Source organism: Sunxiuqinia sp. sy24 (assembly GCF_052677165.1).
In genome coordinates, this window is the sequence record NZ_JBQYLH010000028.1 from 1 (window position 1) to 45,711 (window position 45,711).

A 45,711-nucleotide genomic window follows, 5' to 3' on the forward strand; every position below is an offset into this window, starting at 1 on the left:
GCAGGAGAAATCCTTAAACAAGGAAATTTCGGGTTGCAGGATATTCCGCAAGGCGAACGTGTTGCCTTAGGCGATATAAATGTTGATTTGTCGTTTGTAGAAACGGCAGCCAAACTTACCGTATCTGTTGAAATTGAAGGAACCGAATACCTCAACGATTGGGATATTTGGTGTTATCCTGAAGCTGAGGCAAAGGTCTGGCCACAAAGTTTGGTCATTCGGAACACCTTGGATACAGAAGCAATAGAAGCGCTTGAAGATGGTGAAAATGTTTTGTTGTTACCTGCCAAGGAAAACCTAAGAAATTACCTTGAGGGAAATCCGAAAACCGTTTTTTGGAGTCCGACCTGGTTCTGGACAAAACCCAGAGGAGGAAATACAACCATGGGGATTATGTGCGATCCAAAACATCCTGTTTTTGAGAATTTTCCTACAGAATATCATAGCAACTGGCAATGGTGGAGTTTGCAGGAAATGTCGAGTTCCATTATTTTGGATACACTTAGCATTAATGTAAACCCCATTATTCGTGTGATTGATCATTATGGACGAAATCATAAATTGGGAACACTGTTTGAATGTAAAGTTGGAAAAGGAAAATTGATGGTTTGTAGCATGGATATTGAAACAAAACTCACTGAACGACCAGAAGCAGGGCAATTGAGAAATTCAATAATTGAATACTTGATTAGTGATAAATTTAACCCTACACAACAACTTGACTTGATGGAGTTAAAACTATTGTTTAAATAGTCGTTGTTCCAGAGAAAGCAAGATTAACGGCAAGTGGATCTTGGAAATTCTTGTCTGGCAAGGTTTATTAAATTTGTTTCGGTTGCTGAAGTCAACAATCGAAAATGGGCTGCTATAGCCGACTTGGATTTTTATTAAAGTTAAACATAGGCCTGACTTTATTGATTATTAACTGTCAGGTGATAAAATAATAAATTAAAGAATGAAGCAGAGGAGATGGTTTTTGAAATGGGTCACCTTATGTGTGTTATCCATTGTTGCAGTTGGAGTTTCGGCTCAATGGCCGGGAGAGTCAATCGAGGTTCGTGCTAGAGAATATTCGCATGCAGGTTTTTATAAAGCTGGAAGTGAAGGACGAATCGTATATAACTTCAATGTTGGCTGGCGATTTTTCAAAGGTGATGTTGAAAATGCGTGGCAAGCAGATTTTGATGATTCATCGTGGGAATTACTCAATGTTCCACATGGATTGGAATTGTTACCAGAAGAGGCCAGCGGTGGGATAAATTACCAGGGAGTGGCCTGGTACCGGAAGCAGTTTCGACTAACTGATGAGCAGGCTGGTAAGAAGATATTTATCCATTTTGAAGCCATTATGGGCAAGTCTAAAGTTTGGATTAACGGTAAGCTTGTAAAGTCGCACTTTGGAGGTTTCTTGCCATCCATTGTGGATGTAACAAATTATGTTGAGCCTGGAAAAGATAATAGTATAGCTGTCATGGCCGACAATAGCGACGATCCGGATTATCCGCCAGGAAAGCCACAGGAAACAATGGATTTCGCCTACTTTGGGGGTATCTATCGGGACGTTTGGCTGGTTGAAACAAATCCTGTTTACATCACTAACCCTAACTTTGCGGATGTGGTAGCCGGAGGCGGTGTTTTTGTGCATTACGAAAATCTTTCTGAAAAACAGGTAACAGTTGTTGTTGAAACGCATGTCTTGAATGAGTCGGGACAGAAACAAACCGTGAAGCTGGAGTCAATAATTCGTGATGAATCAGACAAACCTGTTGGTAAAATCCAAAGCAGCCTGACAATGAAAGCCGGCGAAAGCCGAACAGTTAAGCAGAAAATTATTGTTGACAATCCGGAGCTTTGGCATCCCGATCATCCGAATTTATACCAGCTGGATTCTCGTGTTTTGGGGCGTTCTTCAGGTGAGGTTGATGCTGTCCGAACTCGCATTGGTATCCGAAAAATCGAGTTTAGAGGAAGAGATGGCCTGTATATTAACAATAAACCTTTTGAAGATAAGTTGATTGGAGGCAATCGTCATCAGGATTTTGCCTATGTGGGGAGTGCCATCTCGAATAATATGCACTGGCGCGACGTCCAAAAATTACGTGAAGCTGGATTTCGGGTGATTCGCTCTGCCCATTATCCACAAGATCCTGCTTTTATGGATGCTTGTGATGAGCTGGGAATGCTGGTTATTGTTGCAACTCCTGGTTGGCAGTTTTACAACAAAAAGCCAATCTTTAGCGAACGTGTTTACAGCGATATCCGCAATATGATCCGTCGTGACCGTAACCATCCAAGTGTTATGCTTTGGGAGCCAATTCTTAACGAAACACATTATCCAAGAGAATTTGCACAAGCTGTTCATGACATTGTACACGAAGAATTTCCTTATCAGGGAGCTTATACGGCAGCCGATTTGTCGCCATCACACCCCGAAACAACCGAAATATTCGATGTCGTTTTTGCTCACCCTCGCGATGAGTATGAAATGGAGCAGTCGGTTTTTACGCGCGAATGGGGCGACAATGTGGATGACTGGTCTTCACACAACTCAACTAGCCGGATGCCGCTTAGTTGGGGCGAAGCTCCTCAGTTAATCCAAGCCAACCACTATGCCAAACCCGATTATCCTTTTTCATGTATTGACCGCTTGTACAAAACACCTCGTCAGCATGTAGGCGGTACCATGTGGCACTCGTTCGACCACCAGCGGGGCTACCATCCCGATCCTTTTTGGGGCGGTATTATGGATGCGTTCCGGCAGCCCAAATACGCTTGGTACATGTTCCGTAGTCAGCGTGATCCTCAGCTTGAAATTTCGAATATTGACAATGGGCCGATGGTTTTTATTGCCAATGAACTTTCACCTTTTTCAAGTGAAGATATTACTGTTTATACCAACTGCGATGAGGTCCGGCTAACCGTGTTTGGGAAAGAAGTTGGAACGCAAAAAGCACGAAATGATGAGCCGGGTATTAAACATCCAATTGTCGTTTTTGAGGATGCTTTCGATTTCATGGAAGAAAAGAAATTACATCGGGCTCGAAAGTTTGATCAAGCAACCGTTGTCGCCGAAGGAATTGTAGATGGAAAGGTGGTAACAACCAGCACCCGTATGCCAGCCCGTCGAAAAACACGTATTGTATTAAAGGCTGATCATGCTGGTGCGCCTTTGCAAGCTGATGGATCTGACTTGCTCACAGTCGTTGCTTTTGTTGAGGACGATCGAGGTAATGTCAAGCGTTTATGCGAAGATGAGATCTATTTTGAAGTTAGTGGGGAAGGCAGCTTGATTGGTGATGCTGCAATTGGATCCAATCCACGGCAAGTAGAGTGGGGAACAGCTCCTGCTTTGATTCGTTCAACCACTACTCCTGGGAAAATATCCATTGTTGCAAAACCCGCATTTGGAGGTATTAACCGTCTCGAAAAAGGAGAGTTGGTTATCGAAAGCATTCCTGCGAATATGTCGTTTATCTACAATGAACAGCCGGCAGCAAAGGTTGGGCAATCAACCAGAACAAATTCCAATGATGTTGAACCAGCTGAAGTTGAGGAGCTAAAACAAAAGTTAGAAGAAACCCAGCGTGAGTTGAATCAGTGGAAGCTAAAGGAGATTGAACGTCAACAAGAAGAGTTTGAAGGACTCAATTAGAATTGGACGATAGGAATGGTTTTGGGGAGAGGAGATGTTCTTTTCTCCCCCAAAAATGGCTCAAGAAAAAAATGCATAAAATTGGTTTTGAATAAAATTTGTGCAATCGATTCCACTTCTTTTAATTATCTTCGAACAGTCAATAGAAAAATAATTGATTGTGACTTTAGAGGAAGGAGAGATGAGTCTTCTAAAGAGGTGAATAATAAATATCCTATCTATGAAAAAACTAATTCTAATCTTGTTCATTTTGTGTGCTGTACAGCAGATTTGGGCACAAGAAATAGCCTATGTAATTCCCGCTCCAACTTCATCATCTATGGGGCAGGGCCAGTTTCAATTGCATGCTGGCTTACGTATTCAGAGTTATACGGATTTCGCCGGTGAAATCTACTTCTTACAAAAAGAACTCCTTCGGTACCAAAAGCTTTCAAGTACGATCGTAGAGAATAGCCAAGAAGCGGAAATTGTACTGGAAAAGCAGAAATTGAATAATGGGCAGTTGTACGAGTTGATCATTACACCCAACCAGATAACGATTCAGGCAGAAAGCAAAGAGGGTGCCTTTTACGGCATAATCTCATTACTGCAACTGGCAAATAACAGTCAAAATAATTCAATTGCTTGTGTGAATATTTCAGATAATCCGGCTTATGGATGGCGCGGTGTTATGCTGGATGAATCCCGGCACTTTTTTGGCAAGGAGAAAGTTAAGTCCTTGCTCGACTGGATGGCCTATTATAAACTAAACCGTTTTCACTGGCACTTGACAGATGAACCTGGTTGGCGGGTAGAGATTTTGAATTATCCGAAACTAGCCGAAGTTGGTGGAGTGGGGAATCATTCAGACAAAGAGGCAGCTTGCCAATACTATTCGCAAGAAGACATTAAAGAGATTGTTGCTTATGCATCCGAACGCCATATTGTGATCATTCCAGAAATTGATATGCCCGGACATGCTACTGCGGCGAACAGGGCTTACCCGGAATTTAGTGGTGGCGGCTCAGAAAAATACCCTGATTTTACATTCCATCCGGCCAAAGAAGGTACTTATCAATATTTAACCAATATCTTGCGTGAGGTGGATGCTCTTTTTCCTTCGCAAATGATTCACGTTGGTGGTGATGAAGTCAGTTTTGGAAACCACCAGTGGAAAACGGATGCTGCTGTTCAACAATTAATGAAGACTGAAAAACTGGCCGATTTGAAAGCCGTTGAAGACTTATTCATGCGTCGTATGTCCGATTCGATTTTAAATATGAATAACCAAGTATTGGTTTGGGATGAAATGGCCAATGCAGGCTTGCCAAAGGATAACAGCATTATTTTCTGGTGGCGCCACGACCAGCCCAAGCAATTGGAATTGGGCTTGAAAAACGGACATAAAACAGTCATTTGTCCTCGTCTTCCACTGTATTTTGACTTTGTACAACACCCCGGTCATAAAGTTGGTAGACGCTGGGCTGGTGGATTTAACCAGTTGGAGAATGTCTACACTTTCTCTGTTGACCAGCTTCCGGTTTCAGCAAAAGAATACGATTTGGTTCTTGGTTTTCAAGCTAACCTTTGGACAGAAACAGTTGATTCAGTTGAGCGGTTTGATTTCTTGCTGTTCCCCCGTTTGGCTGCAATGGCCGAATCGGTATGGTCTGACAAAAGTCAAAAGGATTACGCCGATTTTTTAGAGCGCTTAAAGCCTCATCTCAAACAATACCAAGAAGCTGGCTTATATTACTTCAATCCGTTTGATGTTGACGAACACCCCGAACCTGTGATGAAAAAATAATATTCAATCAAACTACATATGAAAACGACTACAACTTTTTTACTACTAATTACCCTTTTTTCGGTTTTTTCAGCAGGAGCCTGGGAGCAGAAAGACCTCTTGCAAAAGGAAGCAAGCCTGAGCCAATTAAAGCAGAGCTTGATCCCTGCTCAAAAGTGGGTGACTTATCCCGATTATGCTGATCGTGCCGCTTGGGACAAGCTAACAGTTGGGTTGAAAGACGAGTTAATCCGCAAAGGTGAGACTTACCTGGATTATGAATGGAATGTCGTTCCGGCCACAGCTTATCTCGAATTTGAGAGAAGTGGAAACCGGGATATCATGCAAAAACCATTTGGCGAAAATAACAACGCTTTGGCAGCTCTTTTTTTAGCAGAGCTTGCTGAAGGGGAAGGTCGTTTCGTTGATCAAATTGTCAATGGTGTGTGGCTTTCTTGCGAAATGACATCTTGGGCACTTTCTGCACACTTTTATGGAGCTCAGTCGATTAAAACATCGCTTCCTGCATATAAAGAAGAGGTGATTGACCTGACAGCAGGCGATGTTGCCTCAATGTTGGCTTGGGTGCATTATTTCTTAAAAGAGGAACTGAATAAAGTGAATCCGTTGGTTGATCAGCGTTTGGTTGACAACTTGCGTGAGCGCATTATGGTTCCATACATGGAACGAGACAACTATTGGTGGCAAGCGTTTCATGCCACTCGAAAAACAATGGTAAACAATTGGAATCCATGGTGTAATTCAAATGTGCTGGCTACTTTTTTGCTGATTGAAGATGATCAACAGAAGTTAGCTGAAGCCGTTCACCGGACCATGGTTTCTGTCGATAAATTTATCAACTACGTGAATGCAGACGGTGCTTGCGAAGAAGGCCCTTCCTACTGGGGACATGCTGCCGGTAAACTATTTGACTACCTTGACTTGTTGACGACTGCAACCGGAGGAGAGGTAACACTTTTTGATGAGCCTGAAATCCGCAATATGGGTGAGTACATTGCAAAGTCCTATATTGGCAACGGCTGGGTAGTCAACTTTGCAGATGCATCAGCCAAAGGTGGAGGTCCTATGGGAACCATTTTCCGATATGGGCGAGCCGTTGACAGCGATTTGCTAAAACAGTTTGCTGCTTACCTCTATCAAAGGGAAAACAATCCTTCCCGTCTATCACACGGGCGAGATGTTTTTCGCACCTTGGAGAATTTAACCATCTTCCAGGACTTGAAAGCAACAACAGCCTCACTAGATACTGAAGCTTCAGTGTGGTATCCACAAACGGAGTTTTGCTACATGCGCCAAAGTAACGGATTCTTTTTTGCTGGAAAAGGCGGTTTCAATAATGAAAGTCACAACCACAACGATGCGGGAACATTTATTTTGTACTACAACAACGAGCCGGTGCTGGTTGATGCAGGAGTTGGAACATACACCCGCCAAACGTTTAGTAGCGAGCGGTACTCCATTTGGACCATGCAAAGTAACTACCACAACTTGCCAGTGATCAATGGTGTTCCGCAAAAGTATGGAAGTAAATATAAAGCAAGCTCGGTTAAGTTTAATGCCGGAAAACGACAGTTCTCAGCCAATCTGGAACAAGCTTATCCGGAAGAAGCTGCCGTAAAAAGCTGGAATCGGGCTTATTCTTTCAAAGGCAAAGAGCGTTTTTCAATAACTGATCGTTTTGAATTGAAAGAAGCTAAAGATTATAACCAAGTCAATTTTTTGACACGTGAAAGACCTCAGATTGATGAGTCGGGCCTTGTCCTGATTCATGCAAAAGGAGGAGACGTAAGTTTGAAATATGATGCAGCAGGCTTTAAGCCTACGATTGAACGGATCTCGTTGGACGATCCAAGATTGTCGAAAGTATGGGGTGATTGCCTTTATCGATTAACTTTTACGGCAACAAAACTTCGTTCAAAAGGAACTTACTCTTTTGTTGTTCAACCTGAATAAGCTTGTTGAGAAGATCAAAAATGTCTGAATATCTAAATATCATACAAAAAATAAACGAATGAGAGCAGTTATTACTGGTTGCGTGGCCATTGCAGGCTTGGCTTCTTGTGCAACTACCGAAAAACCGAAAACCGATCGTTTACCCAATATTGTCCTTATCAACATGGACGATATGGGGTATGGAGATGTCTCTTTGAATGGAGCTACAGGTTTTACGACTCCAAACATTGATAAAATGGCAGGCGAGGGGATTGTTTTTACACATTTCTATTCTCCGCAGGCTGTTTGTAGCGCTTCGCGGGCTGGATTGTTGACCGGCTGTTATCCGAACCGTGTCGGGTTTCATGGAGCTCTGGACCACAGCGCTACGATCGGTATAAATCCGGATGAGCAAACCATTCCTGAGTTACTAAAAGAAAAAGGCTATGCGACAGCTGCTTTTGGGAAATGGCACTTGGGACACCGCGAAAAGTTTTTGCCACTTCAGCATGGGTTTGACGAGTTTTTTGGAATTCCGTACTCCAACGATATGTGGCCAAATCATCCGGTTAATAAGAACTATTATCCGCTACTTCCTTTGTTTGAAGGAAATGAAGTGATTCAGGAAAATCCGGATCAATCGCAATTTACTCAGAACTTTACCAAAAGAACGATTGACTTCATTCAAAAGAATAAAGAAAATCCATTCTTTGTGTATCTGGCACATCCCATGCCACACGTTCCGCTTTTTGTTTCAGACATGTTCAAAGGTAAATCAGAGCAAGGCTTATTTGGCGATGTGATCATGGAAATTGACTGGAGTATTGGTCAAATTAATCAGACTTTGGAGCAGCTTAATTTAGCCGAAAATACGTTGGTCATTGTGATTTCGGACAATGGACCGTGGATGACCTATGGAAACCATGCCGGAAGCTCTGGTGGTTTGCGCGAAGGTAAAGGAACTACTTTTGAAGGAGGCCAGCGTGTACCTTGTGTAATGAAATGGAAAGGCGTAACTCCAGAAGGGGCGGTATGCAATTACCTGACTTCGGGAATTGATATTTTACCGACCATCGCAACATTGGCGGAAAGCCCAATGCCTGAGAAAAAGATTGATGGAGTTAATTTAAGCCAGTTAATTCAAGGTGATTTTAGCACTAAACCAAGAACAAGCTTCTTATACTATTACCGAAGAAATAACCTGGAAGCTGTTCGTAAAGGTGATTGGAAACTGGTGTTTGAGCACCACGGACGTACTTATGAGAACAATATCCCAGGGCGTGACGGACAACCCGGGAAAACACCTGAAAATGCCTTGATTGAAAAAGGTTTGTATAACCTTCGCCGTGACCCGGGTGAACGCTACAATGTCATGGAATTTTATCCGGAAAAGCTTGCAGAACTGGAAGCATTGGCTGTTGAAGCCAGAAAAGATTTGGGCGATGATTTAACCAACTCAGAAGGAACTGGCAGACGTCAGCCTGGACGAGTAGAAGAATAACAACAAAAATATTTTCCTGAGTTTTGATGCTTCGGAAGATCAACCGGAGCGATTAAAACTCAGGATTTTTTTATTACTGAAATATATAAATACGAACAAATGAAGAAATTGAAAAACAGTATTGCTGCCTTACTGCTTGGAACTGCCATCGTTGCATGTCAACCGCAGAAAGGTGAAGAGTCGAACTTTATCAATGAAAATATTGAGTTTGCTACTGCTCAACAGAAATTACAAGTTGAAAAAATTGAAGCTTCGGGCAAAGTACTGAATCCAAGGACCATTAAAGATGGCAAGATTCGTTACATCCGCCGGGAAGACTGGACCAGCGGCTTTTTTCCAGGCTCCATGTGGCAAACGTATGAGTTGACAGGTGATGATTATTGGTTGCCTTATGCCCAAAAATATACGGAAGCATTGGACTCAGTTAAATACTTGACTTGGCACCATGACGTTGGTTTTATGATTGAATGTAGCTTTGGAAATGGCTATCGTTTGACTAAAAACCCCAAATATGCTGATGTAATTGTTCAGGCTGCAAAATCATTGGCAACACGTTTCCGTCCAACAGCGGGAGTCATTCAATCGTGGAATGTTACTGGTGGCTGGCAGTCCCAAAGAGGATGGGAGTGCCCTGTAATTATTGATAACATGATGAACTTGGAACTGCTGTTTAATGCAACCAAGTTAAGTGGCGATTCAAGCTTCTACAATTTGGCTGTAGAGCATGCCGACAACACGATCAAAAACCACTACCGCCCGGACTACAGCTGTTATCACGTTGTGGATTACAGCCTAGAGGATGGTTCGGTTCGTGCCAGGGAAACCGCTCAAGGGTATGCCCACGAGTCAGCATGGGCACGCGGACAAGCCTGGGGAATTTATGGTTTCACTGTTTGCTACCGCGAAACAAAAGATCCTAAATACTTGGAGCAAGCACAGAAAGCATTCAACTTCGTAATCAACCATAAGAATTTTCCAACAGACTTCGTTCCTTATTGGGATTTTGATGTGCCAGAAATTCCAAATACGCCGCGTGATGCATCTGCCGCATCTATTATGGCGTCGGCTTTATACGAAATGGCAAGCTATACCGACTATGACTTTTACAAAGGTTGGGCTGACAAAATTATGCATAGCTTGGGAAGTGATGCTTACCGTGCACCACTAGGTGAAAACGGAAATTTCATTTTAATGCATTCTGTTGGAAGTATTCCTCATGGAGCTGAAATTGATGTTCCTCTGAACTATGCTGATTACTACTTTTTAGAAGCATTGAATCGTAAAATAAAATTAGAGAAGTAACCCAATTCCTTACTTCATCATGAATAAACACAAACGAAGCAATGTTGAGCCTGTATTAACCACCTCGAAATTGCTTCGTTTGCTTTTAGTTTAGCAATTGATTCGACTTGATATTTTGAAATGACAAACTTGGCTAAATAACAGCCTGAGCAACATCAGGAAATGGCCGACAACCTAAAATAAATAATCAATTAATCAAATAGATAGATCGCTGGTAAAATTTTAGTTATGAGAAAAAACGTTATTCTTTTTTTAGTAATCTTTTTAATTGGATTAAGTACTCCGAGCTACAGTCAATTTTATGAAAAACCCAAAAGAGCTTCTGTTGCATTGGAGCATGGCGCACACCGATTGGGGCGACGCACAGATGCGATGATGGAAACTTGGCGTAATTATGGGCTGGGGCAGTTCATTCACTGGGGTGTTTATGCCATTCCTGGAGGACAATGGAACGGAAAAGCTTATCCGGGCGCTGCAGAGTGGATTCGTGCGTGGAATGAGATGCCACGCGATGAGTACGATCAGTTGTACAAACAATTCAATCCCAAAGATTTTGATGCAAAAAAATGGGCCCGTCAAGCCAAAGAGATGGGAGCCAAATATATGCTTATTACCACAAAACATCACGATGGATTTTGTTTGTGGCCAAGTAAATACACCGATTATACCATTGAAAATTCACCTTATAAAAAAGATATTGTAGGTGATTTAGTAAAAGCCTATACTGCCGAAGGAATTGATGTCTATTTGTACTTTTCGATTATCGACTGGAATCATCCGGGCTATCGCAGCAAAATTAAAAGCGATGATGAACGTCCGGCTTACGAAGAGTTCAAACAGTTTACACGCAACCAATTGGTGGAATTGCTCGATTTGTATCCTGAAACAAAAGGTTTGTGGTTTGATGGTACCTGGGATAAAGCTTGGGTTGAACAAGCAGAATTTGCCGATGAGCTAGGAAAAGAATTGCGCTCAATGATTCCCGGTTTGATTATCGGCAGTCGCTTTCGGGCTGATGAAAAAGGCAATCGCCATTTTGATGCCAATGGCGACATGATGGGAGATTATGAGCAAGGATGGGAACGTAAAATCCCGGCAAATATTGATGTTTTGAACGGTAATGACTGGGATTGTGTCATGACCATCCCTGAAAACCAGTGGGGCTATAATTCAAATTGGAAGGGACATGTGAAAAGTAGCAATGAGTTGTTGGAAATGCTTATTCGCTGCGTATCAATGGATGGAAACTTCGTATTGAACTTTGGCCCCGATGGACTTGGCAACATTCGCCCGGAAGAAACTGAGCGGGCTGCCGATATTGGCAAATGGATGAAGAAAAACGGGGAGGCAATCCACGATTGTGGTTATGCTGGCTTGGATAAACAGAACTGGGGATACTTTACTAAAAGCAGAACCAACGGCAAAACTTACCTCTTGGTTACGAATGTTCCTGTTACAGGTGGTTTAACTGTTAAAGTTCCTAAAGACAAGGAAATTGCTAAGGTTTACCCACTTGCTTCGCCCAATAAAACATTGACATTGGAAAAAACGGGCAAGTATGACTATTTTATCCGCCTGAATGAAAAGAGTGCAGATTCGATTGCTGTATTTATTCTGGAATATAAAGGAGAGGACGAATCTAGTTCTGACAACTTCCAGGAACCAAAGATTTGATCGGGTAATTAATGTGGGTTGCCGCTAAATATGCGATACTGACTCATCAAGCTCAATAGAGTAGAACTATTAACTAGACTGGAGATTCGCTTCAGTCTAGTTTTTTTAGTACTCGTGGTTGAAATATTTGGGCTGCCTTTGCTTGAGAGCGTATTTTTTTTAAAAAAAGGGAATTACCGACTACTCTTTCCTAATCTTTTTCGCCTTCTTCCAGCTATGTCAGGTGTTCTTCCTGGGATGGGAGTAGGCTTTCCAGTACATTTTGTCAGTTTTTCCAGCAAAAAAAGCCAATCTTTTCAGCTAGGTGGGGGACACCACCTTATCATTTGGCTGTTGGGATTGGCTTTTTCTTTTTTTATACAGATCACTATCGTTGACTTTACTATTTCTGATATTCCTTATTGAGCAAATAAAATAGCAACAAGAATCCTTTGGAATGCCTCCTATGTGTTTTTATTCTGATCTTTTTATAAGTTTGTGAGATCAAATCTTCCCAATGGATATAGAATTTAATCAGAGTAAAGTCTTGAAAGAACTTTCTGAAGATAATCAACAGGCTTTGGAAGAATTATTCAATTATTATTATTCACGACTCTATAGTTTCTCAAAATCATTTCTGAAGCTAGAGTATGGAATTGATGATATTCTGCAAGAGGTTTTTCTTAAAATTTGGCACAACCGGAAAGAGATTCGAAGTTCAGAGTCCTTTAATTCATACATATTCACCATAACCCGAAACTTACTGCTGAATGAGCTAAGAAGCCGTTTGAATAACCAAAAGTTTCGTGATCAAATGGTGGAGGCCTCTGTGGCAGAAGAGTATCTTACGATGGGGAATTTGGAATATGATGAGTTAAAAGAAAGGGTTGAAAACCTCATTGATGAATTGCCGCCCAAACAACAGGAAATTTTTAGAATGAGCCGCATCGAGGGACTTTCGCATAAAGAAATTGCAGAAAAGAAAAACATTTCAACAAAAACAGTGGAGTATCATATTGGGCAGTCAATCAGTCTGATAAAAGTTCGATTGGAGGAGTTGGGACTCTTGTCGGTGCTTTATTTTTACCTCTTTTTGTAATTTTTTTTGATTTTTCTTTAGGGATGGTTCCCTTTGCTGTGTATTACTAATAGACAACACAGAATGAAAAATCTATTCAAAAAATATTTTCAATCAGTACTTACTCCTAACGAGTTTGATACGTTTGCTGATTTTATCAATTGGAAAAAGAATGAGCCGGAGATTCATCGGTTTATGGATGATGAATGGCGTCGACAGTCTCAGGAAATATTTTCAGGCGAACAAAATCCACTTTTATTGCAAAAAATCAAGCAGAGAATTTTAAATGAAGAGCTCAGTCACTCTTTGCAGAGAACAAAGTATTACTCCATTGCACTGAAAATAGCGGCTGCTCTTGTGGTGGGCTTAGTTATAGCCAATGTTTGGATGTATCGAGGGCAGGAGCTTGGTGATGAAAAGCAACTAGTGCAAAAAGTTAGCGTCCCGAACGGTGCAAAAACCGAATTTGAATTGCCAGATGGCTCAAAAGTATGGCTTAACGGCGGATCAACAATTTCGTATGCTGCAAATTTTAATAGAAATCGTGCTGTTGAGCTTCGGGGAGAGGCCTTCTTTGATGTTGCAAAAAGCAAGAATACCTTTTCTGTAGAAACAAAATCAGGAAGTGTAGAGGTATTGGGAACAGCCTTTAATGTGCAGGCCTATGAGGAAGGAGAATTTGTAACAACACTGGAACGTGGGCGAGTTGAAATTTTGAATGTGAAAGGGACGAGACTGGGAACTTTAGAGCCTGGGAATCAAGTCCAACTTATCGATAACCAGTTCGTAAAAGGTCAGGTAGATACACAGATATATACTTCATGGAAAGATGGAAAATTGATCTTTGTGCGAGAAACATTCCCAGAGACCATGCGACGTCTGGAAAGATGGTTTAATGTTGATATACAGTATTCAAGAGCCGATTTTGAAGGACTTTGGTTTTCTGGGACCATCGAAAATGAGACGATTAGTGAAGTGATGGATATTATTTGCAAGGTAGCATCGGTTACCTATTATTATAATTCAAAAGAACGGATGATAAAAGTAAATGCGTTGAAAAAATAAACGAAAAATAAGAGAATGACTTAACTAAAAACAAAAGAAGCAGGAAATGCGACTTCCTACTTCTTTTTTAAAAATTGATTTATAAGGAGTACAAACCAATCATTACAAAATTATGAAAAAAAAACGACGTTGCGGTGACAGTTGGTCATCTCTCAATCAAATCTTATTGAAAATGAAACTAACAACCTTCATTTTGATTTTCTCTGTTATCGGAGTATTTGCTTCAAAGGGGTTTTCACAAACGAACAGATTGACTATGAATGTTCAAAATGTTCGAATGGAGTCTTTTCTTAATTTAATTGAAGAACAGAGTCTTTATCGCTTTTTTTACAGTGGGGAGATTGACGTTAACCAAATGGTATCTGTGAATTTCGATGATTTTCCAATCAACAAGGTGCTTGATCAAGTATTACCTGAAGCGGGTATCAGTTATGAGATTAAGGGACGTCAGGTTATTTTGTCTTCGCTTAATGTAGAAGATCAGAATGTCGAAGTTAGCGTAAGAGGTAATATTACGGATTCCTCAGGTCAGCCACTTCCCGGGGTTGCAGTTATTGTGAAAGGTACGATTCAGGGAACAGTTTCCGATCTTGATGGAAATTATACCATTGAAAATGTTCCAGGGGATGGTGTTTTAGTTTTTTCCTTTGTAGGGATGCGAACGCATGAGATTGTAGTTGACAATCGTGGTAATATCAATCTTGTGATGGAGGAAGAAGCGATTGGTGTTGGAGAAGTCGTTGTAACAGCATTAGGTATAAGAAGAGACAAGAAAGCATTGGGGTACTCGGTTGCTGAGATTAGTTCCAAAGATATAAGCGAAACATCAGAATCAAATTTACTTAATGCAATGACAGGGAAAGTCGCGGGTATGGAAATCACAACATCAACGACTGGAAGTATGAGTTCTTCTCGTGTAGTTCTCCGCGGTAATTCCTCTGTGTTTGGCAATAATCAGGCTTTAATTGTGGTTGATGGAGTTATTTTTGATAATAGCAACTATGGACAATCAGGAGGGTTTGATCGAGGTCAAGGGATATCCGATTTAAATCCAGATAATATTGAAAGCGTTACCGTTTTGAAGGGAGCTAATGCATCAGCATTGTATGGATCAAAGGCAGCCAATGGTGTTTTGGTGATTACAACTAAAAAACGCTTGAAAAATCAGGGAATTGGGCTGGAAATAAAATCGGGAGTTTCTTTTAAACAAGCTTATGTTTGGCCAAACCTTCAAAATGTTTATGGCCAGGGAAAATCCAATATTGGTGAGTTTGCCGGAACAGATCCCGATGGTTTGCCATATATTGGCGGAGGAACCCGTGATGAAAGCTGGGGACCAAAAATGGAAGGACAAGATGTTCATGTGTATTGGTTAAGAGAAAAACCTATACGTAAGTTTTCTCCTCAACCTGATAATATTAAAGAACCGTTTCGTATTGGTACAACATTTGATAATAATGTATCTCTGTCTTATGCTACAGACAAAGCGAGCTATTTTGCCTCATTTATGTATCAGAAAGTTAATGAGTACATGGAGGCTAGCGATGGAAAAAAGGTAGGTGGTTCCTTAAGAATTACAGAAGAGGTTACAGATAACTTAAATTTTGATATGAAATTAAGTTATTCGGAGCAAGAAGCAGATAACCGACTGGTTGGAGGAAACAGCGGAAATTCTTTTAATTTTCTAATCAGAAATCCAAGAAGTTATTATGATTCAGATATCAGAAGATACGAGTATCCGGTTTCTGGTGAAGTATGGCCTAACAATTTTAAGGATGGCGATCCTGTAACATGGGCTACTACTACCTGGACAGGTAATATCTATTGGGGATTGTATAATGATGTTAACAAGGATAAAAGAAGGCGTGTAGTTGGTAATATGAAAGTAAATTATGATTTTAATGATAACTTTAACGTTATGGTACGATACGGCTTCGATCAGGCTGATTTTGATGCTCATACCGTATATGCCAAGCAGTCGCGTTGGGGAAATTATGACGGAAGATATATTTACCAGGAAAGTTTTACAAAAAATTATACCTCAGATTTCTTGTTCTTGTGGAACGACCAGTTTATGGCTGATGATTTAACTTTATCGGCAAACTTTGGTGGAAGTCAATATAAAACGTTTGCAAAATTCGGAACATTTAACGGAACCGGTTTCCCAACCAATGAACTGGAACGGATTAACTTTACAACTTCGAAAAACTTTAGTTACAATGAGGTTGAAAAACTGATTAATTCTCTTTACGGATCAGCTCAAGCTGGATATAAAAATACCTGGTTTGTTGATTTTACATACCGAAATGACTGGAGTTCAACTTTAAACACAGATAATAACAGCTACGGGTACTTTTCAGGAACGACAAGTTTTGTATTTAGCGAATTAATTAAAGATAATATGCCCAATTGGCTAAGTTTTGGTAAAGTTAGATACTCTTATGCAGAGGTAGGGAATGATACCAATCCTTACGTGATTAACCGTGTTTATAGCTCTTCTTTTGGTAATAATGGGGAGATCTCCCAAAGCAATCCTGGTACTTTGCCTTTTAATGATTTGAAACCGGAACGTGTAAAGTCACACGAGATTGGTCTGGATATCAGGACATTTAAAGGTAGAGTTAACCTGGATATGGCATTCTATAAATCAAATACTTATAATCAAATAATTCCTTCGCAACCACTTTCTGCAACCACCGGATATTATTCAATGAATTTGAATGGAGGTAATATTCAAAACAAGGGGGTTGAATTATTACTCGATACTTACCCAGTAAGAACAGGTAATTTTGAATGGAATTCAGCACTTACTTTTGCCAAAAATAAATCGTTGGTAATTGAGTTGCCTAATGGTGGACAGCCTATTCAGGTTGCGGCAGAAAGTTTTGCCCGAAATGTTATCAAAGAAGGAAAGTCTTACTTAACTATTCAGGGACGTGACTATTTGAAAAATAATGAAGGATTGGTAGTTGTTGATGCTAATGGGATCCCGATGAGGACAGAAGAATATGTTGATTTGGGAGAAGTTGAACCTGATTTTACTGCCTCATGGCAAAATAACTTTAGCTATAAAAATCTCTCTTTTGGGGTTCAGGTGGATGCAAGTGTTGGAGGAAAGATTTATTCCCGTACAAATATTGATATGGATGAACAGGGAACTTCAGTTGCTTCTTTAGCCGGACGTGAAGAATGGATAAGGTCGGAACAAGAAAGAATAGCAGCAGGGCAAAGCACATCTGAATGGATTCTAACAGGTGGAAATGACTTAATGGTTGGCAAGAGTGTATTTTATGATCCGGCTCTGGTTAATGAAGAAGGTGTACAGATTGGGGGGATTAAAAATGAAGGAGAAAATACCCGATATGCAAGACCTGATAAATATTGGGACAATCATAGCTGGAATCGTCAGATTGCCGGAAACGATATTGAAGATGCATCATATGTGAAATTGCGTCAGCTAAGTTTAGGGTACTCTTTGCCAAAGTCAATTGCCCGAAGATTGTCTTTTTCTTCAATTGATCTATCTCTTGTGGGGCGTAATCTATTTTTGTTCTACAAAGGAACAGAGCATTATGATCCAGATAGCTATGTTTATAATACTGTTTCAAATGGACAGAAAGGTATTGAAACAGGTTATTGGCCATCAGCAAGAACTATCTCTTTTAATGTAAAGCTGAAGTTATAATTCATAAATTGTTAGAATCATGAAATATTCATATAAATTTTTACTATTTGTTCTGGTTTTTACAGCTTGTACAACCAGGGATATGGAAGATGTAAATACCAATATCAACGAGGTGAACGATGCAGATCCTCTTTATCTTATTAATAGCTCTTTTGAAGCCCTGTTCAATAATAATTCCGATTTTGCAAATTTGGCTGATATTGCATATCATTATGCGGGAACCTCGTTCCCTGCCGGTCAATATTTTCGTTTTCCTAGTGGGATTTGGGATGAAGTATATATAGCAAACAATAATTTGAAAGATGCCATAAAAAGAACACAGGATAGCAATGAAAGAGTTGATAAACTCAGTAGAGCAGTTGCTCTTATTTTTCGGGCTTTTGGTTTTCAAAAGTTGACAGATTGTTATGGTGATATCCCTTTTTCAGAAGCAGCAGCTTTAGATGAGAATGGAAATCCGGTATTAAACCCTAAATATGATAAACAAAAGGATATTTATTATGCTCTTTTTAATGATTTAAAAACAGCCATTGATTTAATTGGAGATGAAAGTGTTCTTGATTTAGGATCAAGTGATAGGGTCTATAATGGGGATTTACAACGTTGGAAAAAGTTTGCTAATTCTCTTCGCCTCAGAATGGCATTGCGTATTCGTTTTGTAGATGAAACAAAAGCAATATCAGTTTTACAAGATGTATGGAATTATCCTTTAATTGATAGCCCGGAAGAATCGGCTGCATTTGAAAATTGGGATGAAAATGGTTACTATCATCCACAGTATAATGAGTTAAAACCAGGTACCAGAACCAATACAAGTAAATTAATGGTTGATTTTCTAAAACAGAATAACGATCCTCGTCTTCCATGTTATGCTTTACCTGTTGTTGAAGGTGATAATGCTGAAGGCTTTGACGGTCTGCCCAATGGGTATGATGATGTTTTAACCCGGGCTAATTTTTCATATGCCGGATCGGTTACCTATCAGAAGGATTTGCCTACATTGAATATTATGTACTCGGAGGTATGTTTTCTGAAAGCAGAGGCCTGCTTATTTGGTTTGGGAGTTACTGCTTCTGACGAGTTGGCAAATGACTGGTACCGGAAAGGAATTGAAGCTTCTCTCAAATTTTGGCACAGAGAAGATGAGTTCATAAACAGCAACGGAGAATTGGTTAATGAATTCCATTATTCTGAAGATGATATTGACGCTTTTATGGCCTCTGAAGCAACTGTTTTATCAGGAACTGATGAAGAAAAATTTGAGCAGATAGCCATGCAGAAATGGGTAGCGCTAATGACCAATTCGATTGAAGCTTATTCTGAAATGCGACGGACTGGATATCCGGCAATTCCTCAGCGTTTGGCAAGTGATTCTCCTAAAGTTCATCTGGGTGATACTAATGGTGAATGGCCAAGTAGAGTTGCGTATCCCGATTCTGAGATGCTCTATAATAAAGAAAACTTTGACATGGCATTTGATGCAACAAACAGAAATAGTATGTTGCATAGTGTGTGGTGGGATGTTAGATGATTATGTTACAGTGCATTAATATTAGTGTAGTTAGTTAAGAGGTTGCCCAAAAAAAAATAGGGCAACCTCAATTTTTATAAACCATGAATTATGAAAAGATTTATATTAATATTCTTCATCGTATTGAGTTGTTTTATTCTGAAAGGACAAGACATATTTCCCGGAGCCGATGAAAGAACTCCCGCACGTGCCCAGTATTTTTCGTGGATAAATAACACCAACGAAGGAGCAACCGAAGAACATACCTTAACCAACCTTGCATTTTTCGAATGGCTAAAAAAAGAGTACGGAATGCAACTGGATATATATGCTTTTGATGCCGGTGCAATTGACGGGGCTAAATTTTACGGAAGTACAAAAAGCGAACGTTTTAAAAAGCAATTTCCCAAAGGTTTTGATCCCATGTACGAAAAAGCAAAAGAACTTGGTATCAGGCTTGGAGTTTGGGGAGGCCCCGACGGGTTTGGTAATTCTGTAGAACAGGAGAAGCAACGTATTGCCGAAATGGTGGAACTTTGTAAGAAATACGATTTCGAGCTTTTTAAGTTTGATAAAGTGTGTGGTCCGTTACCGCCAGAAAAAGAAGATGCTTTTATTGATATGATGCAGGAATGCAGAAAATACAGTCCTGACCTGATTTTGCTAAACCATCGACTCGGCTTGACCAAAGGTAAGCCGTATGCCACTACCTTTTTATGGGAAGGTGTAGAGACTTACACCGACTGTCACATCTGGAACGAAACCACTGCAACCCACCACAGGGCAGGTGCCCTCGACCGAGGTTTCCCGCCGGGGTTTAGTCGTTTAACTGAAGATCATGGGGTTTGTTTGTCGTCGTGCCTCGATGGCTGGGACGATGAACTGATTCTGCAGGCTTTCAATCGTAACCTTATTCTGGCTCCCGAGATTTATGGAAATCCTTGGTTGCTCAATGATAATGAGTTTGCGAAGTTGGCTCGCATCTTTAATTTTCAACGAAAATACCGCGATATTATGGTGGAAGGAAAAATATTGCCGGAAGAACAATACGGAAAGTTTGCAGTTTCTCGTGGAGACGAAAATACCCGTTTGATAACTCTAAGAAACAACAGTTGGGAATCCAAACAATTCACCCTAAAACTCGATACAATTGTTGGCCTTAAAAATAAAGGAAGGAAATTTAAAGTGTTTCGGCATCATCCTGTTGAAACATATTTGGGAAATCATAAGTACGGTAACGAAATTTTGGTGGAGGTTTTACCTTTTAAAACCTGTTTAATTCGTGTTACCTCTGATAAAATAACAGAACCGTACCTGGAGGGAGTTGACTATGAGTTGATACAGGATGTGGACGGCAAGCCACTTCGCTTTAGTGTGTTAGGGGAGCCGGGAGAGGAAAAAACATTCAAATTTAAGGGTGTTTCTAAACGATATAAGTCTGCAAGTATAAATGGAGGAATGCTTCCCGGTATAACCGATGGAAAGTCTATTACCATTGAGTTTGAAGGAAAAATGCAGAAGGAACCATCTCACAGAAAAATTGCAAATGCCGAAAAGTCAGAGGTTCCTGAAGATGCAATTGCCTTATACGAAGCAACATGTTTTGCTGCTGATAATAATGCTTTGGAGGTGCGTTCGTTAAAACGCTCGGGCGAAACAAGTGTTCCGGAGGTAAAAGCTGCCCGCGATGCTTTTTTTAACCAGAAAAGATTTGTTGAGCGTGGTATTTGGGACAAGTACCTTTTTGATGGTGATGAGGAAACCAGCTTTTATGTATGCCGGCGTCGTTATAAAGATTTTAAGATTAATGGTGGCTGTTTCCGTTTAGACATGGGCGCACCGGAACAACTTAGTAAAATTGTAATTAAATATCCTGACAGTTATGCCCTTCAGCCGCTGGAACCGGAAGAGGGAATCTATGCCTATGTGTCAAACAATTTACGAGATTGGAAAAGAATCGAAGGATTCATTAACGATGAAATTGAATTTAATTTGCCTGAAAATGATTGCTTTCGTTATCTTAAAATCCCTGAATTTCCGGATCGAATGACAGAAATAATAGGAATAGACCATGACGGAGATAATGTTGACCGAAGTAATTGGCGAGCATCCAACCTTTTTGCCGACTATAATAATATTTTAGCGCAATCGGCTTGGAATGCTTCATTTATATTAGATGAGATACCGGTTAAGGGGTATTTGTGCGTAGCAATAAACGGAGAACACGGAACGGAAGGAGCGTATGCTGCATTAAGGGTTGGAGATCAGTATGTTGGTGCACCGGATAGAAGTATTTCTTACCCTTCTAATACCTGGGAATCGGGAGTCTGTCATAAAGGGAATGTAACACAGAACTATACTTATTATATCCCCGTGGATGAATGGATGATCGGAAAAGAAATGGAGGTTGTGGTACTTGTTAACTCCGATGCAACACAGCTGAAACCCGAGGTCTGGATAACTAGTCAGTTCCCTTATGTAAGCCATTATCTGAACCTGGAATAAACTATGTTTCAAAAACTGCATTCCTCATTAAATAGGTTGAGGGCTAGCGGGTAATGCTGAGAGATACACTCTAGTTATTTTTTATATGTATTTTATTAGGTTCTAATGAGTGAAAAAAAATGAACTGTAAAAATAGCAGTGATATCATGTTCGATGATCATGCTTACAGGGGTAAATGGTCAGAAATTTGAAAATAAACATCTTATAAAAAGTTTTAATATGAAAAACAGATGTTATTTTGTAAGAAACATAGGGCTCCTGACCTGAGGTTCCGTTATTTTTAAATATTCATCGGTTCTTGCCAATGAATTGAATAATCAATCAACAATAAAACTTCACTGATAGATTCACCCGGAATGTCCGATCCACATATGGCGATTTTTGCTATTTGTTTACGGGATATGATATTGGCTTTGGAATACCCGATTGGGTAATGCCATGGTGGCGCATTTATCGCACCCGTGACTTTTTGTCCTGGGAGCATGTTGGGACTATTAATCCCGAATATAACTACATGGGTAAAGGAAATACATCGTGTTGAGCCGGCGACATTGCCAAAAGAAATGGGAAGTATTATTGGTATTTTTCAAACCGGAAAGAGAGCACCGGTCTAATGGTAGCTTCCAAACCCGAGGGACTATATATTTATGCCATTGGGAGACCCCTTGTGTTTTCTTTTTTTACCGACTAGTTGACTACAATCAAATTTTTAGTTGAAAATTTTTCTGATTTAAAAAAATGGATAGCTTTGTATGTTCAAACATATGAACAAATACGATCAGATACATATATGAAATTCAAAATTGATCATTTCAGTCCGGTGCCATTGCACGCCCAGGTAGAAAGATTACTGCGCAAGCTGATTGAATTGCCGGAGTATAAAAAGGGAGGCTTACTGCCTAAAGAAGTTGATTTGGCAAAGCAACTTGGGATTTCACGAAATACCCTTCGGCAGGCCACTAATAAGCTAGAGTACGAGGGGTTATTGGTTCGGAAGAAAGGAGTGGGTACTCGGGTTGCTGAAAAAACGGTGACAACCCAGCTTGATCATTGGCACAGTTTTACCAATGAAATGAGTGCCCAGGGATTGAGTTTTAAGAATTATCGTTTAGTGGTTGAATGGGTGGAGGCAGATAGTAAAATCGCTACTTTTTTCAATATCCCTGAAGCTACATCGGTGTTGAAATTGAGTCGTTTGCGTGGTGATGATGAAGCTCCTTTTGTCTATTTCGAAAGTTACTTTCATCCGCGTATTGGCTTAACAGGAAATGAAGACTTTTCGAAGCCCTTGTATGATTTGCTCGAAAACGATTTCCACGTAGTGGCATCTCTTTCGCGCGAAAAGCTGAAAGCGCGATTGGCAACGACCATCACTGCTAAGCGTTTGCAGATTGGAGCCGGCGATCCGGTTCTGGTTCGCGAGCGGTTTGTTTACGATCCCGGTGATCGCCCGCTCGAATACAATATCGGTTTTTATAAGGCCGATAAATTCACCTATAAAATTGATATACGACGATAAAACTCGATCAACCTTTGTATGAATATGCAGATTCAAAAAGTCATTTTGTGCATCCTGTGCCTGTTTCAGTCCTCCCTGCTTCTTGCACAGCCGATTTGTAGCCCAGTGGATTCCGTGGATGTATTTATCGGCACATCAAACTCACGATGGATGTTGGGGCCTTATGCAACCTGTCCTTTTGGTATGGTGCAATTAGGACCTGATAACCAAGGGAGCAGTCAGGAATATAACTGGATGGGAGGATATGAATATGCTATAAATAGTGTTGATGGTTTTAGTCATCTGCATGCCTGGACAATGGCTGGCTTGCGGATTATGCCTACAACTGCAGACTTGGTATACAAAAACCGGCCAACGGATTCTCCCTATAAAGGAGCCGAAGCCGGTTATCATTCCCGTATATTGAAAGAATCCGAAATGGGATCGCCTGGCTACTATTCAGTGTATTTGTACGACCATGAAGTGAAGGCTGAAATGGCAGTCACAGAAAGAAGTACGATTCAACGGTATGTTTTCCCTGAAAAAAAGGAATCAAGAATTCTGATCGACTTACTTTTTCCTGGAGAATATGCCTGGAGTATTAGTGATGCTCGGATAACACGGGTTTCTGACACGGAGTTGGAAGGCTATGCGATGAGCCATGCTGCCGGTTTTAACGATTATAAACTTTGCTTTGTGATTCAGTTTAGCAAGGCGTTTGATACGTTTAATGGTTGGAATAAGGATGGGCTCCAGAGAGCTATTTCCAGCATTGAAGGAAAAGGAGACGTTGGGGCTTTTGTTTCGTGGTCCACGGAAAAGGATGAGGAGATTGTTGTGCGCACGGGTATTTCGCTGGTAAGTACCGAGCAAGCTCGCTTAAATCTTGAGACCGAGATGGCATTGTTTGGCTGGAGCCTGGAAGCGGTAAAAGAAGCTGGCAGAACAAAGTGGAACGAGTTGCTTTCACGAATCAAGGTTGAAGGGGGAACAAGTGAAGACCGGCTAAAATTTTATACCAACCTATATCGGGTATTTGCGGCAAAACAGAGTTGGAATGATGTGAATGGATTGTATCGTGATGCTGCAGAGAATATTCAGGAGCTCAAGTATTGTGAAAATATTTGTGGTGGCGATGCTTTCTGGAACTCATTCTGGAATATCAATGGTGTTTTGAGCCTGATAGCTCCTGATATTATGGAGAACTGGGTGGGAACGCAATTGGAAATGTTCGAGCACACTGGTTGGACATGCAAAGGTCCTGCAGGTATTGAGTATTCTGGAATTATGGAGGGATCACACGAGATTGCACTGATGGTTTCGGCTTTTCAGAAAAACATCATAAAAGACCGGGAGACCGCTGAAAAAATATATACGGCGATTAAGTTCATGATGATGAACGAAGGGGAAAAAGTGCATGGTGGTTGGGCCGGAAATCCGCAATTGCGCGAATACATGAAATTTGGCTATGTTCCATATGAGTTTGGCCAGACTAATAAAACGCTTGATTATGCTTTCGATGATTATTGTGTGGCCCAAATGGCTAAGGCATTGGGAAAAAAAGAGGACCACAAATATTTTATCAAGCGTTCGGAAAACTACAAAAATGTCTTTAATAAGAACTTGAAATTTGTTGTTCCGAAAGACTCCGAAGGCAATTGGCTGGAAAGCTATGATGAATTTTCCAATTATTCATTTGTCGAAGGAAACGGGTGGCAGTATTCCTTTTATGTGCCTCACGATGTTGATGGGGTGGTCGAGTTGATGGGTGAAGAGCTTTTCAATGATCGGATGGATGAAGGCTTTAAAAAATCGGAGGAATACAAATTTGCGGCTCATGCGCTTGACCGGACTACAGGAGAAAGAGCGGAGTTTTACATCAACCAGGGAAATGAAATAAATATGCAGGCTGCGTTTTTATTCAATTATTCAGGAAAGCCCTGGTTAACTCAGAAATGGTCAAGAGCAATTTTAGATACTTATTATGGGGCGACTCCCTACTTTGGCTGGGAGGGTGACGAAGATGAAGGACAGATGGGCGCGTGGTTTGTCATGAGTTCGATGGGGCTTTTTGAAATGCGCGGAGGAACAGAACAGAGACCTGAATTGGAATTGACGAGCCCTCTTTTTGACAAGATCACAATCAAATTGGATCAAAAGTATTATTCGGGGAAGGAGTTTGTGATTGTTGCCCACAACAACTCAAAAGAAAATAAGTATATCCAAGGTATAAAGTTGAATGGGAAGCGATTAAAGTCTCCTCGAATCTATTTTGACCAGATTGCAGCAGGTGGAAGGTTGGAGTTTGAGATGGGACCAGAACCTGCGGAAAGGCATGGAGTAGTAGAAGATTAGAGAGTTTGAAGCTTGAAATAAAGTCGTAGATCGGAAAATAACACTTTAAATGCTCAGTAAGTAATGAACTTAAACTATTAAAACTCAAAATAAAAAGAATGAAACAACAAATAGCCATAGGAGTTGACGTTGGAGGAAGTCACATCAGCTGTGCAGCTTTCAATCTAAATGAAAAATCGTATTTGCCAGAAACGTTTGCTGAAAGCGATCTGGATAATCATGGTCCGGCAGATGAAATCATTGCTGTGTGGAGCAAAACGATTGCTTGTTCCATCGAAGCAGTTGGTTTGGAAAATCTGTCAGGGATTGGATTTGCCATGCCCGGCCCTTTCAATTATGAAAAGGGAATTCCTTTGTTTTCCGGAGAAAACAATAAGTACGAGAACATTTATGGGCTTGATGTTCCGGCAGCTTTGAGAAAATCGCTAAATCTTCCTGCCGATTTCCCGATCCGTTTTATCAATGATGCAACAGCGTTTGCCATAGGTGAAGACTGGATTGGAAAAGCCAGTGGGAGCAAGCGTTCTTTGTCCATCACATTAGGAACAGGTTTTGGCTCAGCATTCCTCAAAGATAGCTTGCCGGTGACTTCTGGCGACGAGGTTCCCGATCAAGGCTGCATCTGGCACTTGCCTTTTCAGGATGGCATTGCCGACGATTACTTTTCAACCCGTGGCTTGGTAAATCGCTACCAACAGCAAACCGGAAAGCAGGTTGCTGGAGTTAAGGAGATTGCTATGGCAGCACCAAACGACCTGGGGGCCAAAGAACTTTTCAATGACTTTGGAAAACAATTGGTGGAGCTGTTGCATCCTTGGTTGCGCGACTTTCAGGTGGAGGTTCTGGTAATTGGAGGCAACATAGCCAATGCCTTTGAATGGTTTAAGCCGGCTTTGGAGGCAGCGCTAGAGCAGAAAAACTGCTCCCTTCGAGTGGAGATTTCCAGCTTAAAAGAAACAGCAGCTATTATTGGAAGTGCCCGACTGTCAGAACCTGACTTCTGGAAACGCGTGGCGTCGTGTTTGCGCGAAATGTAGCCCGTTATTCCTTATGGACAAACGGAATCTCCATCATCTCTAAAAATATGTTACTCCTGTTGTTACAAACAAATAAGAAGCAAAAATTGAAAATCTATATTTATGAAACGTAGTCTATTTATCTTGGCAGCTGCTGTATTGCTTACGGCCTGCCAGTCAACAAGCAAAAAACAGCCAGCTTCCGATCTAGCTGAAAAATTCAAAACGGAGGAATCTATCGCTTTCACCAAACAAAAAGCCCTGGAAATTGTAAAAACAGGCTTCAACGCGGGAGATGGTTATGGCGAGGTGTGGATTCGTGATTACAACACCTTTATTGAACTTTCGGCTGAAGTTTTTCCTGCTGAAACATTAAAAGAAAATTTACTGGTGTTTTTCAGATTACAGCGTGAAGATGGAAATATAATTGATGGTTTTATACCTAAAGAAAAGGCCAAAAAAACGGAAGGTGGTTACGATTATATTTTCACCGATTTAGAACCCAATTATGCAGGCCATAAAAATACGGTTGAAACAGATCATGAAACCTCACTTGTTCAGGCTGTTTACAAGTATGTAAAGAAGACTGGGGATACGGATTTTTTAAATGAAAAAGTAGGCGATAAAACTGTTGCCGAACGAATGGAATGGTCCATGAAGTTTCTTTTGAATCATCGTTGGAGTGACGAATATGGGTTGGTTTGGGGAGCAACAACTGCCGACTGGGGCGATGTTCAGCATTGTCATCCTTGGGGCGTATATATTACCGATGACACCAAATATTGTATTGATATTTACGACAATGCCATGCTGTTGATTGCCTTGGATAATATGATGGAATTAATCCCTTCCACCAAAAACAAATGGCAAACAATTCATCAAGATATTGCTCAAAACACAATGAAATACCTGTGGGATGAAAAGAACCAGAAATTTATTCCTCACGTTTATCTGGATGGCTCCCCTTTCTCCAAAGATTTTAACGAAAACGAGATTTATTATCACGGTGGTACGGCCGTTGCCATTGAAGCGGGATTACTTTCGAAGGAACAAGTTAAAGTTTCGCTCAATAAAATGATTGAAAATGTAAAGGCGTCAGGGGCTGGTTCAATAGGCTTAACCATGTATCCCCCCTACCCTGAAGGTTCATTCGAAAATAAAGGAATGTATCCTTACGGTTATCAGAACGGAGGCGACTGGACGTGGTTTGGAGGTCGCATGATTCAGCAATTGATTCGTTACGATTTGCTGGAGGATGCCTATGATCAGTTGTTGCCCATGACACGCCGGGTAATGGATAATGACGGTTTTTACGAGTGGTATACCGTAGATAATAAGCCAGAAGGATCTGGAACATTCCGTGGCTCGGCCGGCGTACTTTACATAGCTATTGAGCAGATGAATAAGGCTTTAACTAACCAGTAAGCTCAGTACTTGCTTAAGTTTATTGAAAACAAAAATATAATGCATGAAAGTTAGCTTGATAACCTTATTGTTTGCCTTTTGGACACTTGGATCCTGGACGCAAGTATCTAGTTTTATCGATGAGGTTGACCCGAATATTGGAGCAGCTCATTCGCGATGGTTCTTTTACACCCCTGCAGCCAATCCTTTTGGCATGGCTAAACCGGCAGCATCAACCAATGGGCACTACGGAAATAAGTGGGGATGGGAGGCTGTTGGTTACGACCAGCGACATACCTCTATCGAAAGTTTTGTGAATTTTCATGAGTTTCAGATCGGTGGTGTAGCAGTGATGCCAAGCGTAGCCAACCTGCAAACGACTCCCGGCAGTCTGGAATCACCTGACGAAGGGTACCGTTCGCGTTTCTCAAGAGAGAGCGAATTGGCTCAACCTGGCTATTACCGGGTTAAACTGGATGACTATGACATTATGGCTGAGTTAACATCCACTCCTCGGGTAGCTCTTCATCGCTACACCTTTCCGGAAAGTAAGCAGGCTCATCTGATTTTTGACATAGGCAACCGCCAGGGAGAAAGTGGTGCAGTGACCGATGCTTTTGTGCACCGGGTTTCGGAAACCAGGTTTGAAGGTTTTGTACAAACCTTGCCCGAGTATGTTAAGAATTATCAGCCGGGAGCTCAGGTCAAAATGTATTTTGTAGCCGAGTTGGATCACAGCCCTAAAGGTTTTGGCACCTTTGTAGGTAAAGAAACACAGCCATCTTCAGAATCGGTGCAAGGCCCTGGTTGTGGCATGTACTTCAATTTCGAAACTAAAGAAAACGAGTCGGTTACCGTAAAGATTGGCTTGTCGTACACCAGCATAGCCAATGCCCGGCTTAACCTAAAGACCGAGGCTGCCGATCTCGACTTTGATCAAGCTAAAAAACAGGCACAGGATTATTGGAACAGCATGCTGGGGCGCATTGCAATTGATGGCGGACAAGCAGCAGATCGGATCAAATTTTACACCGGACTTTACCATGCACTGTTAGGACGTGGCTTGGCCAGCGATTGCAATGGTGCTTATGTGAAAAACAATGGTGTCATCGGTCAAATTCCGCTCGACGAAAACGAACAACCATTGTATCATCATTACAATACCGATGCGGTATGGGGGGCTTTCTGGAACCTCACACAGCTTTGGGGCATTGCTTATCCCGATTATTTGAATGAATTTGTGAACTGCCAACTGGATATTTACCGCGATTGTGGCTGGCTGGCCGATGGAATCGCAAGTTCTAAATTTGTATCAGGGGTAGGCACAAACTTTATGGGGCAGGTGATTGCTTCTGCTTATAACCGGGGAATCCGAAACTATCCGGTTGATTTGGCTTTTGAAGCAGTATGGAGAAATGAAACAGGTTGGCAAAACCGACCTCAGGGTGTCGGAAAAGCCGATACTCAGGTGTTTCTGGAACGGGGCTATGTTCCATATGCCGAAAATACAGCTTACTACACCGGCTCATCAGCTGAGGCTTCGCAGTTTTCGGCCTCCCACACCTTAGAGTACAGTTTTAGTGCCTATGCAGCTGCGCAGATGGCCCAAAGCCTGCAAAAGGATAGCGCCTACAAGCAACTCATTGCCCTCTCATCAGGATGGGAAAAACTATTTGATCCTTCCACGGGTTTTATACGGCCAAAAGATATTCAGGGTAACTTCCTTGATAATTTTGATCCGTATCAGGTTTGGCGGGGCTTTCAGGAAGGTAATGCCTATCAGTACACCTTTTATGTGCCGCATGATCCCGAGGGCCTAATAAAAAAGATTGGACGTAAAAAGTTTACCCAACGCCTGGATACCTTATTTCTGAAAGCTCAGGAAACCGCCTTTGGTGGAGGAAAAACCATTGATGCTTTTGCAGGCTTGCAGAATGTTTATAATCATGGTAACCAGCCCAGCTTACATATTGCCTGGTTGTTCAATTTTTCAGGAGCTCCCTGGTTAACTCAAAAGTGGGTGCGCCAAATCTGTCATGAGTTTTATGGTAATGACGGGATTCATGGTTATGGCTACGGACAGGACGAAGATCAGGGACAATTGGGAGCCTGGTACGTCATGGCAAGTATGGGCTTGTTTGACGTAAAAGGTGGAAGCGATGCTGAACCGAACTTGCAATTGGGCACGCCTTTATTTCAGAAAGTACGCATTCAGTTGCATCCCGATTTCTATCCCGGACAAGAATTTGTCATCGAAGTAAAAGGGAATCCGGCTACGCAGAATTATATTCACTCGGCTACTTTCAATGGGAAATCACACACCAATTTTCAGCTGTCTTGGGACGATTTCATTAAGGGTGGACGACTGATACTGAACGCTTCGGATGAACCGAATAAGCGATGGGGTACAAAATAATAAATCAACATAAATAAAGATGGAAAACTATAGAAAAACAGATCAGTTTCTGCTACCAGTAACAAAGCATAGTCAGCAGGCTGGAACATACGATATTTACCCAAGCCTGAGCTTGGATACCGGAAGCATTCAAGCTGGGTTGAAGAATCTGGCTAAATGCATCAGTCAGCACTCGCAGGTAGTGATTGATGGCTACCAAGGTGTTTTTTATGCCGCCATGCGCGATGAACTGAACAAAGAACTTAGCGCTTTGGGCAAACGGGTGAATTGGATAGACGTGAACGAGGCCTTAAAACCGGAAGCTGAAATTAACCATTTGATAGCTCCTTTTTTAGGTGGTGACGATCCTTTGTTTGGCACACGGACAAGTTTGGGTCTGATCGATTTTTTTAACCCAGAGAAACTCAAACAGCTTGTACCTTCCGAAGAGGCTGACCTGAACATTCTGATTGGATCGGGAGCTGCCCTGGCAGGATGGGATGCTTGCTTGGTGTATGTCGATCTACCTAAAAATGAGTTGCAGTTTCGTGCGCGAGCAGAGATGGTTACCAACATAGGAGCTTCTAAAGCGGATCGCATCAAAACCATGTACAAGCGTTTTTATTTTGTCGATTGGGTGGTTTTGAATAAGCACAAACAACATCTGCTCCCTCTCTTGGATTTTATGGTTGACGGACAGCGTCAGGAAGCATTTAGTTATATGACCGGTGACTGTTTACGCAAGGGACTGAAAGCCATGTCGACTAACCTGTTTCGCGTTCGACCCTGGTTTGAACCAGGTGCATGGGGTGGCCAGTGGCTCAAAGATAAGATTGCAGGCTTAAACAAAGATGTGGTTAATTATGCTTGGTCGTTTGAGTTGATTGTACCAGAAAATGGCTTGCTATTTGAAAGCGATGGACTCCTGTTAGAAGTGTCCTTCGATTCGCTGATGTTTCAGGAGCAGGAGGCGGTGTTGGGTGAACATGTTGCCCAATATGGTTCGGAGTTTCCCATTCGTTTCGATTTTCTGGATACCTTCGATGGAGGCAACTTGTCCATTCAATGTCATCCTCAGATCGATTACATGAAAAAGCATTTTGGCGAAAACATTACCCAGGAAGAGACCTACTATATTTTGGATGCCGGTGCGGATGCCAAATGCTACCTCGGGTTTCAGGAGGATATCGATCCCAAAGCTTTTGAAGCTGATTTGACCTACAGCTTTAAAAACAAAACGCCAATTGACATCACCAAGCATGTGCAGGTATTGGATTCTCATAAGCATGATTTATTTCTGATTCCTCCGGGAACCATTCACGGCTCAGGAACGAATAACCTGGTGCTTGAAATAAGCACAACACCCTATATTTTCACCTTTAAAATGTACGACTGGCTCCGACTCGATATGGACGGATCTCCACGCCCCATTAATATTCAACGGGGAATGGATAATTTGAATTTCGACAGAAAAGGGGATTATGTGCCAGAAAAATTAGTGGCTCATCCTCACTTACTGGAAGAAGGGCACGATTGGAAGTTATTCCATTTGCCCACACACGAGAAACATAGTTATGATGTACATCGCTTTCATTTCAATTCAGAAATAGAAGTAAAAACAGAAAACAAATGTCATGTACTTTCCTTGGTGGAAGGAAGCAGTATTCTTGTTGAAACAGAACACGGATTAAAACAGCGCTTTAGTTATGCTGAAACCTTTGTTATTCCTGCTGCTGCCGGAAGTTACCGCGTCATCAATCAATCAGCAGATGAAGCGATACTTGTTAAAGCGTTTCTGAAATAATATGAACCAACTATTAATCATAAACCTAAATTAAATGTATCGATTTCCTATTCTTATTCTGGCCATTGTTCTTGGGGCTTGTTCTGTGCAAACAAACAGGCACCAAGAACTTGCCATGGCCATTCGTGCCGATAAAACCCTGCAGCAAGTGGATAGCATGGCCCGTCAACTCATGAAAAAGGGTTTTTATGCGGGCTCCGGGTATCAAATGGTTTGGTCTCGCGATTTAAATACCTTCATCGAGTTATCGTGCGAGGAATATGACCAGGCGGTTATCCGCGAAAACCTGCTGATGTTTTTTCATTTTCAGCAGGAAAACGGAGAATTGCTCGACGGCTACGTTCCTCGCGAAGCTTTTACCTGGGGCGATCCGAACACCTATGAGTCGGAAACTGCTTCAGGGCATATTGGCTTTAAAAATACCGTTGAAACCGATCAGGAGACTTCGCTGATTCAAGCCATTTACAAATACATTTTAAGAACAGGTGATCAATCGATTTTAGGTGAAACGGTAGCTGGAAAAACCGTTTACGAGCGTTTGCAATGGTCGGTAAACTATTTGCTGAACGAACGATATTCTGAAAAATATGGATTGATTACTGGTGCTACGACTTTTGATTGGGGCGATGTACAGGTTGAAGGAGGTGCTGTTGTTGATGTCGATAGTCTTACCAATTGGAGTATTGATGTTTACGACAATGCGATGTTGGCTATTGCTTTGGCTAATCTTACTCAAATGACTGATGATTCTGCTGAGCGGCAACGCTGGGAATCGATGCAAAAAGACATCATTTTGAACATCAGAAAGTACTTATGGGATTCCGAAAACAGCAAATTCATTCCGCATATATACTTAAATGGTTCTCCTTTTCCGGATGACTTCAACGAGAATGAAATCCACTATCATGGAGGAACAGCAGTTGCGATTGAAGCAGGTGTCTTAACCCGGGAGGAGATAGCTGCTGTACTGGCTCACATGGTTAAAAATGTGGAACTATCGGGGGCGCCATCTATTGGCTTGACTCTTTATCCGACCTATCCAGCAAGTGTTTTGGGCAAAAATGTGTCGGCTCCGTATGAGTATCAGAATGGTGGCGATTGGACCTGGTTTGGGGGAAGAATGATACAGCAACTAATTACACATGGGTTTGTGCAACAAGCCTACGATTTAGCACAGCCCATGATGAACCGTGTTGTTAAAAACAAAGGTTTTTACGAGTGGTATAAAATAGATGGAACACCGGCAGGATCGGCCGAATTTAAAGGGTCAGCAGGAGTACTAGGAAAATCAATAGAACTATTTAATCAATGGGCCGAAGAAAACAAATAAAGCAACAGTTGAGCTTTTTAATCGTGCTGTACTGCATGGTTGGGCAAGCTTACGCCAAGGACAGACAAGTGATTTGGCAAATAGGTGAAAATAACAACAGTGCATCTGAATTTGCGCTGGCTCCAAACGGTTATGAGGAATATATTGCCAATGATTTTGGTTGGGAAGATAAGTATTTTCTGATTGGAACATCGGATGAAAAAACAGATTGGCCATACATCATTCCGGGAACAAGTGATACTTGGGGCGGTACCTGGGGGACTTCGGGCTGGCGGTCCAGTACCTTGACTATCCTATTCGGAGTTGATCAACCACCTCGTTCCAACGAGTGGAAATTAGTAGTAGATATCTTGGATTGTAATCCGGATAATTTGCCACTGTTTAAAGTATCTGTGAATGGTCACTCATGGAAATACCGCATTCCGGTTATTCACGCGACTAGTACAATAGATAGCCAACCGAATAGTTCCTCTGAATACCTGATTGAGATCCCTCTGCCCAAAGGCTTGATCGTTAGCGGAGGAAATGAAATAAACCTGACAACGCTGGAAGGATCGTGGCTTCGTTTTGATCAGCTAAAACTGGAGGGACCCAAAGAGGTAAATCTAATAGACAACAAGCACATCTTTCTGCGTAAAGTGGAAGCGGCTACGTATGAAATCGAAACCGCGACAAACACAGCTCAGCCCTTGTTGGTAGATCTGGAACATTTAAATGGAACGCCACACTTGACTGTTATTTTAGACGGCGATAGGATTTTTACCGAGACGATCGAAAAAGGCAGGTATATATTTGAAGCCCCCATGCCGGCTGTTCAGTCTCAGGTAAAAAGCACCTACGAAATTTGGGTGGATGGTGAGAAAATACAATCCGGAAAAGTCACACGCAATCCTCAGAATATAATCACCCCCGCAGGTTACGTTGATACAAAAATTGGAACCGCACATTCGCGGTGGATGATTGCACCCGGTCCATGGATGCCATTCAGCATGGTGAAACTAAGTCCGGACAACCAGAATGACGGGTGGCAGGCTGGTTACGAACCTACTTTTGAATCAATTGGCTGCTTTTCGCACATCCACGAATGGACGATGGCAGGATTAGGCACCATGCCAACCAATGGCCCGCTGCAAACCCAGGTTGGAGACGAAAAAGGTAAGGATAGTGGTTATCGTTCCCGGATAGATAAATCAAGCGAGCAGGCCCCATCAGGATATTATAGGGTGGATTTAACGGACTATGATATTCAGGTGGAACTAACATCCACAACACGTTGTGGTTTCCAGCGATATACCTTCCCTAAAGACCGGGAAGGATCGCGTGTGCTAATCGACTTGGTGATTCCTTCAGAATACAAGTACAACTTGCTTGAGGCCTATATCAAACAAACAGGAGACAATACAATTGAAGGTTACAGTCACCAACTCTCACCCAACACCTGGAGTGGAGGTATTTCGCAAGAGTACACAGTGTATTTTGTTGTAGAATTCGATCAGCCAATATCAAAATTCAGTAGCTGGACCGAAGATGGCGTGATCGAAGAGACAGACTTGCTGAATGTTAAAGGGGCTGCGGATGCCGGAGCTATTTGTGAATTTGACACGCGTAAAAACCAGGTAGTTCAATTGCGCACAGGAATTTCGTATGTAAGCATCGAAAATGCCAAAGAAAACCTTCGGGCTGAGGTGACTCAAAATTATGGGTGGGACTTTGAGGCTGTCCGGAAAAACCATGTCGATACCTGGGATGACCTTTTTAGCCGGGTAACGATTAGCAGTAACGATCGGCGCGAAAAGATGCGCTTTTACAATAACATGTATCGTTCATTATGCAGCCGTAATACTTTTAGCGATGTCAACGGCGAGTGGAAGGATGCAGGAGAAAAACTTCGCAAACTGGAAGATCCCTCATCTCCCGCCTTGGGTTGTGATGCTTTTTGGAATACCTTCTGGAACCTGAATCAGTTTTGGAACCTGGTAACACCAGAATGGAGTAACCGGTGGGTGAAATCGCAACTGACCATGTACGATGCCAATGGCTGGCTGGCTAAAGGCCCTGCTGGTATGGAATACGTTCCGGTGATGGTGGCCGAACATGAAATACCCTTAATTGTAGGTGCTTACCAAATGGGCATTCGCAATTATGATGTTGAAAAGGCTTACGAGGCAGTGAAGAAGATGCAAACGACTCCCGCGCAGGAAGTAGGCGGTGGATTTGCCGGAAATAGAGATCTAGTCCCTTATCTGGAACATGGGTATGTGCCCTACGATCAAGGACGTTTTTCAAACACCTTGGAATACGCATTTGATGACTGGACCGTTTCGCAGTTTGCCAAAGCATTGGATAAAACCGCAGACTATCAACTATTCTCCGAGCGGGGTAATTACTGGAGGAATGTTATTGATCCTGAAATGGGTTTTGCCCGCATGAAAGATTCGAAAGGGCAGTGGTTGCCGGATTTCGATCCGTACAAATCAGGAGCTAACCATCATTACGTAGAAGGAAATGCCTGGCAGCTAACCTACTTTGTACCACAGGATGTTCCTGCCCTGGCTGAAGCCATTGGGCAAGAGCGTTTTATCGAGCGCCTGGATTGGGGATTTGAAGAAAGCGATAAGACCCGTTACAATGGGTTAAATGATCAGTACTGGAATTATCCGGTGATTCAGGGCAATCAGCAATCCATGCATTTTGCCTTTCTTTTCAATTGGGTAAAAAAGCCGTGGTTGACTCAGAAATGGAGCCGCTCTATTTTGGAACGTTATTATGGTTATGGTGTCGCCAATGCCTATCTGGGCGATGAAGATCAGGGGCAGATGAGTGCTTGGTTTATCATGGCATCTATCGGTCTTTTTCAAACAGATGGAGGCTGCCGCGTTGATCCGGTCTATGAGATCGGGAGTCCATTATTCGAAAAGGTTGTTATTGACTTGGGAAAACAATTTGGCCGAGGAGATCAATTTGTGATCGAGGCGAAGAATGTTTCTCGCTTGAATAAGTATGTCCAGTCGGCAAAGCTCAATGGGAAGGTGTTGACCAATTTTAAGTTTTCGGCAAGCGAATTGTTGAAAGGAGGAGAACTTGAGTTGGAGATGGGGGCCGAGCCAAATAAAAGTTGGGGGGTAGAAGATTAGTGCTTAAAAAGAAAAGCCCATAAGTTTTCAGAATGATCCCCAAATTACAACCCACGAATCTAATAAAAAATTAAGGTTTGTAATAGGTTGGGACATTGCTGGGACGAATGAGCGGTATTGGTTTAATGCTAAGCTATTTGAAAAAGTCGGGATGACTGGATTCCCCAGTCATCCCAGACAGTTTGATTTTATTGATGTTTTTTATTGTCTATTTTGTCTGCTATCCAGTAAAGCGGATTGGGATTGTCTGCTTTAATACTATTGCCTCCAAACTATCCACATTTTCCTTGGTCTTTTTTATTTTGTAACTCTTCAAGTGCATCGATGTATTTTGATTTTAAGCAAGAGAGTTCTTTCTCAAGGTCATCAATTTGACCTTGCTTTTCCTTGCAACTAAGACATATCTGCTCCTGTCCATCCGGACTATTTTTCAACTCACCTTCTTCCATGTCGAAGTAGTAAGCGATTGGGCGATTAAAGTAGTTTGCAAGTTTCTCAATATCGTTTGGAGTCCAATTTCCTTTTTCCCGTCTATTAATCGTAGTCGTGTACTTCGCTCCAATTATCTCACTCACATCCCTTGATTGCAAATTTTTGGAGTTTATGTCTGATTCTATCTTATTGTTGTTCAGCATATAATATTTAGAATAAGTCTAAATAGCAATATATTGGAATCTTGTAATCCAAAATATTGGATTTAGATTACGAAATATTGTAATATTGTTGTATCAAATTACAACATTTTATAAGATATGGCAACAGCAGAAAGTATGAAAATCTTAACCAAGAAAAGTGACTCCAGGCTTGACATGCTGGTTCCTTCGGAAATGAAAAAACTAGTAGTAAGGAATGCTAACAAGGATGAATTGAGCTGGACGACCTGGGTTAAGATGGCAATCATCGAAAAACACGAGCGAGATAATCAAGCGAAATAACAACAAAGCCCCCTTCAATCTTGGCGGACATCAGGGGGCTTAAATCATAAATGATATGAAAGCAAAAGTACATCAATTTTCGGTTGGGGCAAAGCTGCCGGCCGGCATTATTGAAGGCACGGAAGCCTTCTGGTTTGACAACGAGAAGTGGTTAATTCACAACGGGCAAACGCTCAGGTACAACGAAGCACCAACCCAAGTAAAGCAAATGATTCAGGAAGCATTTATGGCCGACAAAGTTTCGCATAAGATTATCCAGAAAGCGGGTATTGCCACGCTGAACGAAACATTCGACCGATGGTATCGCTGTGTGATTGGCGCGTTGGACGATGCGCCCGACTTTGTGAACGGCAACTTGAATGCAGATGCTTACAACCACTCGTGTGCCAACCACGACTGCGAACTACGCGGCAAACTGTGCAGCCTGGCTACCGGGCTGAAGAACTACGAATGCGAAACCATTGCCGAGCTAAAAAAGGGCGAGACCATTGAGCAGGCGGCTAATGAGCTGCATATGTCGGTTGCTGGATTGAAATCGAGAATTGAAAAGCTCAAGGAAAAACTGAATGCGAAAAACATGGCCCAGCTCATTGCTAAGGCCACTGAAATAGGAATTTAAGATCAAACTGTCGAAACCAGCGGACGCCACGCCGCACAAACGAACAAAAGATGAAACCAACCATTTACATTACCGGCAACGACTCGCTTCCCGAAGACCTATACCGGGCGCAGTTGCAAAAGGCCGAAAACCAAATTCGCAAAGAAGTACCCCACGCGGCTATCATTAATCCATTGAAAATTGGCATCCCATCGAGCTGGAACCACGAAGAACGCCTGCAGCTTCGACTGAAAACTATGAAGATGGCAACCACCGTAGTGTTTCTCTCCGGATGGGTTAAAGGCCCCATGGCCAAACAGGAATACTGGTACGCGCATGAAGACAATAAAGATGTGTTTCTGGATAACCAGATCCAACAATTGTCAAACGAATACGGAGTTGTAGCTCACTAAACGAAAAACCCCGGTTCAGCTGACGGAAACTGCCCCGGGGGAAAAATGCAATCAATCATGTCTACAAACAACCTAACGAAAACGTACGAAAAAAGATGCGTTAACTGTGGCCAGATGTTTGAAGCCAATCAGCCACAAACACGCATTTGCCCAGCCTGCAAGGAAAAGCCACTAGATAAGGTTTGTCCGGTTTGCCATACCGATTTCCGCGCCAACCGATCAAACGCAATCTACTGCTCGCTCACCTGCCGCAACCGGGCACCCATTCCATCGCGGAAAATCCCGGGGCCAATACCAGCTAAGCCCTGCGGAATTTGCCAGGAAGAGTTTACGCCTAAGCATAGCTCCGAGAAATACTGCAGCGATGCTTGCCGCCGTGAAGCCGGGCGGAGATCCAATGCTGCTTATCAGCAAAAACTACAAACACGCGGCAGCTCAATTAAGCGTAGCTCAACCAACGACCGCAGGAAAGAAACCGTGAATGCGGAAGACATCCCGATGCTGAACCGAGTGAACAATCGGAGCGACCGCGACAAGTTGAGAAGAGCAAAAGTAAAGAGCCCCGATCATACCAAAATGCCCTTTAAGGACTACGACAAGAAGTTACGCATTATGCGCTATTTCCGAACGGAAGAGAAATACCACAAGTTTTTAAAAACCAAGCAAAATCAAGATGCATGAAAAGCATTCATTTAAAATACAAACAAGATACCGGCAATGGTAATCCGGTGACAGAAATACAAGCCGAAGTCTCGGACCACATTCCAAATCACTACCTGGTAGAACAAGACGAGCTGAGGCCTTTCTTCTGCCAGCGACGGATCTTTAAAGTTTACGATCCGGAATACGTCGAATACCTGGAGCGAAGAGAACAGGAATTATCGGACAAACTAACCCTAATAAAAGCAGAGCTATGAAAGTAACCTTGACATCAACTTCCAAAATTGTCATGCTAAAGCCGGGCCTGTTGGCCGATGGCATTCCAGCCCGGGTGTGGGTTGGCGAAACCGAATCGGGCGTAAAAGTACACGCCTTCATAACCCGCATGGCAGTTGCCAAAGATGAAGACACCGAGCAATTTGAGTGCGAGCTGCAGCAGTGCGAAGCTCCCAGTGTTGAAATACAAGCAATCCCAAACCGATTAGTAATAGAGTAGCCATGCCTAAACTAACTCAAGTCAACCAGATTGACATTACCCCGGAAAAGTTCCTGCGCAATTGCAGCAGGGTAGAGCTGATTGAACTTCAGCTCCTCTTAAGCAGCCCGCACTATCAACACCAAATGCAGGAGCCGGAAGCGGGCGAAGTATCAATGATTTATTTACCCTCTAAACAATAGACATTATGAAAGTTGAGCATATCAAAATTGGAACGCCAGTCACTTACTATACAGTGGTTAAAGCCAATGGCGAAAAATGGGACCCTAAGCCCACGTTTATAACCTCCGATCCCTGGACACTAGGAGACGGGGCAATTGTATGCAAGGTTGATGGAGTTGCTGGCGGCGTTGCGATCAGCCATTTGGAAAAACGTGAGATTGTTGTCAACAAAAACAGAAAATCATGAACACATACGAAAAAGCAATCAGCATAACCAATCTTGACGGAACAATGATTACCGTATCGGGGAGAAAATTAGATCTTTTGAATCCGATTTCCGAGATGATCAATATCCAGGACATATCTTCAGGACTAGCTAACAACAGCCACTTTGCCGGGCAAACTCCAAAGTTTTTCAGCATTGCTCAGCATTGTGTGATGGTTTGCGATGAGTACGCTATTCAGAATCCCAATGCTCCGCATGAAATGAAATTATTGGCACTGCTGCATGATGCCGCTGAAGCTTACATTGGGGATATGATTAAGCCAATCAAAGTGTTTTTGCCTCAATTTGTTGAGCTGGAGTATAAGCTCATGACAGCCATTGCCGAGCGGTTTAAATTACCAATTGATACGCTCCAGTCAATTAAACCTTATGACCTATGGGCGCAAAACGTAGAGTTTAATGCTTTCTACCGTGGTGGAAAGATTGACTACCTCGATCCGCAACAGGCGAGGCGGGTTTTCCTTGATCGATTTGCAGAATATCACCCCGGTCCATATGAGCAATAAAGGCACTTACCAACGCAAATACTACCTGCACCGGCGGGTAAAGAAAGCCGGTATTAGCTTGCAGCTGGAGCAAACACACAAAACCATTGCGGTCTATCCCGATGAAATGGATTCGGCAAGAGGAAACAAGTACGTGGCCGAGCTGCAGGAAAAACACAACTATGGAGTTCAAATTTTAAATCCAATGATGAAATGAGTAATCAAGTCCCCATACGAGTACAGCTCAATCACACGAAAAAAAATTGGCAAGTAGCCAGACAAACAACAAAAGGAGCCTGGGAAGTAATTTCAAACATGACTCACAATTCACCCAAGGAGGCTGATGCCATGGTTGACTGGTATGTTAGTTCTTTTCCTGGTAAATATTGTAAAGCAAAGTAAATATGAGGATTTACGACATTTTAGAACTCTCGAAACTTTGCCCGGCTGAACTGAATGATATTGCCATAGCTTTTGAGCTTGAGCCAGGCACTAAATCAAAACAAGTGCTTATTTACGCAATTCTGGATGCTCAAAGCCAACAACTCGAAACCCTTAACTCACAACTCAATCATGATAAACAACTGGAACAACATCTGCACACAAATTGAAACGGCTGAAGGAAAGCTGCAGGGCTTTATTGAAGCGGCTGGGCTGTCGGCACTGCAAGCCAAAAAGCTGGAGAAATTCACCAAGGAGTGGAACAAAACCAAGAAAATGGCCGAAGACTTCGATCAGTTTATTGCCCCGGTGGATCCCATTAAAGTGGAGTCGCCATTTGACCAGGATGACTTTCGTTACATCTGGAAAATGTGGAAGGAATACCTGGCCGAGCAGCACCGGATCATGGTGCGCTCACGCATGGAACAGGCCAGTCTGGAGTTTCTCGCTGAAATTTCGGATAACAATCCCGACAAGGCGATCGACACCATTCGCTTTGCCATGAAGTCGAATTGGAAAAGCCTGTACAAAGTAGAATCAAAAACAACCCAACCTAAAGAAGATAACAATGGAAGCGATTTCTAAAACAATCAAACGAAACAACCTGGTGAGCAACAACACCCAAAAAATGTTGGAGCAGCTGGAAGAAAAAGAACAGCACTTGCGGAGCTTCAAAAGCTTCACCCAAATGAGTTACGACGAATTTAAACAACTGCTCATCTGCTATGCTCAGGAGATCCTGCTGCAGCGATCAGTCAATACCCAATATGTTGTTGACCGGCACAATGGCCCGATCATCAAACAACTCTATTTCTATTTCACCAACAACCCGGAATGCGCCTGGAACCTGAATGCCGGCTTAATTTTTGGCGGGAAGATTGGCTGCGGAAAATCAATCCTGATGATGGCTTACCTGAACCTTTCGAATGAATACAGCCGTAGGCGAACCACTATAGTCCATAGCAAAACGCTGGCCGGGCTGATGAAGCAAAAAGGTATTGAGTTTTACGAGAAGCGCCCAATCTTTATTGATGAGCTGGGGCGCGAGGAATCGGAAGTCAAAGACTTTGGCAACGTCATTAAGCCGGTGATCGACCTGTTTGCACTTCGCTACGAAGCAGGATCCAGAACCTACGCCACCACCAATTTTAATTACGACAGCCTGGAAAATTTCTACTCTCCATTTATCCGAAGCCGCATGGAGGAGATGATGACCTTTGTGTATGTGCCCGGCGAAAGCCGACGGCTGAGAAATCAAGTAAGAAGCAAATAAAACCCTCTAAAGTACCGGCTTTCACAGGCCGGTAAAATTATTTAACAACTTACCATGGCTAAAAAATTTACCGAAACTAAAATCCCTGCAAACGGGTCGAACCGCGTTACCCTGGTTAAAGAATTCCTTGACACCAATTACGATATCAAAATCAACATATTCGACAACTCCAAGGTGATGATCGCTTCAAAAACGCGTGAGTACGAACAGGAAATCAGCATTGAAGACATTTCGCTTCACATGCTGGAGGAGGGGATTACCGGAGCTGACTCGATCCTGAAGAAGATCCTGACCAGTCCGAATCAAACGGTTCCTTACAATCCCATTAAAGAATACTTCCAGTCGCTGGAAGGCACCTATGCCGGCGAATCGCACATCGACCTGCTGTGCACCTTCTTGAAAGCCCGCAACTTTGGTGACAAGGAAGAAGAAAACTACTACCAGAAACGCCTGGTGTACACCCTGCGCAAATGGTTGGTAGCCACTGCAGCCTGTGCCATGGGCGAAAAGGCCAACGACGCCATGTTTGTGGTGGTAAACAGCGATACCGGTATTGGTAAATCCGGGCTGCTTGAGTACCTGGTTCCCGACATGCTGAAGTCGTATTACACCAAGTCGGTTAAGGATATGAGCTATCCCGATATGTTTACAACCAACCTGCTCATCCAGTTCGACGAAATGGTTGGCCTCACACGAAGCACAGCAGAGGAGTTTAAGAACATTTTATCCTCACTGCACATCAACGTATCCAAACGCTTCACTTCGACCAAACAGCGCTACGCAAGCGCCTGTGGAACGACCAATAAAGATGCTGAGCATGGTGGCTTTATTCATCCGGACATGAGCCTCCGACGTTTCGCGGTAAACCACATCGACGAAATCGACTGGGAAGGCTATACCAAGGTGATTGACATGAATCAGATCTGGGCCGAAGCTTACATGTTGCTTTCTCAGAATTTTGACTATACCTGGAATAAAAAAGATTTTACCGAATTCGAAGATTACAACAGCCGGTTCCTGATTCAAACCTCCAGTTTCCGAATCGTTAAAGAGTGGTACCGGGCTCCCGAGCCAGGAGAAGAAGATATGGCTGAGTTCAAACAGCCGGTGGAGATCCTCCGCGAATTAAAGAAAGCCCGCAAAGTAAATACCTCCATGACCTCCATTACCGATGTGAATATTGGTATTGCTTTACGGCAGTTGGGATTTAACCGTTACGGAAAAAAGATGAACGGGGCCAGCCGCTATGGGTACGATGTGATCCCCCTGTTTTAATTATTATATAGAGTATTATAAACCTTAGATAGTAGAATTCTTATTCTACTATTAAAAAATCAAAAAAGAACCGTAAAAAATGTTTTTCACTTACAACCCTACAACCGCCTTTGTAATTACTCACAACGTCAGAAACTTAGAGGTTGTAACCGAACACGCAAAAAGCACTTACAACCCACTTACAACCGCCTACAACCCGAAAAAGGCTACAACCCGAAATTGCAATCTAAGTTGTTTGTTTTTAGGTATTACCGCCTTGGTTGTAGGTTGTAAGTGGGTTGTAAGAAAATTTCTATCGAAATAATGATTTTAAACCAAAAAACGATGAGCAAACGAATTGAAATCAAAATCGACCGGTCCACACTGCCTGCAGGTGGGCAAGAAGTGGAGTGGCAAACTCAAAATGACATCGACGAGCAGCAATGGAAGCGTGGTGTATTCCGGGAAGGCGATGACTTATTCACCGTTGGCTTTGGCGAAACATCCCGCAACTTCGACTGCATGTGGCAAGTGCACCACTGGCGGCCGTATGAGAAGATTGATACGAAACGCCTAAAGCGTGAGTTTATGAAAGAAGCCTGCCGGTTTATTTAAATGATCGCTTAACGGTGGTGTGAAAGCCTCTCCCTGCTAGTGTATGCTAGCGGGGCGGGCTATTCGATTATGCGTTCGGTTTTATTGTTTTAATTCTATCATTATTTTGGTTTTCTGGTCCTTTAAGTCTATGATTTCAAGTTTTGCAACTGATTTTGTATTCATGCCCACAATTTTTGCAAAATCAACTTCGTCTCCATTGACAAACAAACAATAGTTCTCTTTTAATTGGTCATAGTCACGTAAAACGATTACTTCTTTGGATTTTGCTTTTATTAATTTCTTTACTTCTGTTAGAACAAAGTCTTTTGTATAGATTTTAACTACTCCATTGTTTTGATTAGTATATTTCTTAGTTTCTTCAGGATTCTTGATGACTTCTATACTTGAAATATCATTCGGTTTTATCGATTTTAAATCAAATTCGTTCTCTATATTTTCGTCAACAATGAATAATGGTGGAATAGGCTTTTCCCCTGTATACAGTATTTTACTGGAGTTGTAATAAATCTTTATATCATTGTTAGTTGTAGGCTCAAAATCTGAGAAAGTCCATTTCAATTGGTCATTGGTTATTACACAGTTATTAGGCTGTTGAGAAATTAATGAATCTATTTCTATGTCTTTTAGATTTACAATAATCTCGGCTTTCCCAATTGTCCCTTTCCAATTTGCCCCTGTACTTAACAGGTATGTGAAGAATCTTTCGTTTGTTTTGTAGTGCATTCCAAAAGGCAATGAATATTGTACTTCAATTGTTTTTGATTCTCCTTTTTGAAATTCACCATCCCATAAATACCAGTCCTGAATAATTTGATATGAATCTATTTTTCTTCGTAATTCTGCATTGGTTTTCAATGAATCGGAAAGGTGAAATTTTACAGCCTTTCCATTTTCTTTTACTTTGAATCTATTTAGCTTTTCTGATTCACTTATCAACCGATAGTGATAAAAATTCATCTCGGGAAAACCAATTTGAAGTTTTTCTCGTTCTCCAAGGTTTTTCATGTTAAACAAACATTTAACGACCGAGCTGTCATTGTAAAGGTCAATTATGACTCTTTCTGATTCCATTCTCACTGATGTTTTGTTGCCTGGATAAATTGTTTTTGCTTGTATCCGAACAGGTTTAATGTCGGCAAAAAGATTGAAGGTCTGAAAAATGAGAATAAGAATTATTAATGCAAAATTATATCTATTCATAGTTTGTAAGTTGTTTGTTCAAACTGACGCATAACGGGCTTGCTAAGTTTACGTGGGCGATTTCAAAGAATAATCTTATCAATGCGCCAAAAAAGCAAGCCAAATTAATTTGTTTATATTCTGAACAAACCAATTTAGTTGGCTTGCTGGTGTTTATTAATTGCACTAAACTCTCGAACTGCACGTCACCGCCCATGAAATTTAGCTTTTGTGTGTGCCCAGCATGAGCATGTGCACACACTACTGAAAGCTCTGGAAAAATGTTTAAAATACAAATTTTTAGTG

General features: G+C 42.0%; 37 protein-coding genes and 1 pseudogene. 35 read left to right on the forward strand and 3 right to left on the reverse strand.

What is annotated here, in order from left to right; all coding sequences use genetic code 11:
* From ACUNWA_RS18260 to ACUNWA_RS18355, 20 genes and pseudogenes are all read left to right on the forward strand, one after another.
* Nucleotides 1-753: pseudogene (locus tag ACUNWA_RS18260) on the forward strand (hypothetical protein); the annotation flags it as partial.
* Nucleotides 754-955: 202 nt separating this feature from the next.
* Nucleotides 956-3,652, forward strand: coding sequence for a glycoside hydrolase family 2 TIM barrel-domain containing protein (locus tag ACUNWA_RS18265; protein WP_445593368.1), 2,697 nt, complete (start codon nt 956-958; stop codon nt 3,650-3,652).
* Between the two features lie 220 nt (nt 3,653-3,872).
* Nucleotides 3,873-5,438 carry a beta-N-acetylhexosaminidase gene (locus ACUNWA_RS18270; RefSeq protein WP_445593369.1) on the forward strand — a complete coding sequence of 522 codons (1,566 nt, stop codon included), beginning with the start codon at nt 3,873-3,875 and terminating at the stop codon, nt 5,436-5,438.
* Nucleotides 5,439-5,456: 18 nt separating this feature from the next.
* On the forward strand, nt 5,457-7,391 hold the full coding sequence (locus ACUNWA_RS18275; RefSeq protein ID WP_445593370.1) for a heparinase II/III domain-containing protein: 1,935 nt from the start codon (nt 5,457-5,459) through the stop codon (nt 7,389-7,391).
* Between the two features lie 58 nt (nt 7,392-7,449).
* On the forward strand, nt 7,450-8,871 hold the full coding sequence (locus tag ACUNWA_RS18280) for a sulfatase family protein (RefSeq protein ID WP_445593371.1): 1,422 nt from the start codon (nt 7,450-7,452) through the stop codon (nt 8,869-8,871).
* Nucleotides 8,872-8,970: 99 nt separating this feature from the next.
* Nucleotides 8,971-10,173 (forward strand): glycoside hydrolase family 88 protein, encoded by a 1,203-nt coding sequence (locus ACUNWA_RS18285; RefSeq protein WP_445593372.1) that lies wholly within the window; start codon nt 8,971-8,973, stop codon nt 10,171-10,173.
* A gap of 228 nt (nt 10,174-10,401) precedes the next feature.
* Nucleotides 10,402-11,847, forward strand: a complete 1,446-nt coding sequence (locus ACUNWA_RS18290) for an alpha-L-fucosidase (protein WP_445593373.1) — start codon at nt 10,402-10,404, stop codon at nt 11,845-11,847.
* Nucleotides 11,848-12,343: 496 nt separating this feature from the next.
* Nucleotides 12,344-12,925 (forward strand): RNA polymerase sigma-70 factor, encoded by a 582-nt coding sequence (locus ACUNWA_RS18295; protein WP_445593374.1) that lies wholly within the window; start codon nt 12,344-12,346, stop codon nt 12,923-12,925.
* 63 nt (nt 12,926-12,988) lie between these two features.
* The gene (locus tag ACUNWA_RS18300; RefSeq protein WP_445593375.1) at nt 12,989-13,969 is read left to right on the forward strand and encodes a FecR family protein; all 981 of its coding nucleotides are present in this window, start codon (nt 12,989-12,991) and stop codon (nt 13,967-13,969) included.
* 112 nt (nt 13,970-14,081) lie between these two features.
* A complete protein-coding gene (locus tag ACUNWA_RS18305; protein WP_445593376.1) occupies nt 14,082-17,654 on the forward strand; it encodes a SusC/RagA family TonB-linked outer membrane protein in 3,573 nt (1,190 codons plus the stop codon).
* 19 nt (nt 17,655-17,673) lie between these two features.
* A complete protein-coding gene (locus ACUNWA_RS18310; protein WP_445593377.1) occupies nt 17,674-19,185 on the forward strand; it encodes a SusD/RagB family nutrient-binding outer membrane lipoprotein in 1,512 nt (503 codons plus the stop codon).
* 90 nt (nt 19,186-19,275) lie between these two features.
* Nucleotides 19,276-21,669, forward strand: a complete 2,394-nt coding sequence (locus ACUNWA_RS18315; protein ID WP_445593378.1) for a hypothetical protein — start codon at nt 19,276-19,278, stop codon at nt 21,667-21,669.
* Between the two features lie 790 nt (nt 21,670-22,459).
* A complete protein-coding gene (locus tag ACUNWA_RS18320) occupies nt 22,460-23,188 on the forward strand; it encodes a GntR family transcriptional regulator (protein WP_445593379.1) in 729 nt (242 codons plus the stop codon).
* Nucleotides 23,189-23,212: 24 nt separating this feature from the next.
* Nucleotides 23,213-25,522 (forward strand): GH92 family glycosyl hydrolase, encoded by a 2,310-nt coding sequence (locus tag ACUNWA_RS18325; RefSeq protein ID WP_445593380.1) that lies wholly within the window; start codon nt 23,213-23,215, stop codon nt 25,520-25,522.
* Between the two features lie 98 nt (nt 25,523-25,620).
* Nucleotides 25,621-26,559 (forward strand): ROK family protein, encoded by a 939-nt coding sequence (locus ACUNWA_RS18330; RefSeq protein WP_445593381.1) that lies wholly within the window; start codon nt 25,621-25,623, stop codon nt 26,557-26,559.
* A gap of 102 nt (nt 26,560-26,661) precedes the next feature.
* On the forward strand, nt 26,662-27,963 hold the full coding sequence (locus tag ACUNWA_RS18335) for a GH36-type glycosyl hydrolase domain-containing protein (protein ID WP_445593382.1): 1,302 nt from the start codon (nt 26,662-26,664) through the stop codon (nt 27,961-27,963).
* A gap of 43 nt (nt 27,964-28,006) precedes the next feature.
* Nucleotides 28,007-30,358, forward strand: a complete 2,352-nt coding sequence (locus tag ACUNWA_RS18340; RefSeq protein ID WP_445593383.1) for a GH92 family glycosyl hydrolase — start codon at nt 28,007-28,009, stop codon at nt 30,356-30,358.
* A gap of 19 nt (nt 30,359-30,377) precedes the next feature.
* Complete coding sequence (locus ACUNWA_RS18345; RefSeq protein WP_445593384.1) at nt 30,378-32,141, forward strand: class I mannose-6-phosphate isomerase; 1,764 nt, start codon at nt 30,378-30,380, stop codon at nt 32,139-32,141.
* 34 nt (nt 32,142-32,175) lie between these two features.
* Nucleotides 32,176-33,471 carry a GH36-type glycosyl hydrolase domain-containing protein gene (locus ACUNWA_RS18350; protein WP_445593385.1) on the forward strand — a complete coding sequence of 432 codons (1,296 nt, stop codon included), beginning with the start codon at nt 32,176-32,178 and terminating at the stop codon, nt 33,469-33,471.
* Nucleotides 33,450-36,605, forward strand: a complete 3,156-nt coding sequence (locus tag ACUNWA_RS18355; protein ID WP_445593386.1) for a GH92 family glycosyl hydrolase — start codon at nt 33,450-33,452, stop codon at nt 36,603-36,605. The genes ACUNWA_RS18350 and ACUNWA_RS18355 overlap by 22 nt, the downstream gene beginning before the upstream one ends.
* A gap of 272 nt (nt 36,606-36,877) precedes the next feature.
* Here the strand turns inward: ACUNWA_RS18355 and ACUNWA_RS18360 are convergent, their stop codons facing one another.
* Complete coding sequence (locus ACUNWA_RS18360; RefSeq protein ID WP_445593387.1) at nt 36,878-37,180, reverse strand: hypothetical protein; 303 nt, start codon at nt 37,178-37,180, stop codon at nt 36,878-36,880.
* 177 nt (nt 37,181-37,357) lie between these two features.
* Here ACUNWA_RS18360 and ACUNWA_RS18365 point away from each other — a divergent pair, with 177 nt between their 5' ends.
* The 15 genes from ACUNWA_RS18365 (at nt 37,358) to ACUNWA_RS18435 (ending at nt 44,223) form a co-directional block, all read left to right on the forward strand.
* Entirely contained in the window at nt 37,358-37,540 is a 183-nt protein-coding gene (locus ACUNWA_RS18365; protein WP_445593388.1) for a hypothetical protein, read from the forward strand.
* Between the two features lie 55 nt (nt 37,541-37,595).
* The gene (locus ACUNWA_RS18370; RefSeq protein ID WP_445593389.1) at nt 37,596-38,159 is read left to right on the forward strand and encodes a hypothetical protein; all 564 of its coding nucleotides are present in this window, start codon (nt 37,596-37,598) and stop codon (nt 38,157-38,159) included.
* A 50-nt stretch (nt 38,160-38,209) separates the two neighbouring features.
* The gene (locus tag ACUNWA_RS18375) at nt 38,210-38,551 is read left to right on the forward strand and encodes a DUF4406 domain-containing protein (RefSeq protein ID WP_445593390.1); all 342 of its coding nucleotides are present in this window, start codon (nt 38,210-38,212) and stop codon (nt 38,549-38,551) included.
* Nucleotides 38,552-38,665: 114 nt separating this feature from the next.
* Nucleotides 38,666-39,232, forward strand: a complete 567-nt coding sequence (locus tag ACUNWA_RS18380) for a hypothetical protein (protein WP_445593391.1) — start codon at nt 38,666-38,668, stop codon at nt 39,230-39,232.
* A complete protein-coding gene (locus ACUNWA_RS18385) occupies nt 39,229-39,468 on the forward strand; it encodes a hypothetical protein (protein ID WP_445593392.1) in 240 nt (79 codons plus the stop codon). Before ACUNWA_RS18380 ends, ACUNWA_RS18385 begins: the two co-directional genes overlap by 4 nt.
* Entirely contained in the window at nt 39,465-39,707 is a 243-nt protein-coding gene (locus ACUNWA_RS18390; protein WP_445593393.1) for a hypothetical protein, read from the forward strand. The genes ACUNWA_RS18385 and ACUNWA_RS18390 overlap by 4 nt, the downstream gene beginning before the upstream one ends.
* Before the next feature lie 2 nt (nt 39,708-39,709).
* Nucleotides 39,710-39,889 carry a hypothetical protein gene (locus ACUNWA_RS18395; RefSeq protein ID WP_445593394.1) on the forward strand — a complete coding sequence of 60 codons (180 nt, stop codon included), beginning with the start codon at nt 39,710-39,712 and terminating at the stop codon, nt 39,887-39,889.
* Between the two features lie 5 nt (nt 39,890-39,894).
* A complete protein-coding gene (locus ACUNWA_RS18400; RefSeq protein ID WP_445593395.1) occupies nt 39,895-40,116 on the forward strand; it encodes a hypothetical protein in 222 nt (73 codons plus the stop codon).
* On the forward strand, nt 40,113-40,661 hold the full coding sequence (locus ACUNWA_RS18405; RefSeq protein WP_445593396.1) for a hypothetical protein: 549 nt from the start codon (nt 40,113-40,115) through the stop codon (nt 40,659-40,661). Before ACUNWA_RS18400 ends, ACUNWA_RS18405 begins: the two co-directional genes overlap by 4 nt.
* Entirely contained in the window at nt 40,651-40,857 is a 207-nt protein-coding gene (locus ACUNWA_RS18410; protein WP_445593397.1) for a hypothetical protein, read from the forward strand. Before ACUNWA_RS18405 ends, ACUNWA_RS18410 begins: the two co-directional genes overlap by 11 nt.
* Nucleotides 40,854-41,042, forward strand: a complete 189-nt coding sequence (locus ACUNWA_RS18415) for a hypothetical protein (protein ID WP_445593398.1) — start codon at nt 40,854-40,856, stop codon at nt 41,040-41,042. Before ACUNWA_RS18410 ends, ACUNWA_RS18415 begins: the two co-directional genes overlap by 4 nt.
* A gap of 171 nt (nt 41,043-41,213) precedes the next feature.
* Nucleotides 41,214-41,666, forward strand: a complete 453-nt coding sequence (locus ACUNWA_RS18420; RefSeq protein WP_445593399.1) for a hypothetical protein — start codon at nt 41,214-41,216, stop codon at nt 41,664-41,666.
* Nucleotides 41,650-42,354: a hypothetical protein gene (locus tag ACUNWA_RS18425; protein ID WP_445593400.1), complete on the forward strand. Its 705-nt coding sequence runs from the start codon at nt 41,650-41,652 to the stop codon at nt 42,352-42,354. The genes ACUNWA_RS18420 and ACUNWA_RS18425 overlap by 17 nt, the downstream gene beginning before the upstream one ends.
* A 54-nt stretch (nt 42,355-42,408) precedes the next feature.
* Nucleotides 42,409-43,629 carry a VapE domain-containing protein gene (locus tag ACUNWA_RS18430; protein ID WP_445593401.1) on the forward strand — a complete coding sequence of 407 codons (1,221 nt, stop codon included), beginning with the start codon at nt 42,409-42,411 and terminating at the stop codon, nt 43,627-43,629.
* 324 nt (nt 43,630-43,953) lie between these two features.
* On the forward strand, nt 43,954-44,223 hold the full coding sequence (locus ACUNWA_RS18435; protein WP_445593402.1) for a hypothetical protein: 270 nt from the start codon (nt 43,954-43,956) through the stop codon (nt 44,221-44,223).
* Nucleotides 44,224-44,304: 81 nt separating this feature from the next.
* On the opposite strand, the gene ACUNWA_RS18440 is transcribed toward ACUNWA_RS18435, so the two are convergent.
* Both ACUNWA_RS18440 and ACUNWA_RS18445 read right to left on the reverse strand, forming a co-directional pair.
* On the reverse strand, nt 44,305-45,231 hold the full coding sequence (locus ACUNWA_RS18440) for a DUF4424 family protein (RefSeq protein WP_445593403.1): 927 nt from the start codon (nt 45,229-45,231) through the stop codon (nt 44,305-44,307).
* Nucleotides 45,232-45,418: 187 nt separating this feature from the next.
* Nucleotides 45,419-45,711, reverse strand: a 293-nt coding sequence (locus ACUNWA_RS18445) for a hypothetical protein (protein WP_445593404.1), incomplete at its 5' end; no start/stop codon positions are given.

Coding starts and splice junctions, on each gene's coding strand:
- ACUNWA_RS18320 (WP_445593379.1), top strand. CDS start 22,460: ATGAAATTCAAAATTGATCATTTCAGTCCGGTGCCATTGCACGCCCAG.
- ACUNWA_RS18385 (WP_445593392.1), top strand. CDS start 39,229: ATGAAAAGCATTCATTTAAAATACAAACAAGATACCGGCAATGGTAAT.
- ACUNWA_RS18415 (WP_445593398.1), top strand. CDS start 40,854: ATGAGTAATCAAGTCCCCATACGAGTACAGCTCAATCACACGAAAAAA.
- ACUNWA_RS18400 (WP_445593395.1), top strand. CDS start 39,895: ATGAAAGTTGAGCATATCAAAATTGGAACGCCAGTCACTTACTATACA.
- ACUNWA_RS18340 (WP_445593383.1), top strand. CDS start 28,007: ATGAAAGTTAGCTTGATAACCTTATTGTTTGCCTTTTGGACACTTGGA.
- ACUNWA_RS18280 (WP_445593371.1), top strand. CDS start 7,450: ATGAGAGCAGTTATTACTGGTTGCGTGGCCATTGCAGGCTTGGCTTCT.
- ACUNWA_RS18295 (WP_445593374.1), top strand. CDS start 12,344: ATGGATATAGAATTTAATCAGAGTAAAGTCTTGAAAGAACTTTCTGAA.
- ACUNWA_RS18430 (WP_445593401.1), top strand. CDS start 42,409: ATGGCTAAAAAATTTACCGAAACTAAAATCCCTGCAAACGGGTCGAAC.
- ACUNWA_RS18435 (WP_445593402.1), top strand. CDS start 43,954: ATGAGCAAACGAATTGAAATCAAAATCGACCGGTCCACACTGCCTGCA.
- ACUNWA_RS18355 (WP_445593386.1), top strand. CDS start 33,450: ATGGGCCGAAGAAAACAAATAAAGCAACAGTTGAGCTTTTTAATCGTG.
- ACUNWA_RS18290 (WP_445593373.1), top strand. CDS start 10,402: ATGAGAAAAAACGTTATTCTTTTTTTAGTAATCTTTTTAATTGGATTA.
- ACUNWA_RS18405 (WP_445593396.1), top strand. CDS start 40,113: ATGAACACATACGAAAAAGCAATCAGCATAACCAATCTTGACGGAACA.
- ACUNWA_RS18275 (WP_445593370.1), top strand. CDS start 5,457: ATGAAAACGACTACAACTTTTTTACTACTAATTACCCTTTTTTCGGTT.
- ACUNWA_RS18350 (WP_445593385.1), top strand. CDS start 32,176: ATGTATCGATTTCCTATTCTTATTCTGGCCATTGTTCTTGGGGCTTGT.
- ACUNWA_RS18330 (WP_445593381.1), top strand. CDS start 25,621: ATGAAACAACAAATAGCCATAGGAGTTGACGTTGGAGGAAGTCACATC.
- ACUNWA_RS18335 (WP_445593382.1), top strand. CDS start 26,662: ATGAAACGTAGTCTATTTATCTTGGCAGCTGCTGTATTGCTTACGGCC.
- ACUNWA_RS18380 (WP_445593391.1), top strand. CDS start 38,666: ATGTTTGAAGCCAATCAGCCACAAACACGCATTTGCCCAGCCTGCAAG.
- ACUNWA_RS18410 (WP_445593397.1), top strand. CDS start 40,651: ATGAGCAATAAAGGCACTTACCAACGCAAATACTACCTGCACCGGCGG.
- ACUNWA_RS18285 (WP_445593372.1), top strand. CDS start 8,971: ATGAAGAAATTGAAAAACAGTATTGCTGCCTTACTGCTTGGAACTGCC.
- ACUNWA_RS18395 (WP_445593394.1), top strand. CDS start 39,710: ATGCCTAAACTAACTCAAGTCAACCAGATTGACATTACCCCGGAAAAG.
- ACUNWA_RS18390 (WP_445593393.1), top strand. CDS start 39,465: ATGAAAGTAACCTTGACATCAACTTCCAAAATTGTCATGCTAAAGCCG.
- ACUNWA_RS18425 (WP_445593400.1), top strand. CDS start 41,650: ATGGAAGCGATTTCTAAAACAATCAAACGAAACAACCTGGTGAGCAAC.
- ACUNWA_RS18325 (WP_445593380.1), top strand. CDS start 23,213: ATGCAGATTCAAAAAGTCATTTTGTGCATCCTGTGCCTGTTTCAGTCC.
- ACUNWA_RS18375 (WP_445593390.1), top strand. CDS start 38,210: ATGAAACCAACCATTTACATTACCGGCAACGACTCGCTTCCCGAAGAC.
- ACUNWA_RS18310 (WP_445593377.1), top strand. CDS start 17,674: ATGAAATATTCATATAAATTTTTACTATTTGTTCTGGTTTTTACAGCT.
- ACUNWA_RS18265 (WP_445593368.1), top strand. CDS start 956: ATGAAGCAGAGGAGATGGTTTTTGAAATGGGTCACCTTATGTGTGTTA.
- ACUNWA_RS18440 (WP_445593403.1), bottom strand. CDS start 45,231: ATGAAAAACCTTGGAGAACGAGAAAAACTTCAAATTGGTTTTCCCGAG.
- ACUNWA_RS18345 (WP_445593384.1), top strand. CDS start 30,378: ATGGAAAACTATAGAAAAACAGATCAGTTTCTGCTACCAGTAACAAAG.
- ACUNWA_RS18305 (WP_445593376.1), top strand. CDS start 14,082: ATGAAAAAAAAACGACGTTGCGGTGACAGTTGGTCATCTCTCAATCAA.
- ACUNWA_RS18300 (WP_445593375.1), top strand. CDS start 12,989: ATGAAAAATCTATTCAAAAAATATTTTCAATCAGTACTTACTCCTAAC.
- ACUNWA_RS18315 (WP_445593378.1), top strand. CDS start 19,276: ATGAAAAGATTTATATTAATATTCTTCATCGTATTGAGTTGTTTTATT.
- ACUNWA_RS18420 (WP_445593399.1), top strand. CDS start 41,214: ATGATAAACAACTGGAACAACATCTGCACACAAATTGAAACGGCTGAA.
- ACUNWA_RS18370 (WP_445593389.1), top strand. CDS start 37,596: ATGAAAGCAAAAGTACATCAATTTTCGGTTGGGGCAAAGCTGCCGGCC.
- ACUNWA_RS18365 (WP_445593388.1), top strand. CDS start 37,358: ATGGCAACAGCAGAAAGTATGAAAATCTTAACCAAGAAAAGTGACTCC.
- ACUNWA_RS18270 (WP_445593369.1), top strand. CDS start 3,873: ATGAAAAAACTAATTCTAATCTTGTTCATTTTGTGTGCTGTACAGCAG.